Raw genomic sequence first — 57,671 nt, forward strand, 5'->3', positions numbered from 1 at the left:
TGGAAAATCAAAATATTATGGAAGGGTTGTGTTATAAACAATAAGAAAATTATATATTTAAATAAGCAGAATAAGGGGTAAGTACCTATGATAATCTATGGTGATGTAGATTCAGGTAATTGTTATAAAATCAAACTGTTACTATCCCTATTAAATATATATCATAGATGGATTCATATTGATATTTTAAATAAAGATACTCAAACAGCAGAATTTCTATCTTTAAATCCTAATGGGAAAATACCTGTATTAGTTTTAGATGATGGACGGGTTCTAAGTGAGTCTAACGCTATTCTAGGCTACTTGGCTGAGGGAACGGAATTGATTCCTGCAGATCCTTATATGAAGGCAAAAATGTACCAATGGATGTTCTTTGAACAATATAGCCATGAACCATTTATTGCAGTTGCTCGTTTTATTAATAAATATCTAGGTTTACCGCCAGAAAGAATAGAGGAATATCATAAATTACAACCAAAAGGCCATAAAGCGTTATCTATTATGAATAAAGCTTTAGTAGAGCACGACTATCTTGTTGGAAATAAATTTACAATTGCTGATATTGCTTTATATGCATACACACATGTAGCTGAGGAAGGCGGCTTCGATTTAAAGTTATACCCAAATATTCAAGAATGGTGTCAACGAATTCAAAAATGTCCAAAATATGTGAGTATAGTTGAATAAAAAAGAACTCTTATAGAGTTCTTTTTATATGGGGAAGATCAAAATTCTGTTTTTAATTTAGAAATGTGCTTCTAAGCCCACATAAGGTCCTTTAAATTCAAATTTAAGGTCATTGTTATCATAATCATCTAAATCGATATTGAGGATACGATAACCAGCTGTTAAGCCTAAATCGATTAATAAATTATCGGCAAACTTATACTTTGCTTCTACTAACGCATCTGTAATTTTTGCATCATCAAAGTTTGTATATGTTGCTTCACCTTTAGCGCTTAACCCTGTAAATGGAAGTTTTACTTCACCTGATAAATAAGCAATCGGATATGTCTTATCAATATCTACACGTTTACCGGTATAGGCAGTAATATCTCCATTTAGTACAGTTGCACCAAGACCTGCATCTACACTGACAATATTATCTAGTAACTCATAGTAGAGAATAAAATCACTATGATCTAAATCAACGTTATAGTTAGCTTGACCCAAAGTTTCTGATTTAGTTTGAGTATCTAAATTAACATAACGAATTTTTGCATTTGGAATAAATGGGATTGGGTGCTCAAAAGCTAATGAAAGTTGAGCACTACCTTTTCGGTCTAGATCTTGATCTTCAGGAGATTGTGAAGACATATTAGCTTTGCCGTCATAAAACCAGTAGCCAACGTCTCCTTTTACACCTATAAAATCTGCTTGTGCGAATCCGCTAAGACCCATCCCGAGTGCTAAAAAAGACAGTTTTAATATTTTCATCATCAATCCTAAAAAGAAAATCTTTGAACGCATGATATAGATATCTTTGCAGTTATGCATTGATGAAAAATGGTGAATATAAAGCTTCTATATCTTCAATTTTTAATATTCTTTTATTTAATTAATTTTCATATAAAAATTAATTGCTTATAGTGAGTTGAGTTTTAGAGGTTTTAGTATAAATTTTGTGTAAGGGATCGATAATACTTTGATATTTTACTCATCTATAAATTAGTTGATATATCTACTTTATGAATGGGAATAAAACTTTAATGGTAGAAAATATCATTGAATCTAAGAAGGTAATAATATGCTTTAAAACAGGAATATTAGCTAAAAAATAACCAATCTAGATAAGAATCTCTAAAAAAACGTAAATTTTCAGACGGAAATTACAGTAAAAAGAAATAAAAACAGGTATTGTTCAGCTATATAGGGGCAAAAAATGGACAAAAATCTTTAAGGAAGAATTTTCTATTTTTGCTTGTTTGTTAAGGGAATAAAAATACTCAAAAGGTGCATTTTATTTTCTACAAACACAAAAGTATTTTTTGGTTCTTTTTTTGCATGCGGAATAACAATCAACAATAGCAGTAAAAATAAGTAATCTTTTAACATTAGGTGTTCTATGACAGATACTCGTGAAAACTGGACGTCACGATCTGGTTTTATTATTGCAGCCGTTGGTTCGGCTGTAGGCTTAGGTAATATTTGGCGCTTTCCGTACGTTGCGTATGAAAATGGCGGTGGTGCGTTTCTTATTCCCTATCTATTAGCACTCATTACTGCTGGTTTACCATTATTATTTTTAGATTATGCGGTAGGCCATCGTAGTACTGGGTCACCTCCTAAGGCATATCGTGCCTTATTTAAAGGCGGTGAAACATTAGGGTGGTGGCAGGTTTGTGTCTGTATCATCATTGGTTTGTACTATGCAAGTGTACTTACATGGGCTGGTAGCTATGTTTACTTCTCTATTGGCCAAATGTGGGGAAGTGATCCGGAAGGTTTCTTCTTTAATACCTATTTGCAGACCACAAAAGCAACCGGCTTTGATCTACAGTTTGTAGGTCATTTATTCTGGCCGATTGTTGGGATTTGGGCACTTACTCTCATCATTCTTTATGGTGGTGTGAAAAAAGGTGTGGAATTATCAAATAAGATTTTCATGCCTTTATTATTCATTCTCTTCACTATTTTAGTTATTCAATCATTACGTTTACCAGGTGCGGTACAAGGTTTAAATGCATTCTTTACACCGAACTGGTCTGCAATGATGGATTATAAAGTTTGGTTAGCTGCTTATGGCCATACTTTCTTTTCACTCTCAGTTGGTTTCGGGATCATGGTCACCTATGCATCCTATTTAAAGCCAAAAACGAATTTAACTGGTTCTGGTTTAATCGTTGGTTTTGCAAATGCATCAACAGAGATTTTAGCGGGTATTGGTATCTTTGCAGCGCTTGGCTTTATGGCACATGCCGCAGGTACTGAAGTTAAGGATGTTGTGAGTGGCGGTATCGGACTCGCATTTATTGCTTTCCCTAAAATTATTTCAAGTTTAGGTTCTGGTGCTGATCTATTCGGTCTTTTGTTCTTCTCTTCATTATTTGTTGCTGGTATTTCTTCAATGGTCAGTATTTTGGAAGTGCCTATTGCAGCAATGCAAGATAAGTTAAAGTGGGGACGTAAGAAAGCGGTAACGATTATTGGTGGTGGTAGTGCACTGGTTTCAATTATTTTATTCTCAAGTGTAAACGCAATTAAGCTCGTTGATATTGTTGATCACTTTATTAATAACATTGGGATTATTGGTGGGGCTTTATTATCAATTATTAGCGTAGCTTGGTTTAAACGTTCAGCACTTAAAGAGCTTCGCGACCATGTAAACCGTATCTCAACCATTCAATTGGGTAAAGGCTGGGACTTCACTTTAACAGTCATTACCTCTTTAATCTTATTAACAACACTCTGTATGACTGTTTTTAATTTGATCAAAAATGGCTATGATACTTATAGTATGAGCTTACAAGGTGTCTTTGGCTGGGGCAGTGTGATTTTCTGTGCAGTCGTTGCTATCGTGTTAAGTAAAATGAAAGATCGCTAGGAGGATAAAATAATGAATACTTCGGCAATCGTGATGTTAATAATTTCGATGGTATTTGTATGGGGTGGATTAGCATTATCCATCTTACATTTAACAAAGCATCCAGAAGAGTTAGATGAAGTTTTAGAAGAAGTAAAAGATCAGCATACGCTTTGATATTCTGATCCAGTAAAAAAGCAGGCATAACGCCTGCTTTTTTTATGCAATCTTTTGAATTTTACAATAATAGAATCCATCACCAGATTGTGCTTCTGGCAACAGTTGTCTGCCATGAACTTGTTCAATTCCCCAATCTGCCTCGATTTTCACTTCTTTTGCATCAGCATGTTCTGTGAAGAAGTTAGTCATCTGCTGTTCGTTTTCAGATTTTAAAATTGAGCAGGTGATATAAAGCAATGTACCGCCAACTTTGAGTTGCTGCCACATGTGCTCTAAGATCTGCTTTTGTAGCTCAATGGTTTGGGCTATATCACTAGATTGGCGCAATAGGCGTATGTCAGGATGACGTCGAATCACACCTGTCGCAGAACAAGGAGCATCAAGTACGATACAATCTACAGGTTGCACAGGAGTCCACTTGGTTGCATCGGCTGCCAAAATTTCCGTATGGCTTTGATCGAGTGCTAAGCGATTTAAGTTTTCAGTCACACGGACTAAACGACTTGGGTCCTGATCAATAGCGATAAGCTGTGCTGGTTTAAACTTTTCAAGCAAATGAGCCGTTTTACCCCCTGGCGCAGCACAAGCATCAATAACCGTTTTATTGTTTAAATCAGGCAACAAGGTGGCACATAGCTGTGCATGTTCATCTTGTACAGAGAACCAGCCTTGTTCAAAACCCGGTAACTGAGTGATTTGTACAGATTGCTCAAGGACAATACCAGCTTCGGAAAACAAACACGCACGTGCCTGAATGTCTAAACTTTGCAGTTTTGCTAAATAAGCATCTCGACCAATATGACGCTGGTTCACCCGTAAAGTTAAAGGCGCAACTTGCTTTAACGATTGGCAGAGAGCTTCTGTTTGTTCTCCCCAATCCTTTTTTAAGCGTTTAAAAAGCCAACTTGGTAAGCCATGCGCTTGCTGTAAACCTTGTTCAAAGTCTTCAGTTTCGCGAGTTGCTCGGCGCAAAATTGCATTAACAATACCACTGAGTGCAGGGAAACCAAGTTGTTTAGTCGCATCGACTGTTTCCGAAATGGCAGCGTGCGCTGCAATACGCGTGCATAAAACTTGATAAAGGCCAACATATAGGCAGGTTTCTACTGTCTCATTGTTTAAAGGTTTGCTGAGTAAAGGCAGGCTAATTGACTTAAGTGCGAACCATTGGCGCAATGTACCTAAAACAAGTTCATGAAATAGTGCACGATCACGCTCTGCTACTTGATTCAGCTGTGTATTTAAAATACTAGCCAATGATTGACCTTGCTGAACTTTTAGCAAGGTCTGGACGACTTGAGCGCGCAGGTTAAAACGTGATGAATTTGAAGTAACCTGACTCATGGCAGAATCTGTCCTACGTGAAGTTTTTGAGTTTGTGCAATTTGTTGAGCATTTAATGCTTTACCACCCGGCCACTGCACACTCGTTAAACAAATAAATGTATTTTCACCGCAAACGACATGTACACCTTGTTTATCGATTGCAATAATTTCACCAGCTTGAGCATCTGCTTTGTTTTGATTAGAAATTGTTGAATTCCAAACACGCAGCGCATTATTTTCATCAAGTTGAATAAAGGCAACAGGCCATGGGTTGAATGCACGGATATTGCGGTCAACTTGAACTGCATTCATAGACCAATCAATACGAGCTTCTGATTTCACGAGTTTATGCGCATAGACTGTTAAGCTTTCGTCTTGAACTTCGCGTTCTGCTAAATATTTTTGCAGAGTTTCTTCTGACTCAAGTACCGCACAAATTGCTGTTGCACCTTGAGCTGCAAGTTTGTCATGCAACGTCGCTGATGTATCTTCGGAAGTGATTGGGCAATAGGTTTTATACATCATATCGCCTGTATCTAAACCCGCCGCCATTTGCATGATGGTGATACCAGTTTCGTCGTCACCTGTTGCAATTGCACGCTGAATCGGTGCTGCACCGCGCCAGCGTGGTAATAATGAGCCGTGAATATTTAAACAGCCATATTTAGGTGTATCGAGCACAGCTTGTGGAAGAATTAAGCCATATGCTGCAACTACCATGACATCAGCGCCTAAAGCAGCAAGTTCTTGTTGAGCTGCCAAGCCTTCTTCAGTTGAAGCTTTGAAGTGAAGTGGTTGATAAACAGGAATATTATGTTCCAGCGCAAGCTGTTTTACAGGAGACGGTGTTAGTTTTTGTCCACGACCTGCTTTACGGTCTGGTTGAGTATAAACCGCGATAATTTCATGGGAAGTTTTTAGTAGAGCCGCCAATGCTGTTGCAGCAAATTCGGGGGTGCCAGCAAAAATAATTTTCACAAATGCAATCCAAAAAAAGTTTAACGCTAGTATACGTGAAAAACGATTGAAGCCCTAAATCGAGGTACAAAGGAGAGCTAAAGCCATAAATAGTGAACAAAAAATTATTCAAAAACTTTTATTGATAAAAAAAGGTTATAAAAAAATAAAAAATTATTCATGTAAGTTTTGCTAAATATTGACTGAGTATTATCGTTCTTGGCTTTCCCAATATTATTTGCTTCTATAGAATGGAGAATGATCAAATTATGATGATGAGTCAATATTCCGACTGATCTAACGCTATATCAGTATCATTCAGCCAGAGTGGAAGTCATTTCACTCAAGCACAACTTGTTGGAAACACAAATGCCTGACTATCGTTCAAAAACATCGACACACGGAAGAAATATGGCTGGCGCACGTGGCTTATGGCGTGCAACAGGAATGAAAGATGAAGATTTCGGCAAACCGATTATTGCAGTGGTCAATTCATTTACCCAATTTGTTCCGGGCCACGTCCATCTGAAAGATTTAGGACAGCTTGTCGCGGCAGAAATTCAGGCAGCAGGTGGTGTTGCTAAAGAGTTCAATACAATCGCGGTGGATGACGGTATCGCAATGGGGCATGACGGCATGCTTTATTCATTACCATCACGTGATTTAATTGCGGACTCAGTTGAATATATGGTGAATGCACATTGCGCCGATGCGATGGTGTGTATTTCGAACTGTGACAAAATTACTCCGGGAATGTTGATGGCTGCGATGCGTCTAAATATTCCTGTGGTATTTGTGTCTGGCGGACCAATGGAAGCAGGTAAGGTTAAATTCCGCGGTGATGAAAAAGCAATTGACCTTGTAGATGCTATGGTTGTTGCAGCTGATGACAGCTACACAGACGAAGAAGTTGCAGAATTTGAACGTTCAGCATGCCCAACTTGTGGTTCGTGTTCAGGTATGTTTACTGCGAACTCAATGAACTGTTTAACAGAAGCGCTAGGTTTATCGTTACCGGGCAATGGTTCTATCGTTGCAACGCATGCAAACCGTAAAAAATTATTCTTAAAAGCAGGTCAGCTTATTGTTGAATTGGCCAAACGCTACTATGAGCAAAATGATGCAAGTATTTTGCCTCGTTCAATTGCCACTAAAGCTGCTTTTAAAAATGCGATGACACTTGATATTGCCATGGGTGGTTCAACCAATACAGTTCTTCACTTGTTAGCTGCGGCAAATGAAGCTGAAGTTGATTTTACGATGGACGATATTGATGAGTTGTCACGTCGAGTACCAGTGCTTTCAAAAGTAGCACCAGCAAAACAAGACGTACATATGGAAGATGTACATCGTGCAGGCGGTATCATGGCCATTTTAGGCGAGCTTGATCGTGCGAATCTACTTGATGTATCTGTACCAACTGTACATGAGAAAACATTAAAAGATGCGTTAGATAAGTGGGATATTATCCGTACTGAAGATCCAGATGTATATGAGTTCTATCGCTCGTCTCCGGGTGGCGTTCCAACTCAAGTTGCATTCTCACAAAACCGTTACTACTCAACTTTAGATGGCGACCGTGAAAAGGGTGTGATTCGTAATGCAGAACATGCATTCTCTAAAGATGGTGGTTTAGCTGTTCTTTACGGCAACATTGCGCTTGATGGATGTATTGTAAAAACTGCGGGCGTTGACGAATCTATTTTAAAATTCACAGGTTCAGCACGAGTTTTTGAGAGCCAAGATGCAGCGGTAGAAGCAATTTTAGGCAATGAAATTAAAGCTGGTGATGTGGTTGTTATTCGCTACGAAGGTCCACGTGGTGGTCCGGGTATGCAAGAAATGCTTTACCCAACCAGCTATCTTAAATCGAAAGGTTTAGGAAAAGACTGTGCGTTAGTTACAGATGGCCGTTTCTCTGGTGGTTCATCAGGTCTTTCAATTGGTCACGTTTCGCCAGAAGCTGCTGAAGGCGGTGCGATTGGTTTGGTTGAAGATGGCGATACCATCGAAATTGATATTCCAAACCGTACCATTCACTTGAATATTGATGATGCGACTTTGGCGCACCGTCGTACAGTTCAAGAAGCGAAAGGTTGGCATCCGAAGGAAGAACGTAAACGTAAGGTATCAAAAGCGTTAAAAGTTTATGCAATGCATACCACAAGTGCAGCAAAAGGAGCTGTACGCGTTCTATAAAATATTCAATTTTAATAATTGAGTAGGAAACATGCACCCATTAACACGATGAATTGTTATCATGTTAAGGGTGCATTTTTTATGTCTGGTAAAAAAAATCCGCTTGTAGAAAAAGGTGGTTTCAGATCATTCTATGGGTTTGCCATAAAATGGTGATAAAATCTTCACCTACGCAGAAACTCGCGAAATAACATGACATATTTTCTGCGCGAACTTAGGTAGTCATTTTTCTATCTCGACTACTGTTTCACCTTGCACTATGATCAAAATAACTTTTGATCTCGCTTAGGATTTATTTTTAGAGGCACTACTCATGTCACTGCTACGCCGTTGGTTTGACCCTATCCGATCGAGCTGGTTTTACCAAAAGCCTTCTCGTCAAGCGGTGTTACCCACGGAAAATGGTTTAAGTATTTATTTACGACTTGATGATGTGTATAGCTATCTGGCTGTTCAGCAATTGTCTCAGCTAGATGAAATTTTAAGTGATGAACTTAAACCTTTAAAAATTATTATTTCCCATACGGCTTCTGAACCTCCAAATAGCATGACGCATGAGGAGTGGCAGCATTATTGTTTAAATGATGCCAAAATTTTAGCAAATCAGCACCGGTTTGCTTTTGATGAGTTTCCAGAAATCCCAAGTCCAGAATCTTTAAAACAAGCCGCTGTCATATTAAAAAGAACCCCATTACAAGGTCAGAACTTCTTACATTTACTTGAAGATATCTTTCACATGCTTTGGCAACAGCAATATGGAAAATTGCGTACTCTACATGCCATGGCGGTCAAGCATCAGGTTCCTCAGCATTTTCCAGAACGTATTTTTACGGATGAACCTGTTCGAGCGGCATACTTTGAGTTTGGTGGACGTAAATATCATGCAGTAGATGATTTATTACGTTTAACCAGACGTTTAAAACAACAAAAGTTACTGACAGGTAATCCGATATTTTTAATTAATCATATCGAATGGCGTGAACATTTGATTAATGATGCTGAGGCGTTAAATGAAATTCAGGCTTTGCATCCTGAACTTGATGTATTTATCGCTTTAGAAGACCCGATGAGCTGGTTGTTGCTTGCCTATATTAAAGAAGAGCTCGCAGACTATTATGATATTCAGCTAAAAGTTTATCCTTTGAGTTATCGGGGCCGAGACTGGTTTGACTGGAGCTTGGCAACACGTGTGTCTAAACGTACCGAGGTTGCTTTTACACCTTTTTGCCGACCTACAGAAGAAAGTACGCTTGGGATGGCAAAGCTTTTCTATAGTGTGCCGGAAAATCAGCAACTTGATACAATTTTCACTATTTTGCTGGCTGTTTGGACGAAAGGAAAAGATCTATCTTTCCAGAAGCATTTCCAACAGTTGCAGCAGCAACTGGGTATTGAGCAGTTAACTGAACAGGATATACAGTCGGTTTTAGCGCAAAATGATGCACTTTGCCAAGACAAGCATCAACCTGATTTGCCGGTTTTAGAATTGCGTATCGATGGACAAAGCTATGTATTTAATAGCCTGTATCGGGTTTGGATGATTGAAAGTATTTTTAGTAATGTTTTAGAAGAAAAATACAAAACGGCCTCAACTTCTAATTGAGGCCTACTCCTAAAAACAAGAATAGGGCAAAGCCTGTTTTTTCCGTAGCATAACCTTGTAGGGAATCGGAGATAAACAGTGACATTTCTAGCAATTATTATGATGGTGTTTGCCTTTGCGGGCATGATTAAAGGCATGATCGGCTTAGGTTTGCCTGCGGTATCAATGGGCTTACTCACCATCGCAATGAGCCCTTTTCAGGCTGCATCTCTTTTAATTGTTCCTTCAATGGTCACCAACGTCTGGCAGCTTTTTGCCGAAGGACATGTCTGGGCTTTTATTCGCCGTTTCTGGACGTTGCTCGCAGGTATTGTGGTGGGCTCAATATGGAGTTTTCTACCTACCTTAAGTCAAAGTCATGGTCAAAGTAGTGAAATTTTATTAGGTTGCATGTTGGCCTTATATGGGCTTTATGGTCTATGTGTGAAGAAACTTCCGCATTTAGGGAAGCATGAGCGCTGGTTATCACCCATTATTGGATATATCGGCGGGGCAGTGACTGTAGCAACAGGCGTTATTATTATTCCTATTGTGCCGTATTTGCAGTCTTTGCATTTAAAACGTGATGAGTTGGTACAGGCTTTAGGATTAACGTTTACGGTCTCTACCATTTGCCTTGCTGTGTTTTTACACCATAACCCGATGTCAGGGATAACACTGGACTATCGTTTATCTTTCGCTGCGTTGTTAGCTGCGCTCATTGGAATGTGGATCGGTAAAAAAATCCGCTATCGACTGAATGAGCAGATTTTTCGCCGTATCTTTTTTATAGGCTTGATGTCATTAGGACTTTATATGATTTTGCATTAAGTTAATTTTTAAGGACGATGCTGCAATAAAAAGTCTGCAAACTGTTGGTAACTACTAGGCAACTGATTGAAACTTTGTGTGGCCAAAAGTAGTTTACGGTTTGCCCATGCGCCTAGCAGTTGAATTGAATGGAAATCATAGTCTGATTGTAGGCGCTGTGCAGCACGGGCAGGCATAATCGCAATTCCCACACCTTTGGCGACTACCTCGGCAATTGCGCCAAAGTTAGGTAAGCGCAACCGATACTGTATGTTAAAACCTAATAATTTGGCTTGGGTTTCAATGGACTGTTGTAAAGAGTGATGTGATTTGAGTCCAATAAAACCATAGCTTAAAGCATCTACTAAATTTAGCTCTTTGTAGTGGGCTAACTCATGTGTCACAGGGCAAATAAGTACTAATGGGTCGCTTGCAAACTCTTTAGTTTGTAAATGTCGGGTATTGAAAAAACTCGAGACTAGGCCAAGACTTGCAATCCCTTGGGTTAATGCATCTACAATTTCTGAGCTTTCTGCTTCATGCAAATCGATATTCATTTCGGGATGAAGCACTAGATATTGCGGTAATAACGTAGGTAGATATTCACTTTGAGCGGATGAGTTACACCAAAGTGTTAATGCTTCTGTTGTCGGCTGTCTGAACCGCTGCATTTCTTGTTCGAGTTGATCTTTTTGAGCTAAAAGCTGACGAGCATGTTCTACAAATGCATGTCCAGCTGTAGTGAGTTCTACACCTGTGGTTTGGCGAATAAATAATGGGGTTTCAAAATACTGTTCAAGTTTTTTTATACGTTCACTCGCTGCCTGAAGTGAAATCGCAGAGCGGTCAGCGCCTTTGGTGAGGCTACCAGTCGAGACAATATGAAGAACCAGCTGTAAATCAAAAAAATCAAAACGCATGATAGGAACGTATTGAAATGCAAAAATTCATCATACTAAATCGGAATGAAAAAAGGCAGCTTGCGCTGCCTTTTAGAATTTAGGTTTTATCTTTTAAACTAAACAGCCAGTTTAAAATAATGGCTGCAAACGTTGCTGTACCAATACCACCTAAATTGAAATTACCGAACAATAATTCAAAGTTTCCAGCACCCAAAATAATGGTTACTGAAGCCACGATCAGATTTTTATTGTTAGAAAAATCGACTTTGTTTTCAATCCAGATTTTTGCACCGGCAATGGTAATTAAGCCAAATACCACAATAGATGCACCTGTAAGGACTGCACTTGGAATGGTACTAATGACAGCGCCAAATTTTGGTGATAGACCTAAGAAAATAGCAAAGATGCCTGCAATCACAAATACAATGGTTGAGTACACACGAGTGACTGCCATCACACCAATGTTTTCACCATAAGTTGTCATCCCTGGCGCGCCAACACTACCAGAAAGTGTCGTAGCTAAACCATCAGCGACAAAGGCTTTGCCTAATTGTGGAGTTAGGTTTTCTCCAGTCATTGCACCTACCGCTTTGATATGGCCTAAGTTTTCTGCTACTAAAATCAGTGCAACCGGTGCAATAATTAAAATAGCCTTAGTATCAAAAGTAGGATGTGAAAAGTTTGGAATACCGAACCACGAAGCTTGTGAGATCTGGCTAAAATCGATCGGTTTACCTAAACCTAGACCGTTTGTCGCAATCGCATAGATTACATAAGCCAAGATCAAACCTACCAATAGAAGTAGACGCTGCAATAAGCCTCGTGTAAAAACTGCAATACTGCCCATACAAAGTACAGTAATTAAGGCCATCCACATTTCAAATGGCTGTCCTGCAACGCCTTTAATGGTAACAGGGGCAAGGTTGAGACCAATAATCATCACAATTGCACCAGTCACCACAGGTGGCATGAGTTTTTCAATCCAGCGTGTACCCGTGAGCATGACAATAAAACCGATGAGTGCATAAAAGATACCGCACGCTACGATCCCGCCCAACGCAATAGAAAGATTTGGATTGGCCCCTGAACCTGTGATATGCCCCGTGGCTGCTGCAACAACCCCAATAAAGGCAAAACTCGAACCTAAATAACTAGGAACACGACCACCTGTAATTAAGAAGAACAGGATGGTACAGATACCTGACATTAAAATAGCAAGGTTAGGGTTAAAGCCCATGAGTAAAGGTGCTAAAACAGTTGCTCCAAACATGGCAAATGCATGTTGGATACCTAAAATAGCACTTTGAACTGGAGGGAGATATTCATTGGTAGAGACCGGTCGATGGTCAACATCACCTTGGTAAGGCTGCCATTTGGGAAACCAGTTGGACATAAAATAAGCTCATTATTCTTTAATTGGTGCAATGATACTCTTTCTTGTAAAAGCATTTAATCTCTTGTATTGAATATGAAAGTGAAAAGTAATTATTTTTTAACGATCGGTATAATTTTATAAATTCTAAATATAAGGAATTAGGTGTTTTTTTCTGATAAAAATTAATTTTATGATTTTTAAAAAAATATTCTAAAAAATGAAAAATCGGGGAAAATTTGAGAAAAACAAGGAATTTTGCAAGTAAAAAGCAGCACATCCAAGATGCACTGCTTTAAGAAAGTAGTTAGTAAAATGAGCTTAGCCTGTATTACGTAAACCAGCAGCAATTCCGGCAATACTTACCATAAGTGCATGGTCAACAGGGGTATGCTCTGCCTGACGTTCAGCAAGATAATCACGGCGGCGTTTCATGAGTTCAGCTTGTAAAAGATGCAAAGGCAGTAAATACGGTTTACGAACTTGCATAGACTGATCCAAAACTTCATTGTCGCTTAATAGTTTTGATTCATCTTTTAACGTAAGTAAGGTTTCCACAGCATCTTTTAGACGTTGGCGTAACTGATTGCCAAGCATTTTTAAGTCTTCATCTTCAGTCAAATGAGACTCGTAGTAGAGTGCAATATTGGCATCGGCTTTAGACAATACCATTTCCAGCATATCAATGAGTGTCTGGAAATAAGGCCATTGCTGAAGCATTTCATCAAGCGTTGCTTTTTGCTGATCGGCAATCACTTCATTAATCGCCGCACCTGTACCTAACCATGCAGGTAACATCAAACGGATTTGTGTCCAAGCAAATACCCATGGAATAGCACGTAAAGATTCGATACCACCACTTACTTTACGTTTTGCCGGGCGTGAACCTAGTGGCAACATTTGTAATTCAAGCTCAGGAGTGACAGTCCGTAAATATTTCACAAAATGCGGGTTTTCACGCACTGTTTGACGATAAACCTTCACAGAATGATCTGTCATACGGTTCATAAGTTCACGCCACTCAGCCTTAGGCTCTGGTGGTGGTAATAATGTCGCTTCAAGCGTTGCTGCGGTATAGATTTCAAGGTTTTGCATGGCAATACCTTCTAGACCGAATTTGAAGCGGATCATTTCACCTTGTTCTGTCACACGAATTGCACCAGAGATTGAGCCCGGTGGTTGCGAAAAGAGTGCCTGTTGGGTTGGAGCACCACCACGGCTAATTGAGCCGCCACGACCGTGGAACAGAGTCAACTGTACGCCGTGTTTACGAGCAATTGCAGTCAGCTCTTCTTGAGCACGGTATTGAGCCCAGTTGGCAGACATGAAACCGGCATCTTTTGCTGAATCCGAGTAGCCGATCATGACTTCGTGTTTACCTTGAATATGCTGCTTATACCAATGCATATTGAACAACGTATTCATGGTAGTTGCTGCGCCGTCTAAGTCTTTTAAAGTCTCAAATAAAGGCACTACACGTAAAGGATGCTGAATACCGGCTTCTTTTTGCAATAACAATACAGCTAAAACATCACTTGGATATTCAGCCATAGAAATAATATAAGCCCCTAAAGACTCAGGTGGTTGGTCTGCCAAAGTACGCATGGTTGCAAATACTTCTTGTACATCTGGGTGACCAATCAAACTACCTTCTGGCTCATTAATATACTTCGGTAGTAGCGGGCGTTTGCTTTGGAGTTCCTGAATAAGGAAATTTTGGCGCGCTTGTTCAGTCCATGACTCAAAATTACCCAGACCTAAGTATTCGGTAATTGCTGAAATGGCTTGGCGATGACGGCCTGATTCTTGGCGAATATCGAGCTTAAGTAGTTCAATACCAAAACAGTTCACACGGTAGATAAAGTCGAGTAGTTGACCATTCGCGATTTCAGGTAGATTACTGTCAATTAGAGAGCGATAGCACAGCAATAATGGTTGTAACAGTTCATCTTTGCTTTTAATGACATTGCTGTCATCAGCTTCTAAGCCTTGTAGGCGCTGAGCTAACCAATGACGAGTTGCTTTTAAACGCTCTCGTGTTGCACGTAAATACTCACGATAAGGTTCTGGGTGTGGACTACCAATGGCTTGAACCATTTCTTCGGAACAAGACTGAATTGATAGTTCCCAACGTAAGTTTTCGATATCTCTTAGATAGAGGTCGGCAGCTTGCCAGCGTGATAACCACAATACTTCTTGGGTAATTTGATGAGTAACGTTCGGGTTACCATCACGGTCTCCCCCCATCCAAGATGCAAAACGTACCGGAGCAATATGAAGTGGTAAGTTTTGTTGGCAATTGTCTTGGACCAGTTCATTTAGCTCACGGATAAATTTAGGAACAGCATTCCAAAGCGTTTGCTCAATTGTGGCAAAGCCCCATTTTGCTTCATCTACCGGGGTCGGGCGATGCTGTCTGATTTCATCTGTTTGCCAAGCCGAACTAATTTGTTGTTTTAAATTGGCAAGAGCATTTTGACGTTCACGCGGAGTAAGTTTTTGCTGGTCAAGTTGTGATAGGCAAGCATTGATATCGTCATATTTTTGAATCAGGGTACGACGACTCACTTCTGTTGGATGCGCCGTAAGTACCAATTCAATCTTAAGATCACAAATTTGCTGGAACAGTTTTTCTGTCGAAATATTTTTATCTTTAAACTTTTTAAATAAGTGAACAAGGGGATTCGGGGAGTTTGCATCCGGATCAAACTCTGCCTGTCTGCGGCTACGTACCACATGATATTGCTCAGCAATATTGGCAAAATTGAGGAAGTGAGAAAAAGCGCGGGTAAGAGGCAATAGCTCTTCATCGGGCAATTCTAAAAATAATTGTTCTAATTGCTTTTCGGCTTCAGCTTGACCATCACGTGCACCTTTGGCAAGAGCACGGATTTGCTCGATCTGATTAAACAGTTCTTGTCCTGCATGCTGTTTTAGGGTTTCACCTAATAAATTGCCAAGTAAGCGGACATCCTCACGCAGTGGCGCATCGATTTGCTGAACCATGCTATTTTCTCCTGTTCTTATTCTTTTCGAATATAGCGCGATTAACGAACATTCCAAGCTTTGAGCGTAAGAAAATGTGAATTTTTGCTTAAAAAATAACATTTAAATCGCTTATAACGCTTTAAAAGTCGACATGCACCCGTTGCAAATTTTGGCAATCGGACTTTGGTTTAATGCCGATATCTGAGTAGAAATAAATCAATAGCATCCCGAATAAACCGATCTATCTCTTGAGCATTCGGTACAGGAATAATTCTAAGTAGAACCTTGTGATGGCGTACACCAAGCAATAAGGTCAAAAGCAGCTCTGTTTGATATAGCGGATCATCGGCTTGAATAAAACCTAATTGAGCAGCTTTTTGAAAAAACTCAACTAACTGATTTTGCAGACGAGTATGGGATGCATTAAAAAACTGTAGGGCGAGTGGACTTTGCTCTGCTGCAAGTTCAAATAATACATGCTCGAGTTTAAGTGCTTCGGGGGAATAAATAATCTGCAAGGCACGTGAACACACCATATAAAGTGTTTGATAAAAGTCTGCCGATGCATCTAATTCAAATGGTTTAGTGCCTAGAGTCTCTTCACAAGTTTCTGTAATGGCACAGATAAACAGGTTTGCTTTGTCTTGAAAGTGATTATAAACCGTGAGTTTAGTAACGCCTGCTTCCTGTGCAATCAGGTTCATGCTGGTACCGTGATAACCGGACTTTAAAAAAATAGCTTTAGCGGCCTGTAAGATACGAGCACGCTTTTCCAGATCTTTGGGGCGACCACTTTGATTAACTGTTTGCACGAAACCCTCTAATAAAACTATATAAAAATAAATACTTATAAGTTTTTCTTTAATTAATGTACCGTCGGGTATATTAATTAAAAAACAAACAAACTATGATGCAAATATATTGTGCCTTAAAAAACCAGTTTGAATAAGAGCGATAAGATATGAATCTGTTAAAACCTCTCATCATGAGTATGATGATTGTTTGCATGGTCACATTAACGGGGTGTAGTAAAGAGGCTCCTAAAACAGAAGAAATACCCTATGTGATGGTGACCCAGCCTTCAACCACACTTCACGAACAAAAAAGCTATGCTGGAGATGTACAGGCTCGACAACAAACTGCCTTGGCATTTCGGGTGGGTGGACAAGTTACGGCTCGCTATGTGGATGTAGGCGACCGAGTTAGAGTTGGGCAAGTATTAGCAAAACTCGATGTGGCAGATGCACAGCTACAATTAAATGCTGCCAAAGCTCAATTAGAAAACGCACAGGCAGCAGCAAAAACAGCCTCAGATGAGCTTAAGCGGTTTCAACAATTATTACCCATAAATGCCGTAAGCCGTTCGCAATACGATACGGTAAAAAATCAATATGATGCGGCTCAGGCAGCATTACAACAAGCTCGTTCTAATTATGAAGTCTCTGCTAACCAGACTGGTTATAACCAACTTGTTTCTAATAAAAACGGGGTGATTACAGCGCGTAATATTGAAATTGGACAGGTGGTTGCAGCAGGGCAAGCGGCTTATCAACTGGCAATTGATGGTGAACGTGAAGTGGTCATCGGCGTACCGGAACAAGCAGTTAGCGAGATTAAAGTTGGCCAAGCGGCATGGATAACTTTGTGGTCTAAACCGAACGAACGATTTGCTGGATATGTACGCGAAGTTTCTCCAGCTGCTGACCAGTCCCGTACATTCACAGTTAAGGTGGCACTCAAAGAAGGTCAGTCTGCTATTCAGCTGGGACAAAGTGCACGCGTATTTTTTAGTTCGACTCAAACTAATGTCATGAGTGTGCCACTTTCGAGTGTATCTGCAACAGATAACCAACCTTATGTATGGGTGGTGAATGCGAATCAGACCTTACGTAAAGTGCCTGTAACGATTGGTGCTTATGGCAGAGATAGTGTGCCGGTATTATCGGGTTTAACACCAAATGATTGGGTAGTGATTGGTGGTGTGCACTTGCTGCGCGATAAACAGAAGATTCACCCGATTGATCGTGAAAATCGTGCAGTGAAAATTCAGGGAGCCAAATAACCATGAAATTTAATCTCTCTGAATGGGCACTGAACAATAAAGGTATTGTCCTTTATTTCATGCTCTTGCTCGGCATTATTGGTGCAATTTCTTATTCAAAACTCTCACAAAGTGAAGATCCGCCATTTACCTTTAAAGTCATGGTCGTACAAACCTACTGGCCAGGCGCGACAGCCAAAGAAGTTTCTACTTTAGTTACGGACCGTATCGAAAAGGAACTGATGACCACAGGTCAGTATGACAAGATTATGGCGTATTCCCGTCCAGGCGAGTCGATGGTGACTTTTGTTGCTAAAGATTCTCTCACTTCTGCGCAGATTCCTGATGTTTGGTACAACGTTCGGAAGAAGGTCAATGACATTCGCCATGAACTCCCAAGTGGTGTGCAAGGTCCATTTTTTAATGATGAATTTGGCGATACTTTCGGTAATATTTATGTACTGACAGGCAAAGACTTTGACTACGCGCTTTTGAAAGAATATGCCGATCGTTTGCAATTACAGCTACAGAGAGTCAAAGATGTAGGCAAAGTTGAGCTGATCGGGCTACAAGATCAGAAAATCTGGATTGAAATTTCAAACACTAAAGCGGTTCAGCTCGGTATTCCTGTTTCTGCCATACAAGAAGCCCTACAAAAGCAAAATAGCATGGCAAGTGCAGGCTTTTTTGAAACTGGAACGGATCGTATTCAAATTCGAGTAAGTGGCCAACTACAAAGCGTAGAGGATATTAAAAAAATGCCTTTACTGGTAGGCGATAAAACCATTCAGCTTGGTGACGTTGCTGATGTCTACCGTGGTTTTAGCCAACCTGCTCAGCCGCGTATGCGTTTTATGGGTGACAATGGTATTGGTATTGCCGTATCTATGCGTAAAGGCGGCGATATTATTGCCTTAGGTAAAAATCTGGAAACTGAATTTGCCCAACTGCAAAAAACATTACCTCTAGGTATGAAACTACAAAAAGTATCTGACCAACCAGTAGCGGTACAACGTAGTATCCATGAGTTTGTCAAAGTACTTGCTGAAGCAGTCATTATTGTCTTGTTAGTGAGCTTTTTCTCTTTAGGTTTCCGGACGGGTTTAGTTGTCGCTTTTTCCATTCCTTTGGTTTTAGCAATGACTTTTGCTGGCATGAATTTATTTGATGTCGGTCTGCACAAGATTTCGCTTGGTGCCCTAATTCTAGCTTTGGGCCTGCTTGTAGACGATGCCATTATTGCGGTCGAGATGATGGCCATTAAGATGGAGCAGGGGTATAGCCGAATTAAGGCCGCCGGATTTGCATGGAAAACAACAGCATTTCCGATGTTGACGGGGACATTAATTACCGCCGCAGGCTTTTTACCTATTGCTACGGCTCAGTCCAGTACAGGTGAATACACACGCTCTATCTTTCAGGTCGTGACGATTGCTTTATTGGTGTCGTGGGTTGCTGCAGTTTTATTTGTACCTTATTTGGGTGAAAAACTACTACCTGATTTTACCAAGACAGGTCATCAAGCACCTTGGTATGTCCGTTTATGGGCAAGAATAACTAAAAAACCGCAACCGCAAACTGTGGCCATTTCACAGGACCACCATTACGATCCTTATCAATCGAGTTTCTATTTACGTTTTCGGAAAATGGTCGAGTTTTGTGTGACCTACCGTAAAACCGTGATTGCAACAACGGTGGGGATTTTTGTGCTATCTGTACTCATGTTTAAGATGGTGCCACAGCAGTTTTTCCCGCCTTCAAACCGCGCTGAAATTTTAGTCGATTTAAAACTCGAAGAAGGCGCATCGTTAACCGCTACAGAGCAAGCGGTGAAAAAGGTTGAACAATTCCTGTCTAAACAAAAAGGCATTGATAATTATGTAGCCTATGTCGGTACAGGTTCACCACGTTTTTATTTACCTCTAGATCAGCAATTACCGCAAGCCAGCTTTGCGCAGTTTGTTGTTTTGGCATCATCGCTTGATGATCGTGATGAAATTCGCCGTTCTTTAGAAACCCAAATTAAGCAGTTACTCCCACAAGTCCGTACTCGTGTGTCATTACTCGAAAATGGCCCACCTGTTGGTTATCCATTGCAATATCGCGTGTCAGGTGAAGATTTAAATCTGGTACGTAAAGAAGCACAACAGGTTGCTAGGGTAATTAGTGAAAACCCGAATACCACCAATGTGCATTTGGATTGGGGCGAGCCAAGCAAGATTATTTCCATTCAAATTGATCAAGACCGTGCGCGACAAATGGGTGTGTCTAGTGTGGATTTGGCGAATTTCCTGAACGCCTCAATTACAGGTAGTGCAATTGAACAGTATCGTGAAAAGCGTGAGCTGATCGAAATCCGATTACGTGGTGATAAAGCTGAGCGCGTTGAAGTAGCTTCACTGGCGAGCCTTGCAGTACCAACAGCGAATGGAACAACTGTACCTTTAGCCCAGATTGCGAAAATTGAATACAAATTTGAAGATGGTCTGATTTGGCACCGTAATCGGTTACCGACAATTACTGTTCGTGCAGATATTCGTACCAATTTACAGCCAGCTACTGTTGTTGGAGAGTTAGCTGAATCAATGGACAAGTTACGCACTGAGCTACCAAGTGGCTACCTCATTGAAGTGGGGGGAACAGTGGAAGAGTCGGCACGCGGACAAAGTTCGGTCAATGCCGGTATGCCACTCTTTTTGGCAGTGGTCATGACATTACTCATGATTCAGCTGAAGAGTTTGTCTCGGGCAACAATTGTATTTTTGACTGCTCCATTAGGCTTAATTGGCGTTGTTTTATTCTTACTTTTGTTTAATAAACCATTTGGTTTTGTTGCCATGCTAGGAACCATCGCCTTATCCGGCATGATTATGCGTAACTCACTTATTCTGATTGATCAGATTGAACAAGACAGACAGGCAGGGCATCCAACGTGGGAAGCAATTATTGATGCAACAGTACGCCGTTTCCGTCCGATTATTCTCACGGCATTGGCAGCCGTACTCGCCATGATCCCTCTTTCGCGGAGTATTTTCTTCGGTCCAATGGCTGTTGCGATTATGGGCGGACTCATTGTTGCTACCTTGCTGACATTATTTTTCTTACCTGCATTGTATGCAGCGTGGTTTAAGGTGAAAAAAACAACATAAAATACATAAATTTTTTGTGAATAAAGGTGCGAAATATTGAAAAGTCCAATATAGTAGCACCTGTCTTTACACAAAAAATACAGGATTATTTCGCTGCATAAAAAATAGGCATAATGCAGTGAATTGAGGTGAAATACAGATGGGGCAAGACCATATCGAACAGCATCGCCGTTATATTGTAATTTCTTATGCGTTCATGTTTCTTGCATTGTTTACGGTTATTTTTGCGGCCTTTGCTTATCTGGTCGCTCGTAAAGTAGCTGTTGTGGATGATGCGGAAGTTTGGATTCATGCTCATGCGCTATGGATTATGCGCAATGGTATTCTATTCCTCCTCATGTCAGTTTTTGCTGTGGTCTGGTTTATTCCTCTCTTCTTTTTTGCATGGGATAGCAACCTTTGGGTAACGGCTTCAACAGTTGCTGGTGTAGTTTTTAGTGCTATTGCTTGGTTATTTTTATTAAATGCATGGTTAAAAGGCTTGTCTAAATATTTAAAAAATAAGGCAGTTTTTTAATATATCTGTTTTTTGAAAGTTTTCCCCTTGTAAATTCGGCTAAAGCCCCCCATTTAGTCGGCAATAGAGTATTGATAAAATTTCCGTGAGGAGCACCGCCAAACATGGCTAAACGTGATTATTATGAGGTTTTAGGCGTTTCAAAAACCGCAAGTGATGATGAGATCAAAAAAGCCTATCGTAAATTGGCGATGAAATATCATCCTGACAGAAACCCTGACAATGCCGAGGCTGAAGAAAAATTTAAAGAAGCTTCTGAAGCTTATGAGATTTTATCGGACAGCGAAAAACGCAGCATGTATGACCGTATGGGACATAATGCGTTTGAAGGCGGCTTTGGTGGCGCTGGTGGTGGCTTTGGCGGTTTCAGTGCAGAAGATATTTTTAGCCAGTTCGGTGATATCTTTGGTGGAGCGTTTGGTGGCGGCGGACGTCAGCAACGCCAACGTCGCGGTTCAGATTTACGCTATGTAATGGAACTTACCCTTGAGGAAGCTGTAAAAGGGGTTAAAAAAACAATTACCTTTACTGCTCCAGCACCATGTGATGTATGTGATGGTAAAGGCTCTAAAAATCCAAAAGATGTGGAAACTTGTAAAACTTGTCACGGTTCAGGACAAGTGCGTATGCAGCAAGGTTTCTTCTCTGTACAACAAACTTGTGGCACATGTCGTGGCCAAGGCAAAATTATTAAAAACCCATGCCATGCATGTCATGGTTCAGGTGTAGCAGATCGTCAGCAAACATTAGAAGTGACGATTCCTGCAGGTGTGGACAATGGTGACCGCGTTCGTTTAAGTGGTAAAGGCGAGGCTATTCGTGATGGTCAAGCTGGTGACTTATACGTTGAAGTGGTTGTTCGTGAACACGAAATTTTCCAACGTGATGGTGCCGACTTATATATGGACGTACCAGTAAGCATTGCTGATGCTGCACTTGGTAAAGAAATTGAAATCCCGACTTTGGAAGGCCGAGTTAGCTTGAAGATTCCTGAGGGAACTCAAACAGGTAAATTATTCCGTTTACGTGGTAAAGGTGTGCGCCCTGTACGTAGCAGTATGGTGGGTGATTTACTTTGCCGTATCGTGGTAGAAACACCGGTTAACCTAACCTCTCGTCAACGTGAATTACTTAAAGAATTACAAGCATCTTTCGATGGTGAAGACAGTGCGTCTTCACCAAAGAAAAAATCTTTCTTTGATCGCTTATTCGATTAATGATTGATTAGATCAGAAATTAAAAAGAAGGCGGATATTGATAAAATATCCGCCTTTTTATTGCGCTGATTCATCTTATTATTTTTATTTTGCTTTAAAGAAAATGACTCGTAATTATTCTGTAGGATGAGCGACATCAATATCATCAACACTTACGTTGAGTTCACTTGATACAACTGGAGCCACTACAGCTTCGACAGTAGCTTGAGGAGCTGGTTGTATAGCTGCTTTTACTGTTTCTTCAGTTTTTTCTTCAATGATTGGATCAATATCTTCAACTTTAACCTCAGCAGTAGCATCGCTTGTTTGAGCTGTAGGTGTTGCTGCTTGAGTATTTACGTTTGTTGTAATACGTGCTTTAGATAAGCTCTCTAATGTTTCTCCGGGCTGGATTGCAGGCTCTGCAAATGCCACTGAACTTATTATCCCCATAATGGCGATTAGGCCAATAATTTTCGAATGCATGCTGAACTCCTTATAGTCATCTTTTTTTCATTCGTGGCTCAGTAGTGTGCAGATCAATTCTTTAACTTTTGTGAAAACAGATTAAATTCCGGTTCCCTTTAAAAAATATTTTTTACCTTTTATTGTGGGCAAAGAGTTTTGATATAGTAAGCCAATTATGTAAAACAGAAGATTGGGAAGGATTATGTCAGCAGCTCCACGCATTGGTATTTTGGGTGCAGGCGGCCGTATGGGTCGTACACTTATTCAGGCAGTTCAACAAGCAGGCTATCAATTGGCTGCGGCAGTAGAGCGTCCAGAAAGTAGTTTGGTCGGCACAGATGCTGGTGAACTTGCAGGAATTGGTTCAGTGGGTGTGAAGGTTTCAGGAAGCTTGGCTGATGTACTTAAAGATTGCGATGTAATCATTGATTTTACTGCACCAGCTGCAACCGCCCAGCATTTAAAGCTATGTCGTGAAGCTGGGGTGGCTATGGTGATTGGCACCACAGGGATGTCTGATGAGCAAAAGGCTGAATTGGATGAAGCAGCAACGCATACACCTGTTGTATATGCTGCGAACTACTCTGTTGGCGTAAATGTATCAATCAAGTTACTTGAGCTTGCAGCAAAAGTATTTGGCGATACAGTAGATATTGAAGTGATTGAGGCTCACCACCGTCATAAAGTAGATGCGCCATCTGGTACTGCATTAATGATGGGTGAAGCAATTGCGGGTACTTTAGGCCGTAACTTAAAAGAAGTTGCTGTTTATGGTCGTGAAGGGCATACCGGTCCACGTGATCGTCAAACCATTGGTTTTGAAACCATCCGTGGTGGTGATATTGTAGGGGAACATACGGTCATGTTTATTGGTGAGGGTGAGCGTGTTGAAGTCACTCACAAAGCCACTAACCGTATGAACTTTGCTGCCGGTGCAGTACGAGCTGCTGCATGGGTTGTGGGCCGTGAAGCGCGTAAATATGACATGAAAGATGTTTTAGGGTTGAACGACGTACAGGTGTAAACCATCTGTACACTTCCCATATGTGGCGAGAAAAACAAGATAGAGCAGAACATGAATAAAAAACAAATTGCTTTGACCACTCTTCTTTGCTTAAGCAGCCTCTATACAGGGGCTGCCTCTACAGACAAGGCTAAACTCAGCCTAGACCGTAATCATATTAAAGTGTGGACCTATCAAAAAGCAGATAACCCAGTCTTTCAATATAAAGCGGAAACAACGTTTGATGTACCCCTTGAACGCGCTGTGGCGGTAATTTTAGATGTAGATCGTGCAGCTCAATGGGTGCCTTATATGGGCAAGGTTCAAATGCTTTCTCAGGATGAAAAGAAAGGCGAATTTACTTTATATATGGTGTTAGATTTTCCTTTTCCGCTAAAAGACCGCGATGTAGTGGTTAAAGGAAAAATGAGTAAAGCGGCCAATGGCCTGATTACTATTAAAAATACGGCAGTTAATAGTAACTATCCTATACAACCCGATGTCGTGCGCCTAACACGCTATGAAGGGGACTGGACATTTCAGAAACTTGCCAATAATAAAGTCAAAGTCACCACTAGTGGCTATGCTGATCCAGCGGGTGCAATTCCGTTGAGCTTCGTCAATATGTTTGTTCAACAGCAACCTTATCAGATGCTGCTTAAAATGAAACGGGAAGTAATGAACCCGATTTATGAGCAACCTAAGTTGCCGGAAATTTTAAAATAAATAAGCTAAAAAAAGCGCCTGATCTCAGGCGCTTTTTTTATTAGTCTGAACACTGTTGTAAGGTTTGAGCGGGGCTGCTTTCTCGTTTGATTTGGAATAAAACCAATAACAAACCTAATCCCGCCAGTAAGGCACCCGCAAAAGATACTGCACTATAACCCCAACCTAAATCGAGTACTAACGCACCTGCAGCAGCGCCTACTGCATTACCTAGGTTAAACGCACCGATATTTACTGAAGAGGCAAGCCCTGGAGCTTCGTGAGCAACTGACATGACACGCATTTGTAATGGTGGTACTAAAGCAAAGGTTGCTGCACCCCATATCACCAACGCAATGGCTGCTCCAATCTGGCTTTGAGCAAGAATTGGGAAAGTCACCATCATCACAATCAACAGTACCAAGAAACCAATCAGAGTTTTGTTGATGGACAAGTCTGCAAAACGGCCGCCTAAATGGTTACCAATCGAGAAACCGACACCGATCAACACCAACATGAACGTAATGAAGGTTGGTGAAGCATGCGTAAACTCAGTCAAACTTGGCGCAATATAGGTGTAGAGCGTAAACATTGCACCTGCACCGAGTACGGTAGTGAGTAATGCAAGAACCACGGGGGTACGCGTTAATACTTTTAACTCGGCCTTCACGTTTGGTTTTTGGGCAACCATACCTTGCGGTAATGCTTTCCACAAAGCGAGCATAGTAATAATGCCGAGCACGGAAATCGCAAGGAAAGACATACGCCAGCCAATGTTTTGCCCAACCCATGTTGCCAAAGGCACACCACCAATATTGGCAATGGTTAAGCCCATAAACATGGTTGCCACTGCACTAGCCTGTTTATGCGCTGGTACAATACTCGCTGCCACAACAGAACCAATCCCGAAGAAGGCACCGTGGTTCAGGCTTGTAATGAGACGTGCACCTAATAAGCTCATATAATTTGGCGAAAACGCTGCAATCAGGTTACCGACCGTAAAGATCGCCATCAAAAAAATCAGTGCATTACGTCGTGCAAAACCTCCAAACCACAGGGTCATAAACGGTGCACCTAGCATTACGCCAAGTGCATAGCCTGTAATTAACATACCGGCTGTTGGAATTGAAATCCCTAAATCATTAGCGATGTTCGGAAGTAACCCCATTGGGGAAAATTCCGTGGTGCCAATGGCAAAGGCACCAATTGCCAATGCCAATAACGAGAACGCCGTATTTGATTGAGTGTTCATGAGTTTAGTCCCAAACTGGTGCCCATGGCTCTGGGCTAACTTCACGACTGTTACGGTCGAGTTCGGCAATCATTTGCATTTCAGCCGCAGTTAACTCGATATCCTGTGCTTTTAAATTACTAATCAGGTTTTCACGTTTAGTCGAAGATGGAATGACTGCAAAACCACGCTGCAATGCCCATGCTAATGCAATTTGCGCTGTCGTTGCTTTATGAGCTGCTGCAATCTCCGCTAAAACAGGGTCTTGAAGCACTTTGCCGTATGCAAGCGTCATGTATGAAGTGACATCAATATTCTTCTCTTGTAAGAAATTCACAATTTTATGGTTTTGAAGATAAGGACTCAGCTCAATCTGGTTCGTTGCAATATGCTCTACACCAATTGTGTCAATTGCTTGTTGGGTAAGTGCAATATTGAAGTTTGAAATACCAATTTGTTTGGTTAAGCCTTGTTGTTTTGCTTCAAGTAAAAGCTGCATGATTTCAGGAATTGAAACGCCTAAATCCGGTGCTGGCCAGTGAATCAAAGTTAAATCGACATGGTCAGTACGAAGCTTTTGTAAGCTCTCTTTTAAGCTTGGAATAAACTTCTCTTGAGCAAAATTATCTACCCAGATTTTTGTAGTTAAAAACAAGTCCTGACGTGATACGCCACTTTCAGCAATCGCTTGACCAATTGCCGCTTCATTTTCATAGATTTGAGCAGTATCAATTGCACGATAACCGACATCTAGCGCATTTTTAACAGAATCAATCACAGCTTGTTCTTTAAGGCGGAAAGTTCCTAGACCAAAACGTGGGATATTCATGTATTCACCTGAAATTAAATAATTGTTTAACTTGAGGTGCATTTTGCTTTTTTTATTGTTGCGAAAAAATAGATGAATAAGCAAAATATCTTTGATGTTTAGTCAATAATAGAATAAACCATGAAATCAACAATTGAAGAACTTGTTGCCTTTATCACAATTGTTGATACAGGTTCATTTGTGGCAGCAGCAGAACATTTAAAGCAAACACCTTCGGGGGTGAGCCGATCTTTAACCCGTTTGGAAGCAAAGTTAGATGTGACTTTGCTAGAGCGAACAACGCGTAAATTGAAACTGACTCAAGAAGGGCAACAATTTCTTATAAAGGCCCGTAAAATTTTAAATGAGCTGAATGCGGCCGAAGAAGAACTTCAAAAGTCTGATCAAGGTACTGCCGGTCTTATTCGGGTTGATTCTGCCACACCGTTTGTTTTGCACGTGATTGCACCATTAATGCATAAATTCCGTGAGTGTTACCCCGATATTGAAATCGAATTAAATAGCAATGATCAGGTGATTGACTTACTTCAGCATAAAACCGATGTCGCATTTCGATTTGGGGAACTTAATGACTCTAGTCTGCACGCCAAGTTGGTATGTAAGAGCCGTTTATATATTGTGGCAAGTCCTGACTATCTAGCTCTTAAGGGAACGCCAACACAACCTGAAGAACTTGAACAGCATGATTTGATTGGCTTTACTAGACCTACTTATATCAATAGCTGGCCAATTAAAGTTGGCGATGAATATTTTTTTGCCCAATCAAAAATTAAAGCATCGAGTGGGGAGACCGTACGCCAACTGACGATTAGAGGACACGGCATTGCGCGACTATCTGAATTTGAAATTTGGAAAGATATGGAAGAAGGGCGATTGATTGCATTATTTGAAGACAAAATTGAGCATCAATATCAAAGCATCCATGCTGTGTATTATCAACAAGAGCATCTACCAAAACGAATCCGTTTATTCATTGAATTTTTGGCAGAACAATTAAAAGATGGTTTTAAAAACGCTCTCTAAAGGTCGTATAACTATCAGTTGGAATATGAACTTCTAAAATAGGTGTCGTTTGTCCTTCTGCCGAATGTTGAGACAGAAAATAGCTTTTTTGCTGTTCTTGGCAGCTAAAATATAGTTTGGAATAGACTGAATTCACCATAACAACTTCATTTGAGCTATTACGTTTGTATTGATAATGAGAAATCGCACTGGTTTCATCATCAGTGCGTTGCTCCATTTTGTAGTCTTGCTGGTTGGTCATTTTTAAATAACCTTCAATCAAACTTTGGCAAACCGTGTGTCTGTACTGTTCATTTTTTGGTTGTGGTTGGCAACCTGCTAAAACAATAGTAAATAACAATATAACTTTTAATTTCATTGGCTTGCTACTCTCTGAGTTGATTTCCATAGCCTAAAGGTGTTCTATAAACCAGTACAGATACAGAAATTTTTAAAAAAGCAGCACAGAATGACTTTTCAATATCAGGTTCTTGCCAATCAATTAGCACATCGTATTTATCAAGATGAACTTAAACCTCATCAAAAACTCATTTCCTTACGAGATTTTGCCCGTCAACATGGTATTAGTTTAAGTACAGCAAAAAGTTGCTATGAATTACTTGAGGCGAGGGGACTCATTTATGTAAAGCCGAAGTCAGGTTATTTTGTGGTTGCTCGCACCCCAGTTAGCCCTATTCCGGATAGTCCTGATTTCTTATCTTTGCCTCGACATGTCTCAAATCTGGAGTTGCATAACCAAATTCAGGAAGCTGCCTTACAAAGTCATCTTGTACCTTTGGGATCGATTCAGTTAACGCCCCACTTTATTCCTGTAGAGGGTTTACGTCGTTCTATTCAACGTGCTTTAAAAAATTGTCAGCCACAAGATTTTCTTTATTGTAATAAACAAGGTCATGAACAATTAAGAAAAGCGCTATCCGATCATTGGTGTGAAGATGGTATTTATATCGCTCCAGAAGATATTTTTATTACCAATGGCTGTATGCCGGCTTTGTCTTTAGTGATTCAGAAGCTTACTGAAGTGGGTGATAGTATTCTTATTCCTACACCCACCTACAATGGTCATTTACAGTTATTAGCAAGTTTAAAACGACAAATTGTTGAGATTCCGGCAGATCATCGTGGTATTGATCTTGAGCGCTTAGAGTCCTTAATGCAGCAAGGTTTGGCGAAGGTTTGCTTAATGACAGCGAACTACCAAAACCCTTTAGGATATTGCTTTAGCAACACAGAGAAGCAGAAGATTGCTGAATTAGCTGCAAAGTATCAGTGTTTTATTATTGAAGACGATATTTTCGGTGAATGTGGCTACAGTAGCGAGCGACCATTACCCATTCGATATTGGGATCGCGAAGGTTATGTGGTTTGGTGTGGTTCAGTGTCGAAGTCTTTGTCGAGTGCGTATCGAGTAGGATGGTTTTGTTTAACGACAAAGTTAGAGCATTTAAAACTTGAACTGTTGGTAAGTAATATCGGGGTGAATACGCCCTTGCAGTTAGGTCTAGCTGATTTTATTTATAGTCGGGGTTATCGAGAGCATTTAGAGCAGTTAAGGCCTAACTTGATGCGGCAAGTGGAAGAATACCGTAGCTGTATTTTAAGAGCCTTTAAAGGTATACCAATTGCATTGAGCCAGCCCGAAGGCGGATATGCATTATGGATACAGTTACCTAAGAGTGTAGATAGTTTAGCGCTCTATTACACTGCACAAGCTCAGGGAATTACTGTAGTACCGGGCCATGTTTTTGGTGAGGATGAACGCTATCGACATTTTATTCGTTTAAACGCAGGCCATGAGTTAACTGCAAATGTCCGCCAAGCGATTAAAAACTTGGCAGACTGGTCGCGACAACAGATGCAAACAGTGAGTTAGTTTTATTCTGCAAAGTCTGCTTTAAGCACAATGCGGTAGCGTGCTTGACCCGAGTGTAGACGTTCAATTGCTTCATTGAGCTGTGACATTGGAAATAGCTCAATTTGAGGCGCAATTTTTTTGCGTGCGGCAAACTTTAAAAGTTGGCGTAGAGCGGCAGGTGAACCTGTAGGTGAACCAGTTACTGATTTGGCACCATCAATGAGAGAACCTACAGAAACAGGAACAGGTTCTAGGGTTAGTCCTAAAAAGTGCAAAGAACCGTTTGGTGCTAGCGTTGAAATGAAAGCACGCCAATTTAAAGTCACATTTACGGTACTCAGCAATAAATCAAATTTACCCTTTTGAGCTTTTACCGCTTCTGTATCGCGGCTATTCACCACATGGTCGGCTCCCATTGCTTTGAGTTCTTCGGTTTTATCTGGGTTAGAACTAAAAGCCGTAATTTCACACCCCCATGCTTTAAGGAGCTTAATGGCGATATGACCCAAACCACCAATACCAATCACACCCACGTGATGTGTTGCCTGAATTTTGTGTTTGAGTAATGGGTCAAAAACGGTAATTCCGCCGCAAAGTAAAGGGCCTGCACTTTCGGGGTCTAAATCTTCGGGAAGGGGAATGGCCCATTGCCAACCAGCACGAACCTTATCGGCAAAGCCACCCGCATGTCCCACGATTGTTGCGATATTTTCGCCCGTACAAAGTACTTGCTGACCACCAATACACTCATCACAGGCTTGGCAACTTTCAGCGGTCCAGCCAATACCGACACGTTGCCCAATTTGTAGTCCTTTGGCTTCTGAGCCTAAAGCAACAATTCGTCCAATAATTTCATGGCCTGCAACTACAGGGTACACGGTTGAGCGCCATTCATTATTTAAAACAGAAATATCAGAATGACACAAACCACAGTATTCAACTTTTACCTCAACCTGATGCGGTTGTAATTCACCTGCATCAAATTTGTATGGGACCAGTTTTTCACCTGCCTGCATTGCAGCATAAGCCTGAATCGTATTATTGCTCATCGGAAACTCCTTAAGCGGATTTGAACCGTTCTGGTGGGTTATGAAGCTTTAAATTGACAATCATTTTCATGGTCATTGACCATACCCACTGCCTGCATAAACGCATAGCAGGTGGTTGGACCAACAAATTTGAAACCATTTTTTTTAAGCGTTTTGGAAAGTTTTAGGCTGAGCTCAGTTTGAGCAGGGGCCTTGCGATAATCTGCAACATCATTGTGTTGAGGAGTGGCATCTACAAACTGCCAAAGCCATTTAGAAACATCACCAACTTGGGCTTTAAGGGCTTGCCAAGCAATTGCATTATCACGAATGGCTTTGAGTTTGCCTAAGTGACGAATTAAGCCTGCATCGGATAGTTTTGTTTCTAAAAAGTCATCCGTAAATGCAGCAATGTCAGCAATAGGATGATTAAAAAAGTGCTGGCGGTAGCTTTCTCTTTTTTTCAGTACGGTAATCCAAGATAGACCTGCTTGTTGGCCTTCAAGACAGAGCATTTCAAATAATCGGGCTTCGTCGTGTTCTGGTTTGCCCCATTCTTCATCATGGTAAGCAATATAGAGTGGATCATCGGAACACCATCCGCAGCGTTGAGTTTTCATGATGATGCTCCTTATATTTATCTTGGTATTTTAGAGTTTGAATGGTACCCATTCATTTGGGCGAGTATCCCAATAATACAGTTCAGCTTGAGTTAAGTCTTCAAACTTTAGCCAAAAGTCTTTGCCAACTTTATCTGAAAAACCGGTACTGATCAGTAGGGCATCATCACTGATTTCCATGATCCAGCCTTGATAGCTATTGCCATTTAAAATGATCTTTTGCTGGTTGCCAGACTCGGCAAACTCTACTAAGCGATTGATCAGCGCTTCCGACATAAAATGTTCCTAGCGTAAATATGAATAAGGATTAACAGCACCACGACCTTTACCATCTAAGTAAAGACCATAATGAAGATGAGGTGAAGTATAACGTGCATTGCCCGTGTTGCCGACATAACCAATGAGGTCACCCTTTTTGACATAGTCGCCTACGTTTAAGCCACGTTTATGTCCATCAAGATGAGCATAATAATGCCATGTTCCTGCCGGGCCTAAAATCCAGATCACTTTGCCACCCAAGTTGTTATTACGAAGATCGGCAATGAGCCCTTCAGTTGCACTGTACACTTTGGTTCCACGTGGAGCCAAAATATCAATTCCTTCGTGGCTACGGCCCTGACTCCGAGCAGCTCCCCATGTGTCTTTTAGCTCATCTCGATCGACACCTTTTACCGGAACAGGAAGCCGACTTGGAAGCTGCATACTCTTGAGTTTGCTAACTTGGGCTGGTGAAAGCGGGGCAGGTTTTTTAGGCGCACTGGCACAGGCTGCCAATAGAATAATGAGAAAACCAAGTGAGAGATGGGAAACTAAACGTCGCACAAAATACTCCCTGTCACAGCCATATCAAAATTATTTTGCTCACTATGTCATGAACGGCTTGTCGAGATCAATTTTTTCATAGCAGTTGGAACACCTTTAGCAATAGCTTGTTCTGGACTCAGCCATTGGCCTTCAAGTTCAATCGCCAGATGTTCTTTTTGATCAGGTTCCACGTGGAACACATGAGCATTAAGTAACCATGTGAAGTGAGTAAAGCTATGACTGATCTGAAAAGTTTGTGGTTGAGGTTGTAGCTTAAATTGCTGACTTAATTTCAAGCGTTCATGTTCATTTTCTAAAATAGGTAAACAAAATAAACCGCCCCATAGACCATGAGCTTGGCGTTGTTGCCAGAACCATTCATCTTCGCACTGAATAATAAGAACATCTGCCGTTTTAACAGGCGGTGTTTTTTTCGGTTTTTTAAAAGGTAATTCTTGTTCTAAACCTTGCTGGTAAGCCTGACAATGAGCTTGCATTGGGCAATATAAACAAAGAGGTTTTTTAGGCGTACAGATGGTCGCACCCAAGTCCATAATTGCTTGAGTGTAGTCATGATTGCGTTGGGTGGGACAAAGCTCTTCAGCCAGTTTCCACATTTCACGTTCGTGCTGTGGTTTGCTTAAGTCATCTTCAATGGCAAAGAAGCGAGCTAAAACGCGTTTCACGTTGCCATCCATAATCACGCCATACTGACGTAAACCTAAAGACATGAGTGCACCTGCGGTCGAGCGACCAATGCCCGGTAGTGCAATCCATTCTTCTAGGGTTTCAGGAAATTTGCCTTGCTGTGCTACAAGGCGGGCAGCTTTATGCAAATTGCGGGCACGAGCGTAATAGCCAAGACCTGCCCAATAAGGGGCGACTTCATCCCAAGTTGCATAGCCTAAAGCTTCTACAGTTGGGAAGCGCTCCATAAAGCGGTCAAAATATTGCAGAACTGTTTTTACCTGAGTTTGCTGTAACATAATTTCAGAAACCCAGACTTTGTATGGATCATCTGCGACTTGCCAAGGCAAATCATGCCGACCATGTTGATCGAACCAGTTTAAGAGGGCATCAGAAAAAGAAAATTCAGGCATGAACAGCTATAGAAGAAAAGTAAGGGCTAAATTATAGCTGAAATTTAGGTGAAATTTTGTTTAAAGCAAACGAAGAAAATGGACATATGAAAACAGGGCCTACATCAAAAATGTAGTCCCTGTTCTATGGGTAAAAAGGATTAATCCTTTTGTACACCCCAACGTTGATCAAGTTTCAACGGTTGATTTTTGTAATATGGAATGACATGAATGTGGAAATGGTCAGAAGTTTGTCCAAACACTTCACCATCATTAAAGCCAATATGGAAACCGTCTGGCTGATGGCGAAGCTGGGTTTCATGACGGGCAATTTCAAGAAGTGTCAGTAAGCCTTGGTGCTCTTTAGACGTAATATCAAAAAACGAGCTGACATGGCGTAGTGGAGTCACTACACAGTGACCTTTAGACAACGGATTCGGGTCTGGCAAAATTACAGCAAATTCATTCTTATCAATGATGTCATATTCATCAAAATCGCAATACGGACATTTCTTGTCAGTCATTGTTGTATCCTCTCATGTTATTCCATTAAACCCCGAGTGCGGGAAATAAGACTAGGCTTTGCTCTAGCTCAACGGGAGTATATTTATTGAAGTATGGTTTAAAAAATACAGTAAAAATATTGCAAAGTCATAAACATTTAAGGGAGCAAATGCGAAAAATGCCATTTGCTCCAAATTTGCTTCTTTTATTTTAAAGTACGTTCTAATAAAGCGTACATTTTAGCAAGGCCTTGTTTTTCCGCTTCGCTGTTGTAGCCAAGGTCTACACCATTCGCTTTAGCTCTTTCATCTGCAAGCGGGTTACTAAAGCCATGTTTAGCATCTTTTAAAACCACTACCTCATGTTTAACCTCAGCAGCTTGCATCTCTTTTTCAAAATTAGCAACATCTTCTATGGTGACCATGCTGTCTAGTTCACCATGTAGAACCAATACCTCACCTTGAATGTTGCCTTTTTGAGCAGGAGCCTTAGGAACTAATGTACCATGGAATGTCGCAGTTGCTTTGAGGGGAGCACCTGAGCGAGCTAGATCGAGTACCACTTTGCCACCATAACAAAAACCTACCGCTGCAAGTTTTTCACTATTTACTTCCGGTTGAGCAGCCAAAGTCTGAAGCCCTGCGTTGGCACGATCAGTCACCGTGTCTAGATCTTCAAATGTCTGCATCATCCATTCATAAGCTTGAGCTGCAGTCGTTGTTACTTTTTTATCGCCATACATGTCAATTGCAAGTGCAGCATAACCGTGTTCAGCAAGTTCACGCGCACGTTGTTCAGTGTATTCGTTACGACCCCACCACTCAGGACCAATAATGACACCTGGTACAGGTGTTTCACTTTCTGGAGCCGCAAAGTAACCAATTAAATGGCTACCATCTGGTGCAGTATATTGAATTTCACGGGTTTTAATTGCTGTACTCATGACATTAATCCTGAAATTTAACTTGATTTAAATACGCTTGATTAAAGCATAAAAAATAAAATCCATATAAATAACTATGTAAAAAACTACATCAAAAGAAAAGCATAGAAATATTTATGCAATAAAAAAAGAAGGAACGAGTTCCTTCTTTTTGATATGGTCATGATTAAATTAAGTTCGGCCTCGCGAAATAAAACCAATAACAGCGAGAATTACAGCTATCACTAATAAAATCACGGCAAAGTCTTTAGATAACCCTGCAACACCACCAAACCCTAATAGACTGGCAATGAGTGCAATCACTGCAAAAATTATTGCCCAACGGAACATATGCTGTCCTCCTTATTTTTCATTGTCTTTTTACTATATAGCGTGTTTTTTGCACGAAATGTGTCGTTTATGTGGTTGAAATGTATATTAAACAATCATTTTGTGATGCCAAAAATACGGCTTCTTTTCTTAAGACCAGCGTACTTCAATGCTATAATCTCACTTTGCTTGATCTATATAGCCGTTAAAATCTTATGTCTACCGAGACCTCACTTCGTCCATTGTTTTGGAAAAATTATACGCTAGAGCAACTGACTCAGGCTGAGTGGGAGGCACTGTGTGATGGATGCGGATTGTGCTGTTTGGTCAAGCTAGAAGATGAAGATACACATGAAGTTGCGTACACCAAAGTGGCGTGCAAGTTACTTGATTGCAATACTGGACGTTGTTCTGACTACCCAAACCGTCAGCAGCAAGTACCCGACTGTTTACAACTAACACCGGAAACTTTAAAAACCATACACTGGTTGCCATCGAGTTGTGCCTATAAACGTTTGAATGAAGGCAAAAATTTACCTTCTTGGCACTATTTAAATACGGGTTCCAGACAAAGCGTAGTGAAAGCGAAAAAGTCGGTAGCAGGGCGTTGTATTCCTGAAACTGATGTACATGAAGATGATATCGAAGATTATGTGGTGCGTTGGGTGCGTTAATACGCTCCCGATGAGCATTTTTAATTACAGCGTATAATAAAGTAACATTTTTATCGTAAATTTTTTAATCATCTCCGTTATATAAAAATAAAAGCAAAAGGAGATAAAAATGATGAGACGATTAGCAGCCCCCTTATTATGTAGTAGTTTCTTCTTGTTAATGGCCTGTGGCTCTAATAATACTAATTCAAAAAATCCTGAACAAAATACAACTGCAAAAACAGAGCAGACCAGTGCTGCCAAACAAACTTATCAGGTCGAGGCAGTCGCACATTTTAATGAGCCTTGGGCGATCACCAGTTTGCCTGATCAGCGGTTATTGGTGACTGAACGGCAAGGTAATCTAAAAATTTTTAATCCACAAAATAAACAAGTGCTAGATGTTCAGGGTGTTCCAGCGGTGAACTATGGCGGACAGGGCGGTTTAGGGGATGTTGCTCTACACCCAGACTTTGCCAAAAATCACTGGATATATCTTAGTTATGCAGCCAAAGGGCAAGGTGGGTCTGGTGCAGTGATTTCACGTGCAAAATTAGATTTATCTAATCCTAATCAGCCAAAACTCACCGATGTAAAGCAGATTTGGCAACAAGTACCTAAAGTCTCAGGACAAGGCCATTATGGGCATCGCATGCTTTTTGGTGCAGATGGTAAGCTTTGGGCCAGTTCAGGTGAGCGCCAAAAGTTTGACCCTGCCCAAAATATGAAAAGCAACTTGGGCAAAATCTTGCGTTTAAATGACGACGGTTCAGCAGCCTTAGGTAACCCTTTTTATGAGCAAGGCGGTGTCACTGCTGAAATATGGTCACTTGGACATCGTAACCCATTAGGAATGGCCTTTGACCGTAAAGGACAGCTATGGGTGGTTGAGATGGGGCCAAAAGGTGGTGATGAGCTTAATATTATTACCAAAGGCGAAAACTATGGTTATCCGATTGTTTCAAATGGAGATCATTATTCAGGTCAGCCTATTCCAGATCATCACACGCGCCCAGAGTTTAAAGCACCAGAAATTGACTGGACCCCTGTAATCTCACCGTCGAGTTTAATTATTTATCGCGGACAACAATTTCCCGCATGGCAAAATAAAGCTTTAATTGGCGGGTTATCTTCAGAAGCAATTGTTGTTGTAGATTTAGAGCATAAGCCCGTAAAAGAAGTACAAAGATTAGAGATGAAGCAACGTATTCGTGGGTTACATGAGGCACAAGACGCTTCAATTTGGGTAATTGAAGATGGCCCCAATGCTCGTTTACTCAAGCTGAGTAAGAAACCCTTTTAATGCTAGGAAATACCCTGTAAATAAAGGATGTGTCTCATAGATTCAAATTGTAGATTTCTGTGAGACACAATAGACTATAGTGAAAAGACGATAAAGCTATTTGAGATGTCAGACACCCATATTCCACTTCCTGAACGCCTGCGCCCGAGAGACTTGTCTGAAATTATTGGGCAAGATCATTTGTTAGGTGAACATGCGCCCTTACGTCAAATGATTGATCAGGGGCATTTGCCTTCTATTATTTTTTGGGGGCCGCCAGGCGTCGGTAAAACGACAATTGCTTTGCTTTTAGCTCAGGCAATAGATCGTCCATTTGTGAGCTTATCTGCGCTGAATACGGGCGTAAAAGAATTACGTGAAGTAATTGCAGAAAGTGGTGACTTACTGACACCTGTAGTTTTTATTGACGAAATCCATCGCTTTAATAAATCACAGCAAGATGCATTATTAGGTGCCGTAGAAAAAGGTAAAATTACATTAATTGGCGCCACCACTGAAAACCCGTCTTTTGAAGTCAATAGTGCACTTTTATCACGCTGTCAGGTCTATACCTTAAACAGTTTAGACAGTGAAGCAATTCAGACGCTACTTAACAATGCACTCCAAAAAGATAAATTTTTAAAAGAACGTTATATTCATATTGAAGAGTATGATGCTCTTTTACAGTTTGCAGCAGGTGATGCCCGTAAAGCACTCAATTTACTTGACTTAATTGCAAGTACTTTTGAGCCCGAAGTTGAAAATACGATTACCAATGCAGTTGTAGTAAAAGTCGCTCAGCAAAATATTGCGCGTTATGACAAATCGGGTGAACAGCATTACGACCTCGTTTCTGCCTTTATTAAATCGATTCGTGGTAGTGATCCGGATGCGGCTTTGTACTGGATGGCGCGGATGCTTAAAGGTGGGGAAGATCCGGTTTTTATTGCAAGACGTATGTTGATTGCCGCTTCAGAAGACATTGGAAACTCGAATCCAAATGCACTATTGCTTGCAGGTGAATGTTTCCGTTCTGTACAGGCGGTGGGAATGCCGGAGGCTCGAATTATTTTGGGTCAAACAGCAGTTTATTTAGCGACCAGTGCAAAAAGTAATAGTACTTACCTCGCGATTAATAAGGCGCTAGAACTTGCTGAGAAAACGGCAAATTTACCAGTACCTTTACACTTGAGAAATGCGCCAACCAAGCTGATGAAACAGCAAGGTTATGGGATTAATTATCTCTATCCTCATGACTACCCTGAGCACTTTGTACTACAAGACTACTTGCCACCTGAGTTAAAGGGAACCAAACTCTATGAGTCGGCAAGAAACAAGCGTGAAGTTGAAGGTGAACGCCTACAACAACGCAGATGGCAGCAGGAACAATAGTTTATTGTTTCCTGCTATTGTTCCAATTCTTCAGTCACTTGACCATAAATCAGCAAGGTAAACACGCCTGTACCACCAATAATATTGCCAATAGTGGTTGGAATCAGGAAATTAAACAGATATTCACCAAGAGAAGCTTCTCCTTGCCAGACCAGATAGGACATTTCGGTAGAGCCAACGACCACATGGGTAAAATCGCCTAGTCCTATCAGATAAGTCATGAAAAAGATGACTAGGAATTTATTGCTGACGGAAGGTAGCATCCAGACCAATGCAGCAATTAAAAGCCCAGACATAACCCCTTTAAGCAGATTTTGGGTGGCGGAAAAAGACCCAACATGATGTGCGAGCTCATCTAGGGCTTTGTCAATGTTTGGAGTAAACAGGTCGGTGGTCAGGAAGAATAAACTCGCCAAAGCTGTTCCAATGATATTGCATAGAATCACGATTCCCCATAGACGGCCTACAGCTCGTAATTTGTCTAAGGTAAAAGGCTTAAATAGGGGCACAACTGTAGTAATGGTATTTTCTGTAAAGAGCTGCATGTGTCCTAAAATAGCGATCAGGAATCCAATGGTATAACCGAAATTGGTAATTAAATCGGTCCAGATGGCATCAGTTGGGATATAAGAAGCAATAATTGCCTTAAATACAAATGAAAAACTGATGACTAGACCTGCTGCAATGCCTGAAAAGATGAGCGCGGCTGTCGGGCGATCTAACTCTTCGGCACCATCACGGCGAATAATTTCATATACTAAACGGGGCGACAGTTTCTCGTGTTCTTCAACTGCCATTTTTTCACGCCAGCTTAGGGTTTGATCGACTTTCTCTTCTTCTAGTTCATGGTCCATCGGGTTTACTCCTCACTGAATAAATAATTTATATTTATCGTTTTTTATTTATTGTTAAGGCAGTGTTCAGGATAAATCTAGAAGATTCCTACCAGCTTTATGTGTTTTTTTATAAATTGAACACTCTGGGGGTAAGCGAACTAGAACAATAATGCATGAAGAAAAGAATCGACCAGACCTGAGAGAAAAGTTAAGTATAAGAAAAGATAGCAAACTCAATCAGCCTGCTATAAAAAGTGTAACGTTGAAGCTAAGCGCTTGTAGTCATGAAAATGGCAACAATAATTAAAACAAGGTATATGCTCTCAAGGTACGTATGAGTTTCATATAGTCGCCTTGGGAAGCTTCAGAAATGACAGTTTCGACTTCAGCTTGGCTCCATCCTTGCTTTAAGGCAGAGTGGCTAAAATTAGATAAAATTACTAATGGATTTTCACCAAAATGGATTGGATGATTCATTAATCTCTTTTCAGGCTTAAATAGTTCCATAGACTCATCCTATTTAAAAATTTAATTATTGTGATGCAATTTATATTTTTTTTGATTTTAGTGCCTTGTTTTGAGATTGTGCAAGTCATAATTTAATTAAATATACAAATCTGTCTACTTTTCCTAAATTCTTGGGTGCTGAAAATAAAAAAACCGAGCTGAAATGCTCGGTTTTTTATAAAGTTGAGCTGATTAGATGTCAGATAAATCTACGCCTAAACGAGCAGCAACTTCTTCATAAGCTTCAACAACACCGCCTAAGCCTTGACGGAAACGGTCTTTGTCGAGTTTTTTCTTAGTATCTTTGTCCCATAAACGGCAACCGTCTGGAGAGAATTCGTCACCAAGTACGATACGATCATGGAAAACACCAAATTCAAGTTTGAAGTCCACCAAAATCATGTTGCCTTCAGCAAATAATGCTTTTAATACATCATTTACTTTATAAGTTAACACTTTCATTTGTTCTAACTGTTCAGCAGTCGCCCAACCTAAAGCAATCGCTTGAGATTCGTTAACCATTGGATCGCCTAGGCCATCATCTTTGTAGAACAATTCAAATGTAGGAGGAGTTAACTCTTTACCTTCTTCTACACCTAAACGACGGCATAGAGAACCTGCTGCATAGTTACGGATTACACATTCAACAGGAATCATTTGAAGTTTTTTAACAAGAACTTCAGTTGGAGAAAGCAATTTTTCAAAATGCGTTTCGATACCCGCTTCAGCAAGTTTTTCCATGATGAAGGCGTTAAAACGGTTGTTCACCTTGCCTTTACGATCTAGTTGTTCGATTTTTTCGCCATTGAACGCAGAGGCATCATCACGAAAGACTAAAATCAGATGGTCGGCATTGTCTGTTTCATATACAGATTTTGCTTTACCAGTATAGAGCAAGGTTTGTTTTAACATGAGGGAACCTTTTTTAAAAAAAATGCCTAGTAAACGACTAGGCTGGCCAATTTTGGTAAATCTGGTTTAACACTTCTGCGGCAACATCAGGGCTAGCAAAAGTGTTATCTGGATTAAATAGAGCAAGGCTATGACTAGAGCCAACACCAGTGAGCTTAAGCACATATGTATTGTCATTTACTTTAATCGTCGCTTGATTGTTACCTTGAGCGATGACGTTGTAATTTAACGTGCTTAACGTAGCTTTGGTGTATTGCCAAATCTCGGCAGTACTTCCATCAATTTTTAACAGTGGATTTTTATTACCATCTGTCACAAGTTGAGGGCGACCAAGCGCACTACCTGTTTGAGCAGATGCATCTGCTGTCGTATCAGTTTGAAGTGGTTCAGGACGTGGCAATGCAAAACGATTGCCACGCTTGTTTTCAAACTTCGGTGCGTGATCGATAGCAAGCTGGTCTACTGTTGGTGCAGGATACAAAGGTGTCGCTGGTCGTACAGTTGCATCGGCAGGGTACTCAAGTGGGGCGAGTTGCTTTGCATTTTTATAATCTAAAGAGTGATTATTGAGTGCGAAGCGACCACAGCCAGCTAAACTTAAGGCTGAAACTGCAAGGACTAAACCAAGACGTAATTGCATCATAAATTGCTCTTATTAAATAATTCCCGCATCTTTTAGGGCATTGCGGAGAGGTTCGCGATATTGCTCAGCGAGAGGAGTGAGTGGTAAACGAATACCAGTATCAATCAGTCCCATCTCATGTAGTGCCCATTTCACAGGAATTGGGTTTGATTCGCAAAATAGAATATTGTGTAAATTTGCAATCTTATTGTTAAGCGTCTTTGCTTGTTGCTCATCTTTTGCAATTGCAACCGCACATACTTCGCTCATTGCTTTAGGTGCAATGTTTGCAGTAACCGAGATATTACCGTCTGCGCCAAGAAGCATAAGTTCCCATGCAGTTTCATCGTCACCTGAGTACACAGCCATCTTGCCGTTTAAAGCATCAATTAAAGCTTTACCGCGCGGTACGTCACCTGTTGCATCTTTAATGCCGACAATATTTGGAATTTCCGCTAAACGAACAGCTGTATCGTTTGACAAATCTACACCTGTACGACCAGGTACGTTGTAAAGAATAAGCGGTAATTCAACAGCTTCAGCAATCGCTTTATAGTGTTGGTAAAGGCCTTCTTGAGTCGGCTTGTTATAGTATGGGGTTACAAGTAAAGCTGCATCTGCGCCAAGGTCTTTGGCAGCTTTAGTTAATTCGATTGCTTCACGGGTTGAGTTTGCACCAGTACCGGCAATAATTGGAATACGTTTGTTGGCTACACGAATAATTTCTTTAATAACCTGTGTGTGCTCTTCCATGCTCAATGTTGAGGCTTCGCCGGTTGTACCGACGGCTACAATACTGTTTGTACCTTGTTCTATGTGCCACTCAACCAGCTTCTCAAGACTCTTCCAATCTACACCGCCATCTTTCAACATGGGAGTGACGATTGCGACGATTGAGCCTTGAATGGTCTGTGCTTGCTGAGTCATTTTAAAAAATATCCTATTTATCCATCCGAATCTGAGGTAAGAAAAACAAAATGTGGGATGGTTGCAGTATTTTGATTGTCCAGTTCTAACAATAACAGATTGTTGAATGACAATTATGCAAATTATGACTGATCAGACGCATAAGAACAATATGCTTGACTGATAAACCCTATGTAAACTTGAGCAAAACACAGAATGCCAATTTGATCATTTCAAGTAAAAGACAGTAAAAATGAGAATATGGCGCAATTCTTCCAACCTCTACTTAACACGGTCTTTTTTATGGCAAGATAAAATGCATATTTTTCCCGAATGGGACTTAAGATGGCATGAAAATGAATAAACAACCACAAAATTCGGCTTTAGTCGTAGTTGACGTGCAAAATGGTTTTACCCCTGGCGGAAACCTAGCAGTTGCCGACGCCGATACGATTATTCCAACCATTAACCAATTGGCAGGTTGTTTTGAAAATGTAGTCCTCACTCAAGACTGGCATCCGGATACTCATATTTCTTTTGCAGCTAACCATCCGGGCAAGCAGCCATTTGAAACGATTGAACTGGATTATGGATCACAGGTGCTTTGGCCTAAGCATTGTATACAAGACACTCATGATGCCGAATTTCATCCGGATTTAAATATCCCGACAGCTCAACTGATTATCCGAAAAGGTTTTCATGCTCATATTGATAGTTACTCAGCTTTTATGGAAGCTGACCACACCACAATGACAGGTTTAACGGGATATTTAAAAGAACGTGGTATTGATACGGTCTATGTGGTCGGAATTGCCACAGACTTTTGTGTCGCATGGACTGCTTTAGATGCAGTTAAGCAAGGCTTGAAAACTTTAGTAATTGAAGATGCGTGCAAAGGTATTGATCTTAATGGTTCATTAGAACAAGCGTGGCAAACTATGCAGCAACAAGGTGTTGTTCGTATTCAATCGACTGATCTGTTGAATGAATGCTAGAGATACTGATTTTGATGCTTGGACTTTAATTGCGATTTGGTATGGATGAACAGTATGTCTGCATTACTCCGTTTTACTCAGTTTGTTCAAAAGACGTTTGCCCTATGGGTAATTATTTTTGCAGCTCTGGCGCTATGGCAGCCTGAATTTTTTGTTTGGCTGAAAGCTTATATTCCATGGATTTTGGGCATTATTATGCTTGGCATGGGAATGACCATGACCGTTGATGATTTTAAAGGGGTTCTACAAAGCCCTAAAGCCGTGTTAATTGGGGTTGTCGCGCAGTTTGTGGTGATGCCGGGCTTGGCATTTATTTTATGTAAATTATTTAATTTGCCTCCTGAAATTGCGGTCGGCGTTATTTTAGTCGGTTGTTGCCCAGGAGGAACAGCTTCAAATGTCATTACCTATATGGCCAAAGGCAATGTGGCTTTATCGGTCGCCTGTACCTCGATATCAACACTCTTGGCTCCTGTGTTAACGCCTGCAATTTTCTATCTACTTGCTAGCCAATGGCTAAAGATTGACGCGGCTTCGATGTTTATTTCGATTTTGCAAGTCGTACTACTTCCGATTGTGATTGGGCTGATTTTGCGAACATGGCTTAAACGTCAGGTTGAATCCTATATTCAAGTCATGCCATTAGTTTCAGTGATTGCAATTGTAGCGATTGTGGCAGCCATTATTGGTGGCAGTAAAGCAGCTATTTTACAGTCGGGTTTGCTCATTTTGGCGGTAGTGATATTGCATAATGGGTTTGGATATTTATTAGGTTTTGCCGCAGCGCGTTTCTTTAAATTGCCTTATGCGGACAGTAAAGCAATTGCGGTAGAAGTAGGAATGCAAAACTCAGGCTTGGGCGTGGCGCTTGCAGCAGTGCATTTTGCGGCTTCCCCGATTACTGCCGTACCAAGTGCTATTTTCAGCCTTTGGCATAATATTTCTGGTCCTGCACTTGCGACTTATTGGGCAAGTAAACACAAACAAGAATAACTATATAAACGATATACATTAGAAAAGAAGGCCAAACGGATAGTTTGGTCTTTTTATTTAAAGCACTTTTTATTTGAGCTGAATTTAAAACTGGTATGTCTTTTGCTTCGAATTGATGCACTAAAAATAACGTGAATATCAACATAAATCGCAAAGAAAAAAATAAGGCATTTTTTTGATGAACCAGATTTTTAAATTATTTATTCCCATGCTCTCTAGCAATTTGATTCTAATTTTAAGTGGATTGGTTGATATTGCTTATGTAGGGCATTTTAGTAATGACCATGTTGCCGCCTTATCGGTGTCCTTATCTTTATATACAGTGGTTTATGTCATTGGAATGGGGATACTGCAAGGTGTGATGCTTAAGCTCTCGGAAGCTTATGGTTGCCATAACATACCACGTATTCGTCAAATTTTTATTCAAGGCGTTTGGCTGATGTTAGGTTCGGCATTGGTGAGTATTGCCTTGCTTTACTTGTTCCGTGATCTACCAAAATTATTTGGTGCATCTGAACATGTCGTTTCAATTACTAAAAACTGTATTTGGGCTTTGGTATTTATTTTACCTGCCCATTTATTGATGCGCTTATTTACAGCTTTGTCTCAGGTCACTGAAAATGCGTATAAAGTTTTATTATCAGATAGTCTTTTCTTCATTCTTAAAATTATTTTGTCTTATCTTCTGATTTATGGTGTCGCTTTATTTTCAATTCCGCCACTCGGGGCGATAGGGGCGTTGTTAGCCACTATCATTGTACGGTGGTTTATGTTGGCCGTTTATTACCTGTTTTTTCTAGAGAAAAGGTACATCTTTATTGAACATCCAGAACGGTCAGTTGAAGATAGCCGGCAAAGTCTGCGTATGATTTTAAAAATAGGAATACCCACAGCGATCATGGCGTTGATGGACGTTGTTGCATTTTGTTCAGTTGCTATTCTGATTTTACCTTTCGGGAGTGTGGTGTCTGCAGCCCATCAAATTGTCGCGAGCACTGGCGGTTTCATGTTTATTTTTCCTTCATCAATTGCCTCGGCTTATAGCATTTTGGTGTCAAGAACTATGGGCAGCGGCAACATGAAAGAAGCAGATAAAATTGCCAGACAAAGTATATGGGTCATTATGGCAGTGAGTGGCAGTTTATCCTTGTGTTTATGGTTGGAGAGGGGCTTAATTGTCACGTTCTATTCAGATGATTTGGCTGTACAGATTTTGGCTGCATCACTGCTCTTGATTGTCTGCATGTCTCATTTTCTCGATGGCTTAATGACGTTACTAACCTCTTTGCTGCGTTGTTGGGATGTGTCGATTTTACCCATGCTAATTTTTTTAGTCGTGGTGCTATGTTTCGGATTGGGTGGTGGTTGGTGGATGGCTTATAAGGGGCTGCACTGGGGAAGTCACTCTATATCTGCAATGGGAATTTATGGTTTCTGGAGTATGGCAGCCATAAGCTATTTAGTAGCTTGTGTATTGAGTGGCTTCTGTTTTCGTTTTAGAAAGCAATTAAGAGGTTTTTGATTAGGTAGATCAACACAACCTTAAAGAGGATGTGCTGTTAACCATTCTTCAATCTCATTTTCAGAAATCACTTCAAAACCATGGCGCTGTAACAGTGCCGTGGTAATCCCAACACCCGTAATTTTCTCGCCTTGAAAAGTACCGTTATAAATTTTTTGACTACCACAAGACGGACTGTTTTCTTTTAAAACCACACAAGTTGCTTGTATTTGCCGTGCAATGTCTAAAGTACGATAGGCGCCTTTTAAATATAGCTCAGTCACATCTAAACCAGATGAATCTAGGATTTTTGCCTTGCCATCAAGTACATCTTGCCCTGTTCCTCCCACAATTTCTGCGGGTAACCTTGGAGTAGTAAAACCACCTAATAACTCTGGACAAAGTGCATGCGCTTTTTTATTTAAAAATAGCTGCTTAAGTGTAGTGTGTGAGCAAGAGCGTCCATCGTAGCGTACAGGCTCTCCAATTAAACAGGCACTGATTAAAAGCATGATTTTTCCGCCCTTAGAACTTTAAAAGCCATGTGAGTGTACCCAATGATTTATAAAATATGAAATCTAAAACAAGCACAAGCAAACGAAGTAATTTGATTAATAAATTACACAATTCATAATTAAATTATGTATTGCATAATTTAATTGTTTTTAGTAGCATCTGTTTTAAGGTAAATGGCCATTGGGGGTCCAACAAGGATGTTGGCCTCCATAAATCTAGGAATAACTTTAGGAAAAGACGATTTTTAAAGGTTTATTGAAAAATCTCAATCGTACTTTTAGATAAGAAAGGACAGTGTGTATGGAAAACAAACACCATATAGAAAGGAAATTAATCATCGGCTTTGAGCTCACTCAATCTTCGTTTTAGTTATTGGTTTTTTTCTCATAGGATGCGTTGGGCTAAGGCATTTTGACGGTTCAAACATACTCCCAGCAAATGCGTATTCTATAGAGAAAGGAGCTGACCAGATCAGCATGAGAAGTAAACGGATCAGGTAATTACCAGAGGGAAACTAGATGGATATTTTAGAGAACCCATTAGAATTATGCGGTTTTGCATTTATTGAGTTTGTTTCAAAAGAAAATGAATTAGATCCAATTTTTGAAACAATCGGCTTTTCAAAAGTAGCCAAGCATAAATCGAAAAAAGCGTACTTATGGCGTCAAGGAAATATCAATATTATCCTGAATTATCAGCCAGAATCTTATGCTTCATTCTTTTTTAATGAGCATGGTCCATCTGCTTGTGCGATGGGATTCAAAACTCGTGATGCAGCAAAAGCTTTTAAAAAGGCGGTTGAACTTGGTGCAGAACCAATGTACTCAAAAGTTGGGCCAATGGAGCTTAACATTCCGGCAATTAAAGGTATTGGTGGTATGCCAATCTTCTTAGTTGACCGCGATATTTATGAAAATGACTTTGTTTTCTTTGATGATGCGCAGCGTAACCCTGAAGGTGCGGGCTTAAAAGAAATCGATCACTTAACTCATAACGTCTACAAAGGACGTATGGAGTATTGGGCAAACTTCTACGAGAAGATTTTTAACTTCCAGGAAATTCGTTATTTCGACATTAAAGGTGAATATACAGGTTTAACCTCTAAGGCATTAACTGCACCAGATGGCATGATCCGTATCCCTTTAAATGAAGACTCAGACAAGGGTAACGGTCAAATTGCAGAATTCTTAGCTGATTTTAATGGTGAAGGTATTCAGCATATCGCGTTTATTTGTGATGACTTAATTTCGACTTGGGATAAATTGAAAGGCCTTGGTCTTAAGTTTATGACACCACCGCCAAATACGTATTATGAAATGCTTGAAGAGCGTTTACCTGAACATGGTGAACCAACTGAAGAGTTAAAACAACGCGGTATTTTATTAGACGGCAGTACTAAAGATGGCCAGAAGAAGCTTTTATTACAAATCTTCTCTGAAAATATGATTGGGCCAGTCTTCTTTGAATTTATTCAACGTAAAGATGACGATGGTTTCGGTGAAGGTAACTTCAAGGCATTGTTTGAATCGATTGAACGTGACCAGATTCGCCGTGGTGTGCTCGAAGCAAAATAAGTTTTGCTTTATCTCTAATCTAAAAAAACCAAGAGCAATGCTCTTGGTTTTTTTATGGCTATTGATTAGCGGCTTTTAATATATTGATTAATTGAATTAATCTCATTTTTAAGTGTTTCAATAATTTTACTTTGTGGGTCAACAGGTAAAAACATTTCGCTATCAAGCGCCACAATACAAAACTCAATCCCTTGGTTTGAGTTAAATACTGGCAGGCCTACTGCGTTAATACCGGTAAGTAAATCACCTTTCGCCGCAGACATTTGTTGTTGGCGGATCGTTTCTTTAAGTTCTAAAAATTCTTCCCAGTTATGTGGCGCAATGTTTAGCCCAAGTTCCTGATGTTTTTGCCACTCAGTTTCTAATAAAGGACGAACAAAATGCTCAGGAAGGTAAGAAGCAAATAAACGCCCAGCAGCAGAATTGACTAAAGGCATAATTGAGCCAACTTTGGTCACAATCGAAATTGGGTGGTTAGATTCAATCGATTGAACCACGACAGGGCCTTTGGGTGACCACTTACTAATTTGAATACCACAGCCAATTTTGCTTTGTAAGTCGTAAATTAAATGTTGTACTAACTGTAAAGTATCGCTGTGCTGAATGCAGTTTAAGCCTAAACGCCATGCTTGATCACCTAAGGCATATTGGCCATCCTCAAGTTGTTTGGCGTAATCCATGCGAATTAAGCTCACCAAGTAGCGGTGTACTTTGGCAGGATGCATCTCAAGCTTACTAGATAAGTCTTTGAGAATAATGGGTTGATTGTGCTCTAAAAGGGCATTTAGTACGGATAAGCCAACTTCAAGTGATTGAACTCCCCCAGATATTTTTTCTTCAATCATTTAAATACCCTTAATCGATTTACTTCAGCAGTTAAACAGTTTTGTTCAGAACATAAATTGGCATTGATGCGTTTTACATCATGCCTGAGCCTATAGAAAAATAGAAATCACCTTTTTCTATTAGCGAAATTCACATGTTTAATAATCCACAATTTTTACAAACACCTTCATCTTACATTTATAGCGTAAATTGATAGAGGTTTAGTAGATTTAAACAATATAAATCGGCATTGATATAGAACAGTTCATTCAAACTATTCCCATCAATGCCGACTTTTAAAACGATTGCTTTGAAAGAATTACGCGCCTAATTCTTCTTCATGCAAGAAATGAGTATGGTGTGGAGCGCGTTTGGTTTTGCTCCATTCCTCTAACATTTCAGTTTTCATTTCTTCAGTAATTTTTGCAATTTTTTCTTCAGCATGTGCATCGTTATAAGTCAGTTCTAAACGATGTCCATTTGGATCAAAGAAATAAATTGAGTGGAAGATACCGTGGTTGGTAATCCCTAACACTTTAACACCGTTGTCTTCCAAATGTTTTTTGGCAGCTAAAAGGGCACTTAAATCTTCAACTTCAAAGGCAATATGTTGCACCCATTGAGGCGTATTTTCATCACGGCCCATTTCTGGTTGGGTTGGCAATTCAAAAAATGCTAAAACGTTGCCTTGACCTGCATCTAGGAATAAATGCATATACGGGTCAAAGGCTTTCGTTGAAGGTACATGGTCTTCTGCAAAAGCTAAGATAAAGTCCATGTTGAGCATTTTTTTATACCACTCAACAGTTTCTTTCGCATCCTTACAGCGATATGCAACGTGATGTATTTTTTTAATGGCAAATGTCATGTTGAAACTCCTTTTTACTATTCCCAATCTGGTTGTTGTTCTGGCGCCGCGTTATAGAAGGCTGGGATAGACAAACAATGTTGATAAATTGATTCAATTTTTGGAAACGCCGACAAATCAATCTTGAAGCGTTTCGCGTTGTAAACCTGTGGAATTAGGCAGCAGTCGGCAATGGTTGCGTGTTGTCCAAAGCAAAATTGTCCATTTGAATCTTGAAGTTGCTGTTCGAGTGTTTGAAAGCCTTCAAGAATCCAGTGCTGATACCAGTAATTTTTTTGTTCATCCGAAACATTTAAATCATTTTTTAAATATTTCAGCACGCGTAAGTTATTTAACGGGTGAATATCACAGGCAATCGCCTGTGCAAAAGCACGGATTTTGGCTCTCTCTTTCACATCATTTGGAAGTAATTTGGTTTCAGGATATTGTTCATCCAGATATTCCAAAATACTTAATGACTGTGACAGGGTTAAATCGCCGTCCACTAAAGTTGGTACTAAGGCACTGCGATTTAACTTTAAATAGTCTTCACTTTGCTGCTCATTTTTAACTAAATGAACGGGTACAGTTTCATAAGCGAGACTTTTAAGGTTGAGACCAATCCGTACTCTGTAAGCTGCAGAGCTACGAAAGTAACTATACAGCTTCATAATCAGGCTCCGAAGTTTCTGCAAAATCAAAAGTTAATGCAGGAAGTACCGTATTTCGGACTTCACCAAAACCAATACGGATACCATTTTTCTCACAGTGGCCTTTCATGATGAGTGTGTCGCCGTCTTGCAAGAAACCACGAGTTTCACCATTCGCAAGTGTTAGAGGCTTAGTGGTGTTCCAAGTCAACTCAAGCAAGCTACCATACGAATCTGGTGTAGAACCAGAAATAGTACCTGAACCCATTAAATCACCAACCTGAACGTTACAGCCTCCAATGGTGTGGTGAGTTAGCTGCTGAGCCATAGACCAATACATATATTTAAAATTAGTACGGCAGATCACATCAGGTTGTGTTGATTTCGGGCTTTGAATTTCAACACTCAAATTAATGTCGTAACTATTCGCGATATTTTCTTGTAGATACGCTAAAGGTTTAGGCTCTTGTTTTGGGCCTTCCACTTTAAATGGCTCAAGTGCTTCAAGCGTGACTACCCAAGGTGAGATGGCACTAGCAAAAGATTTTGAATTGAAAGGACCTAGAGGTACATATTCCCATTGCTGGATATCGCGCGCTGACCAGTCATTGAGTAATACCATTCCAAAAATATGGTCCCAAGCATTTTCAATTGAGATTGGCTGGCCAAGCTCCGTTGGTTTACCAATAACAAATGCTGTTTCAAGTTCGAAATCGAGTTTACGCGTAGCTGAGAAAACTGGACGCTCTTCATTTGGAAGTTTAATTTGTCCAGATGGACGCACGACTTGAGTGCCACTGACTACAACAGAGCTAGCACGGCCATTGTAACCAACAGGCAATTCAGTCCAGTTTGGAAGTAAGGCATTTTTAGGGTCGCGGAACATACAGCCTACATTGGTGGCATGTTCTTTAGAAGAATAGAAATCGGTATAACCAGATACTTGAAGTGGTAAATGCAAAGTAACACTGTCTTGCTTGACTAAAACTTCCTGACGTAATGCTTCATTTTCTTGAAGCGTTAAATTATCAACTGAAAGAAGAGACTGTAGCGTTTTACGAACTTTAGACCAATTGGCTTTGCCCGATTCAATAAATTTATTCAGTGTAGGCTGGTTAAAGTAGGTGTTTTGATCTGAAAGTTTTAAAAGACCATGCTTTTCAAGAGCAGCGAGATCAATGACCCAATCACCGATAGCTACACCGACCTGACGCTCGCCTTCGGCTGTTCTACTAAAAATACCATAAGGCAAATTATGAATAGTGAAATCAGATTGAGGTGAAACTTCAATAAAAGAGTTTAGTTTTTGTTCCATTTTCGCTTCCTTGTCTTCATCTCTCGTCTTATACAAATAAAAGTTCGGTCTAGGGACTGAGCTACTCAATAAGTTTTAACCGTTATTTAGATCATCTTTTTACTTATGAGTTTGATAGAGACCGAGAACAACCAATTACTTCATGGTTCTTATAATACTGAATTCATCAAATTACGCAATACATAATTTAATTACACATTGCATAATAATTGTTATTTCTTGCATTTTCTGTTTTCATGCGCGGTTGTGAGAAAAGTAACGCAATTATTTTTTCATCAATCTCTATGAAAATCCGATCAATTTATGATATACGTAATTTATTGGAAAAAAATTACGTGACAAGGATGAGAATAATCATATGTCAACACAAGAGCAAGGAAACCTGAAACATGGTTTGAGTAATCGTCACATCCAGCTGATTGCGTTGGGTGGAGCGATTGGTACAGGGCTGTTTCTTGGTATATCACAATCGATTAAATTGGCAGGTCCATCGGTAATCTTGGGTTATGCGATTGCAGGATTTATTGCTTTTTTAATGATGCGCCAGCTCGGTGAAATGGTCGTAGAAGAACCTGTAAGTGGATCTTTTAGCCACTTCGCTTACAAATATTGGGGACCTTTTGCAGGCTTCATGTCAGGATGGAATTACTGGGTACTCAATGTACTTGTGTGTATGGCAGAGTTAAGTGCAATTGGTCTTTATATTCAATATTGGTGGCCGCAAATCCCAACGTGGGCATCTGCTCTAACGTTCTTTATTCTCATTAATGGTATCAATTTACTGCATGTTAAGTTTTTTGGCGAAATGGAATTTTGGTTTTCCATTGTCAAAATCTTAGCAATTTTAGCCATGATCGGTTTCGGTTCATATTTACTTGCAACCGGCACAGCAGGGCCTCAGGCCAGTATTTCTAACCTTTGGACATTGGGTGGTTTCTTCCCATTTGGTATTGAAGGCTTGGTTATGGCAATGGCTGTGATTATTTTTGCTTTTGGTGGTATTGAGCTTTTCGGTATTACTGCTGCTGAAGCGCGTGATCCAGACAAAACTTTACCTAAAGCTGTAAACCAGATTATCTATCGTATTTTGATTTTCTATATTGCGACACTTTTTGTTTTATTCTCACTATTTCCATGGAATCAAATGGCAGAAGGTGGCAGTCCTTTTGTGATGGTCTTTGCTTCTTTAGATAGCCAAGGTGTTGCGACATTATTAAATTTCGTTATTTTGACAGCTGCAGTTTCCGTCTATAACGGAACCAGTTATTGCAGCAGCCGTATGCTTTTAGGCCTTGCCCAACAAGGTAATGCCCCGAAAGCTCTTGCCCGTATTAATAAACGCGGTATTCCAACCAATGCGGTTCTAGTCTCTGCATTTGTGACGGTATTGTGTGTTTTACTCAATTATATTTTCCCTGAAAAAGCATTTGGTTTACTCATGATGCTTGTCGTAGCAGCGATTGTGATTAACTGGGTAGTGATTTCATGGACACATTTAAAATTCCGTAAATTCATGCAACGTCAAGGTCAAACGACTAAATTCCCTAGCTTCATGTATCCATTTAGCAACTATCTTTGCATGGCATTTATGCTTGGAATTTTAGTTGTGATGTCTTTAACGCCAGACATGCGTGTGGCAGTTATGATGATTCCAGGATGGATTTTGTGTTTGATGGTGGCTTATCAATTTAAGCGCCGTAAAATAAAAGCTGAGCAGCCTGTACATGCTTTAGAAGCCGATATGTAATTAGGTCTTAGATAGAAGCTAAAGAGGACGTATAAATACGTCCTTTTTTATTTTTTAAAATTTACAACAGAAATTAAAGGATTTAATAATTGTTATATTATAACATTTCTGAAATTAAGTGATTAAAGGCTTCCAGATGTTTAGGGAAGATAGAATATATTTATGAAGCGTTATTTAGGTTTACTCGTATTATCTCTGGCGGCTTGTAGTACTCAAACACCCCAGCCGACGATTACTCATCGCTCTCCCTCTTTGCCTCAACCATCTAAAACTGTGGTTAAAATCAAACAACAGCCTGAAGATTATATCGTTTGGATTGCAACTGCAGATCACAGACAGTCTGTACAAGCTTATAAGCAATTTCTTAAGCAAAAAGGACTTGCCGATTTAGTTCCAGACCACGAGTTATTACGTTCAGCCCGAGACTGGCAAAAATGTGGAGTTGAGCCTTACGCAGTTCCACCACGCGAGATTTGGTCCAATATTGTTCCGACGCTCAATATATTAAAAGCATTGGTTGATGATGGCGTGATTAACGATTTTGAAGTGACTTCGGTCTATCGAGCTTTAGCTTTAAACCGCTGTGCAGGTGGTGCAGATGCTTCCCGACATGTCTTTAATGCAGCACTTGATTTTAGGATTGGGCCAGAACAGCCTAGCGACTTAGACCAGTTCAATATTCAACAAACTAAAACCAAGCTTTGTCAGTTCTGGGCGACTAAAGGCCAAGCGTTTAATATGGGACTGGGTGTTTATGCTTCAGGACAAATCCATATTGATAGTCAAGGTTTTAGAGCATGGGGGCCAGACCATCACTATAGAACCTCAATTTGTCAGGGACTATAAAAGCAACTTTTTCAAAGACTAAGTGATTTGGCTTAGATAAAACTGGAATAAAAACTTGATCAATGGTTATGTTATAACATAACATTATTGTGGTTTAGAAATAGATTACGCCTGTGATCTGGCCATATTTAAATGGCCAGCCATGATCAGTTTAAATATTATTCAAAGAGATCAAGCCATGCACACTGCAATCGCCAACTCATTTGCCAAGCTTCCCGTCACTGTTTTATCGGGCTTTTTGGGTGCAGGAAAGACCACATTACTCAACCATATTTTAAATAATCGCGAAGGCTGCCGTATTGCCGTGATTGTTAATGATATGTCTGAGGTGAATATTGATGCGACATTAGTACGCGAAGGTGGGGCAGAGCTTTCAAGAACAGATGAAAAACTGGTTGAAATGAGTAATGGCTGTATCTGCTGTACGTTACGAGAAGATTTATTGGTTGAGGTGAGACGTTTAGCCAATGAAGGACGCTTTGACCAATTGGTGATTGAGTCAACAGGCATTTCAGAACCTTTACCTGTGGCAGAAACTTTTACTTTTGAAGATGAAGATGGAAACTCACTCAATGAGTTTGCTCGACTCGACACTATGGTTACGGTAGTCGATGCGTTTAACTTTCTTAAAGACTACAGTTCAGTTGACTCCCTACAACAACGCGGCGAATCATTAGGCGAGCAAGATGAGAGAACTGTGGTTGACCTTCTTATCGATCAGATTGAGTTTTGTGATGTGATTGTACTGAATAAAATTGATTTGATTGATCAGGCTCAGCAAGATCAGCTTATCGCCATTTTAAAAACGTTAAACCCGCGTGCCCGAATTGAAATTGCTCAATTTGGAAAGGTCGCTTTAGATAAAATTTTAAATACACAGTTATTTGATTTTGATGAAGCCGCGCAAGCACCGGGTTGGTTAAAAGAGTTACGCGGCGAGCATACACCTGAAACTGAAGAGTATGGCATTAGTAGCTTTGTTTATCGTGCCCGCCGACCTTTCCATCCAGAGCGTTTTTATGATTTGGTTCAGGCTGAATGGCCGGGAGTCGTGCGTTCCAAAGGCTTTTTCTGGTTGGCTGCCGAACCGACATTGGCTTACTCATGGTCACAAGCGGGAGCAATGGCTCGACACGGTTTAGCTGGTTATTGGTGGGCAGCCGTTGCAGAAGAAGACTGGCCGAGTGACCTAGCCAGCATTGAACAAATTAAGAAAAATTGGGATGCCCGCACAGGTGATGCGCGTCAGGAGCTGGTTTTAATTGGTATGCAAATGGATGAGCAAGCTTTAATACAACGCTTGGATAGCTGCTTGTTAAGCGATGAAGAAATGGCTTTAGGACCACAAGCATGGCGGAGCTGGTCTAATCCTTTTAAGCAAGATGATGAAACGATGTTGATTGCTTAATAAAAAAGCCCCATTTTCAAGGGGCTTATTTTTTATGATTTATCTTTAATAAAAACCTTTCGAATGTAGCTGTTAAGCGGGGTGGAATAGTATTTTTCAATTGCTGCGCTAATGATAAAAGTCAGAACCAAATAGCCAATGAAAAGTATAATTTTGATGCTAGAGTCGGTTTGAGCCGGAACAAAAGCAACTTTCAAAAGGCCCAGCACAACCAGATGAAACAAATAAGTTTCGTAACTTCTTTGCCCCAACCAGACCATCACTTTGGTAAATAGATTATGTGCTTGTGTTTCGGAAGGATGTTGGAAACACAAAATGAGTAAACCTGTGGCAAGAGCAAATAAGCTAATACCCCATGTACTGACTTCTTTAATGGGCGCATATAAATATAGAGCGGTCATACTCAAAATAATCAACCATGAAAGAGGTTTTTTATAGGTCCAATTTGGCTGATATTTATGAGAAAAAATCGCCGTTAAACAGCCCACCGCTATACCATCAAAACTTGAAAAATAATGATATAAATAAGCGCCGCTTTCTTCTCCAAAATGGAGAGACCTAAAATAAGGCGCATATAAAATCACTCCAACAAGTACAGCAATAAAGACCTTATTACTACGGGTGAGTAGACACAATAATGGAAAAACAAAGTAAAAAACTTCTTCTACAGAGAGCGACCACAACACGCCCAAAGCGTAGTTTACCCAACCAAATTTAATAATCAGGATATTCATCCAGAAGGTTAAGGCTGCAAATATGGTTAAAGGATAAGAGACCTCAATGCCATTCGGTGCTTGGTTCATAAAGGGTTTTAAGTCAAATGAACCAAGTATGCTTACACCTAAAATGAGTAATACCAGACACGGTAAAATACGTGCTGCCCGTCGGATATAAAAATGCTTGAGGTTAATTGCAGAAAATTGTTTATCTCGTTTTAAAGTGTGATGGGTAATTAAAAAACCCGAAATCACAAAAAACATGGTGACGCCATAATTTCCATTTCTTGCGATGACTGTGCTAAATGCTTCACCTAAAAAATCAAAACCTAACCATGTATCTTTAAGTTTATAAGGAATATTAAAATGATGTAAAAGAACCAAAAGGATAGAAATTCCTCGAAGAATATCTATTTTATAATTACGCATTCGATGTGCTTCCAGTTTTATTAATATACTGTGTGGCAGAAGAATACTATCGATCAGTGATTTTAAATAAAAATTTTCAGCATCATTTCGTAAACCAGAAAAAATGATATTTTTGTTTTCTGGGATGAGGCACTGGGTTAGCAGAAATAACGATTCAATAAATATTGATAAAGCCTTTATATATTTGAATTTCTCTACATAAAACTTTAAATTAGCTTTTACCGAGTTATGTTTATTTTTTAAACTTTTTAAAATCTATTTAATTCATAAATTAACATGTTGTATGTGGTTGTATATACATAGCATGTCAACTAAAATACCTTTTTGCCTGCTGCCTTTTTGAGTATTTGTTATGCCCAGAACATCAAAACAAGAACATACTGAGCTTTCGATTGAAGCTGATAGTCCAGTTCCTTTATATCAGCGCGTAAAACAGCTGATTTCACAGAAGATTTATGAAGGCTCTTGGGCTGTAAATAAAAAAATTCCTTCGGAAAGTGAACTCGTTAATCAACTCGGCTGTAGCCGTATGACGGTAAACCGTGCGCTGCGCGAGTTAACAACAGAAGGCTTACTTGTTCGAATTCAGGGTGTTGGTTCTTTCGTTGCTGAAGGGCAAGGCCGAACTGCACTTTTTCAAATTAACAATATTGCCGATGAGATTATTGCACGAAACCATAAGCACCATGCTGAAGTTTTAGTCTTAGAACAAATTTATGCAAATGCAGAGCAAAGCGTGTTAATGCAGACTCGCGAAGGGCAAAAATTATTTCACTCGATTATTGTGCATTATGAAAATGATGTGCCTGTTCAGGTCGAAGATCGTTTAGTTGATGCGGCACTGATTCCAGATTATTTAGAACAAGATTTTAAAACCATTACCCCAAATGCTTACCTCATGGCAAAAGCACCCGTGACAGAAGGTGAACACATTGTTGAGGCCGTTTTAGCATCGCCTCAAGAGTGTAAGTGGTTAAAGATTACTAAAGCTGAACCGTGTTTACTCATCCGCCGTCGCACATGGTCAAACAAACAACTCATTTCAAGTGCACGATTG

Annotated in this window: 55 protein-coding genes (1 of these 55 running past the window's edge); 25 read left to right on the forward strand and 30 right to left on the reverse strand. The window is 40.2% G+C overall.

Annotated elements, in window-relative coordinates; translation table 11 throughout:
• The first annotated feature begins 87 nt into the window (after window positions 1-87).
• Window positions 88-687 carry a glutathione S-transferase family protein gene (locus tag R5R67_RS09370; RefSeq protein WP_030424083.1) on the forward strand — a complete coding sequence of 200 codons (600 nt, stop codon included), beginning with the start codon at window positions 88-90 and terminating at the stop codon, window positions 685-687.
• Between the two features lie 57 nt (window positions 688-744).
• Here R5R67_RS09370 and R5R67_RS09375 read toward each other — a convergent pair whose 3' ends face one another.
• Window positions 745-1,437, reverse strand: coding sequence for a TIGR04219 family outer membrane beta-barrel protein (locus R5R67_RS09375; protein ID WP_000698062.1), 693 nt, complete (start codon window positions 1,435-1,437; stop codon window positions 745-747).
• Between the two features lie 628 nt (window positions 1,438-2,065).
• On the opposite strand from R5R67_RS09375, the gene R5R67_RS09380 reads away from it, so the two are divergent.
• Together R5R67_RS09380 and R5R67_RS09385 are read left to right on the forward strand one after the other, a co-directional pair.
• On the forward strand, window positions 2,066-3,544 hold the full coding sequence (locus R5R67_RS09380; RefSeq protein WP_000132725.1) for a sodium-dependent transporter: 1,479 nt from the start codon (window positions 2,066-2,068) through the stop codon (window positions 3,542-3,544).
• Between the two features lie 12 nt (window positions 3,545-3,556).
• Complete coding sequence (locus tag R5R67_RS09385) at window positions 3,557-3,700, forward strand: methionine/alanine import family NSS transporter small subunit (RefSeq protein WP_001097630.1); 144 nt, start codon at window positions 3,557-3,559, stop codon at window positions 3,698-3,700.
• 42 nt (window positions 3,701-3,742) lie between these two features.
• Here the strand turns inward: R5R67_RS09385 and rsmB are convergent, their stop codons facing one another.
• On the reverse strand, window positions 3,743-5,047 hold the full coding sequence (gene rsmB, locus R5R67_RS09390; RefSeq protein WP_000084734.1) for a 16S rRNA (cytosine(967)-C(5))-methyltransferase RsmB: 1,305 nt from the start codon (window positions 5,045-5,047) through the stop codon (window positions 3,743-3,745).
• A complete protein-coding gene (fmt, locus tag R5R67_RS09395) occupies window positions 5,044-6,006 on the reverse strand; it encodes a methionyl-tRNA formyltransferase (protein WP_016685913.1) in 963 nt (320 codons plus the stop codon). Before fmt ends, rsmB begins: the two co-directional genes overlap by 4 nt.
• A 348-nt stretch (window positions 6,007-6,354) precedes the next feature.
• On the opposite strand from fmt, the gene ilvD reads away from it, so the two are divergent.
• From ilvD to R5R67_RS09410, 3 genes are all read left to right on the forward strand, one after another.
• Window positions 6,355-8,184: a dihydroxy-acid dehydratase gene (gene ilvD, locus R5R67_RS09400; RefSeq protein WP_001113593.1), complete on the forward strand. Its 1,830-nt coding sequence runs from the start codon at window positions 6,355-6,357 to the stop codon at window positions 8,182-8,184.
• A 313-nt stretch (window positions 8,185-8,497) separates the two neighbouring features.
• Window positions 8,498-9,787 (forward strand): hypothetical protein, encoded by a 1,290-nt coding sequence (locus R5R67_RS09405; protein WP_318754813.1) that lies wholly within the window; start codon window positions 8,498-8,500, stop codon window positions 9,785-9,787.
• Between the two features lie 78 nt (window positions 9,788-9,865).
• Window positions 9,866-10,597 carry a sulfite exporter TauE/SafE family protein gene (locus R5R67_RS09410; protein WP_000143321.1) on the forward strand — a complete coding sequence of 244 codons (732 nt, stop codon included), beginning with the start codon at window positions 9,866-9,868 and terminating at the stop codon, window positions 10,595-10,597.
• 8 nt (window positions 10,598-10,605) lie between these two features.
• On the opposite strand, the gene R5R67_RS09415 is transcribed toward R5R67_RS09410, so the two are convergent.
• The 4 genes from R5R67_RS09415 to R5R67_RS09430 form a co-directional block, all read right to left on the reverse strand.
• Window positions 10,606-11,496: a LysR family transcriptional regulator gene (locus R5R67_RS09415; RefSeq protein WP_001209848.1), complete on the reverse strand. Its 891-nt coding sequence runs from the start codon at window positions 11,494-11,496 to the stop codon at window positions 10,606-10,608.
• A 79-nt stretch (window positions 11,497-11,575) separates the two neighbouring features.
• Window positions 11,576-12,871: a solute carrier family 23 protein gene (locus tag R5R67_RS09420; RefSeq protein ID WP_000073451.1), complete on the reverse strand. Its 1,296-nt coding sequence runs from the start codon at window positions 12,869-12,871 to the stop codon at window positions 11,576-11,578.
• A 300-nt stretch (window positions 12,872-13,171) separates the two neighbouring features.
• Window positions 13,172-15,856, reverse strand: coding sequence for a phosphoenolpyruvate carboxylase (gene ppc / locus R5R67_RS09425; RefSeq protein ID WP_030424954.1), 2,685 nt, complete (start codon window positions 15,854-15,856; stop codon window positions 13,172-13,174).
• A gap of 170 nt (window positions 15,857-16,026) precedes the next feature.
• Window positions 16,027-16,650: a TetR/AcrR family transcriptional regulator gene (locus tag R5R67_RS09430; RefSeq protein ID WP_001195323.1), complete on the reverse strand. Its 624-nt coding sequence runs from the start codon at window positions 16,648-16,650 to the stop codon at window positions 16,027-16,029.
• A 149-nt stretch (window positions 16,651-16,799) separates the two neighbouring features.
• On the opposite strand from R5R67_RS09430, the gene R5R67_RS09435 reads away from it, so the two are divergent.
• From R5R67_RS09435 to dnaJ, 4 genes are all read left to right on the forward strand, one after another.
• On the forward strand, window positions 16,800-17,900 hold the full coding sequence (locus R5R67_RS09435; RefSeq protein ID WP_001050652.1) for an efflux RND transporter periplasmic adaptor subunit: 1,101 nt from the start codon (window positions 16,800-16,802) through the stop codon (window positions 17,898-17,900).
• A 2-nt stretch (window positions 17,901-17,902) separates the two neighbouring features.
• Window positions 17,903-21,028, forward strand: a complete 3,126-nt coding sequence (locus tag R5R67_RS09440; protein WP_318754814.1) for an efflux RND transporter permease subunit — start codon at window positions 17,903-17,905, stop codon at window positions 21,026-21,028.
• Window positions 21,029-21,167: 139 nt separating this feature from the next.
• The gene (locus tag R5R67_RS09445) at window positions 21,168-21,545 is read left to right on the forward strand and encodes a hypothetical protein (RefSeq protein WP_000529425.1); all 378 of its coding nucleotides are present in this window, start codon (window positions 21,168-21,170) and stop codon (window positions 21,543-21,545) included.
• A 104-nt stretch (window positions 21,546-21,649) separates the two neighbouring features.
• On the forward strand, window positions 21,650-22,762 hold the full coding sequence (dnaJ, locus tag R5R67_RS09450; protein WP_001119029.1) for a molecular chaperone DnaJ: 1,113 nt from the start codon (window positions 21,650-21,652) through the stop codon (window positions 22,760-22,762).
• 114 nt (window positions 22,763-22,876) lie between these two features.
• On the opposite strand, the gene R5R67_RS09455 is transcribed toward dnaJ, so the two are convergent.
• Complete coding sequence (locus R5R67_RS09455; protein ID WP_000555691.1) at window positions 22,877-23,227, reverse strand: hypothetical protein; 351 nt, start codon at window positions 23,225-23,227, stop codon at window positions 22,877-22,879.
• Window positions 23,228-23,411: 184 nt separating this feature from the next.
• Between R5R67_RS09455 and dapB the strand changes: the two genes are divergently transcribed.
• Window positions 23,412-24,233, forward strand: coding sequence for a 4-hydroxy-tetrahydrodipicolinate reductase (gene dapB, locus R5R67_RS09460; RefSeq protein ID WP_001271390.1), 822 nt, complete (start codon window positions 23,412-23,414; stop codon window positions 24,231-24,233).
• Between the two features lie 51 nt (window positions 24,234-24,284).
• On the forward strand, window positions 24,285-24,938 hold the full coding sequence (locus tag R5R67_RS09465) for an START domain-containing protein (protein WP_001036017.1): 654 nt from the start codon (window positions 24,285-24,287) through the stop codon (window positions 24,936-24,938).
• A gap of 40 nt (window positions 24,939-24,978) precedes the next feature.
• Here the strand turns inward: R5R67_RS09465 and R5R67_RS09470 are convergent, their stop codons facing one another.
• Complete coding sequence (locus R5R67_RS09470) at window positions 24,979-26,169, reverse strand: MFS transporter (protein WP_001097146.1); 1,191 nt, start codon at window positions 26,167-26,169, stop codon at window positions 24,979-24,981.
• A 4-nt stretch (window positions 26,170-26,173) separates the two neighbouring features.
• Window positions 26,174-26,977: a 2,5-didehydrogluconate reductase DkgB gene (dkgB, locus tag R5R67_RS09475; RefSeq protein ID WP_030424075.1), complete on the reverse strand. Its 804-nt coding sequence runs from the start codon at window positions 26,975-26,977 to the stop codon at window positions 26,174-26,176.
• Window positions 26,978-27,097: 120 nt separating this feature from the next.
• Here dkgB and R5R67_RS09480 point away from each other — a divergent pair, with 120 nt between their 5' ends.
• Window positions 27,098-28,000 (forward strand): LysR family transcriptional regulator, encoded by a 903-nt coding sequence (locus R5R67_RS09480; RefSeq protein ID WP_000843079.1) that lies wholly within the window; start codon window positions 27,098-27,100, stop codon window positions 27,998-28,000.
• Here R5R67_RS09480 and R5R67_RS09485 read toward each other — a convergent pair.
• On the reverse strand, window positions 27,984-28,358 hold the full coding sequence (locus tag R5R67_RS09485) for a hypothetical protein (RefSeq protein WP_000770104.1): 375 nt from the start codon (window positions 28,356-28,358) through the stop codon (window positions 27,984-27,986). The genes R5R67_RS09480 and R5R67_RS09485 overlap by 17 nt on opposite strands.
• 90 nt (window positions 28,359-28,448) lie before the next feature.
• Here R5R67_RS09485 and R5R67_RS09495 point away from each other — a divergent pair, with 90 nt between their 5' ends.
• The gene (locus R5R67_RS09495; protein ID WP_318754815.1) at window positions 28,449-29,873 is read left to right on the forward strand and encodes a PLP-dependent aminotransferase family protein; all 1,425 of its coding nucleotides are present in this window, start codon (window positions 28,449-28,451) and stop codon (window positions 29,871-29,873) included.
• A gap of 2 nt (window positions 29,874-29,875) precedes the next feature.
• Here R5R67_RS09495 and ahr read toward each other — a convergent pair whose 3' ends face one another.
• The 8 genes from ahr to R5R67_RS09535 form a co-directional block, all read right to left on the reverse strand.
• Entirely contained in the window at window positions 29,876-30,904 is a 1,029-nt protein-coding gene (ahr, locus tag R5R67_RS09500) for an NADPH-dependent aldehyde reductase Ahr (protein ID WP_005130516.1), read from the reverse strand.
• A 38-nt stretch (window positions 30,905-30,942) separates the two neighbouring features.
• Complete coding sequence (locus tag R5R67_RS09505; protein ID WP_000857016.1) at window positions 30,943-31,503, reverse strand: DNA-3-methyladenine glycosylase I; 561 nt, start codon at window positions 31,501-31,503, stop codon at window positions 30,943-30,945.
• A 30-nt stretch (window positions 31,504-31,533) separates the two neighbouring features.
• Complete coding sequence (locus tag R5R67_RS09510; protein ID WP_001287365.1) at window positions 31,534-31,779, reverse strand: hypothetical protein; 246 nt, start codon at window positions 31,777-31,779, stop codon at window positions 31,534-31,536.
• A gap of 9 nt (window positions 31,780-31,788) precedes the next feature.
• The gene (locus R5R67_RS09515; RefSeq protein ID WP_001253744.1) at window positions 31,789-32,325 is read right to left on the reverse strand and encodes a M23 family metallopeptidase; all 537 of its coding nucleotides are present in this window, start codon (window positions 32,323-32,325) and stop codon (window positions 31,789-31,791) included.
• Window positions 32,326-32,372: 47 nt separating this feature from the next.
• The gene (gene mutY, locus R5R67_RS09520) at window positions 32,373-33,407 is read right to left on the reverse strand and encodes an A/G-specific adenine glycosylase (protein WP_001113878.1); all 1,035 of its coding nucleotides are present in this window, start codon (window positions 33,405-33,407) and stop codon (window positions 32,373-32,375) included.
• Window positions 33,408-33,547: 140 nt separating this feature from the next.
• Window positions 33,548-33,910, reverse strand: a complete 363-nt coding sequence (locus R5R67_RS09525; protein ID WP_000130110.1) for an HIT family protein — start codon at window positions 33,908-33,910, stop codon at window positions 33,548-33,550.
• 185 nt (window positions 33,911-34,095) lie between these two features.
• On the reverse strand, window positions 34,096-34,833 hold the full coding sequence (locus R5R67_RS09530) for a dienelactone hydrolase family protein (protein ID WP_000100769.1): 738 nt from the start codon (window positions 34,831-34,833) through the stop codon (window positions 34,096-34,098).
• A gap of 171 nt (window positions 34,834-35,004) precedes the next feature.
• Window positions 35,005-35,163, reverse strand: a complete 159-nt coding sequence (locus tag R5R67_RS09535) for a DUF1328 domain-containing protein (RefSeq protein ID WP_000490267.1) — start codon at window positions 35,161-35,163, stop codon at window positions 35,005-35,007.
• A gap of 194 nt (window positions 35,164-35,357) precedes the next feature.
• Between R5R67_RS09535 and R5R67_RS09540 the strand changes: the two genes are divergently transcribed.
• From R5R67_RS09540 to R5R67_RS09550, 3 genes are all read left to right on the forward strand, one after another.
• Complete coding sequence (locus R5R67_RS09540; RefSeq protein ID WP_000102817.1) at window positions 35,358-35,816, forward strand: YcgN family cysteine cluster protein; 459 nt, start codon at window positions 35,358-35,360, stop codon at window positions 35,814-35,816.
• Window positions 35,817-35,928: 112 nt separating this feature from the next.
• Entirely contained in the window at window positions 35,929-37,098 is a 1,170-nt protein-coding gene (locus tag R5R67_RS09545; protein ID WP_002040427.1) for a PQQ-dependent sugar dehydrogenase, read from the forward strand.
• A gap of 105 nt (window positions 37,099-37,203) precedes the next feature.
• Window positions 37,204-38,469 carry a replication-associated recombination protein A gene (locus R5R67_RS09550; protein WP_001285405.1) on the forward strand — a complete coding sequence of 422 codons (1,266 nt, stop codon included), beginning with the start codon at window positions 37,204-37,206 and terminating at the stop codon, window positions 38,467-38,469.
• Between the two features lie 14 nt (window positions 38,470-38,483).
• Here the strand turns inward: R5R67_RS09550 and R5R67_RS09555 are convergent, their stop codons facing one another.
• The 5 genes from R5R67_RS09555 to dapA all read right to left on the reverse strand — a co-directional run bounded on the left by R5R67_RS09555 (window position 38,484) and on the right by dapA (window position 42,273).
• Window positions 38,484-39,323: a formate/nitrite transporter family protein gene (locus tag R5R67_RS09555; protein ID WP_000349497.1), complete on the reverse strand. Its 840-nt coding sequence runs from the start codon at window positions 39,321-39,323 to the stop codon at window positions 38,484-38,486.
• A gap of 285 nt (window positions 39,324-39,608) precedes the next feature.
• Entirely contained in the window at window positions 39,609-39,812 is a 204-nt protein-coding gene (locus tag R5R67_RS09560) for a hypothetical protein (protein WP_000418560.1), read from the reverse strand.
• Between the two features lie 192 nt (window positions 39,813-40,004).
• Complete coding sequence (purC, locus tag R5R67_RS09565; RefSeq protein ID WP_000917863.1) at window positions 40,005-40,724, reverse strand: phosphoribosylaminoimidazolesuccinocarboxamide synthase; 720 nt, start codon at window positions 40,722-40,724, stop codon at window positions 40,005-40,007.
• A gap of 37 nt (window positions 40,725-40,761) precedes the next feature.
• The gene (locus tag R5R67_RS09570; RefSeq protein WP_001177091.1) at window positions 40,762-41,364 is read right to left on the reverse strand and encodes a hypothetical protein; all 603 of its coding nucleotides are present in this window, start codon (window positions 41,362-41,364) and stop codon (window positions 40,762-40,764) included.
• Window positions 41,365-41,379: 15 nt separating this feature from the next.
• Window positions 41,380-42,273, reverse strand: a complete 894-nt coding sequence (gene dapA, locus R5R67_RS09575; RefSeq protein WP_000193600.1) for a 4-hydroxy-tetrahydrodipicolinate synthase — start codon at window positions 42,271-42,273, stop codon at window positions 41,380-41,382.
• Window positions 42,274-42,602: 329 nt separating this feature from the next.
• Here dapA and pncA point away from each other — a divergent pair, with 329 nt between their 5' ends.
• From pncA to R5R67_RS09590, 3 genes are all read left to right on the forward strand, one after another.
• The gene (pncA, locus tag R5R67_RS09580; RefSeq protein ID WP_002020317.1) at window positions 42,603-43,247 is read left to right on the forward strand and encodes a bifunctional nicotinamidase/pyrazinamidase; all 645 of its coding nucleotides are present in this window, start codon (window positions 42,603-42,605) and stop codon (window positions 43,245-43,247) included.
• 54 nt (window positions 43,248-43,301) lie between these two features.
• Complete coding sequence (locus R5R67_RS09585; RefSeq protein ID WP_001275067.1) at window positions 43,302-44,240, forward strand: bile acid:sodium symporter family protein; 939 nt, start codon at window positions 43,302-43,304, stop codon at window positions 44,238-44,240.
• Between the two features lie 178 nt (window positions 44,241-44,418).
• Window positions 44,419-45,762 carry an MATE family efflux transporter gene (locus tag R5R67_RS09590; protein WP_001071746.1) on the forward strand — a complete coding sequence of 448 codons (1,344 nt, stop codon included), beginning with the start codon at window positions 44,419-44,421 and terminating at the stop codon, window positions 45,760-45,762.
• A 20-nt stretch (window positions 45,763-45,782) separates the two neighbouring features.
• On the opposite strand, the gene R5R67_RS09595 is transcribed toward R5R67_RS09590, so the two are convergent.
• A complete protein-coding gene (locus tag R5R67_RS09595; RefSeq protein WP_000924626.1) occupies window positions 45,783-46,253 on the reverse strand; it encodes a DUF523 domain-containing protein in 471 nt (156 codons plus the stop codon).
• Between the two features lie 522 nt (window positions 46,254-46,775).
• On the opposite strand from R5R67_RS09595, the gene hppD reads away from it, so the two are divergent.
• A complete protein-coding gene (hppD, locus tag R5R67_RS09600) occupies window positions 46,776-47,831 on the forward strand; it encodes a 4-hydroxyphenylpyruvate dioxygenase (RefSeq protein WP_000353163.1) in 1,056 nt (351 codons plus the stop codon).
• Between the two features lie 65 nt (window positions 47,832-47,896).
• Here hppD and R5R67_RS09605 read toward each other — a convergent pair whose 3' ends face one another.
• The 4 genes from R5R67_RS09605 to fahA form a co-directional block, all read right to left on the reverse strand.
• Window positions 47,897-48,676, reverse strand: a complete 780-nt coding sequence (locus R5R67_RS09605) for an IclR family transcriptional regulator (protein WP_000568800.1) — start codon at window positions 48,674-48,676, stop codon at window positions 47,897-47,899.
• Between the two features lie 299 nt (window positions 48,677-48,975).
• On the reverse strand, window positions 48,976-49,524 hold the full coding sequence (locus R5R67_RS09610; protein WP_000141647.1) for a VOC family protein: 549 nt from the start codon (window positions 49,522-49,524) through the stop codon (window positions 48,976-48,978).
• A 17-nt stretch (window positions 49,525-49,541) separates the two neighbouring features.
• On the reverse strand, window positions 49,542-50,174 hold the full coding sequence (gene maiA, locus R5R67_RS09615; RefSeq protein ID WP_000781238.1) for a maleylacetoacetate isomerase: 633 nt from the start codon (window positions 50,172-50,174) through the stop codon (window positions 49,542-49,544).
• Complete coding sequence (fahA, locus tag R5R67_RS09620) at window positions 50,161-51,468, reverse strand: fumarylacetoacetase (RefSeq protein ID WP_000435871.1); 1,308 nt, start codon at window positions 51,466-51,468, stop codon at window positions 50,161-50,163. The genes maiA and fahA overlap by 14 nt, the downstream gene beginning before the upstream one ends.
• 358 nt (window positions 51,469-51,826) lie before the next feature.
• Between fahA and R5R67_RS09625 the strand changes: the two genes are divergently transcribed.
• The 3 genes from R5R67_RS09625 to zigA all read left to right on the forward strand — a co-directional run bounded on the left by R5R67_RS09625 (window position 51,827) and on the right by zigA (window position 55,469).
• A complete protein-coding gene (locus tag R5R67_RS09625; protein WP_000107092.1) occupies window positions 51,827-53,215 on the forward strand; it encodes an amino acid permease in 1,389 nt (462 codons plus the stop codon).
• Between the two features lie 162 nt (window positions 53,216-53,377).
• Window positions 53,378-54,061: a D-Ala-D-Ala carboxypeptidase family metallohydrolase gene (locus R5R67_RS09630; protein WP_000833239.1), complete on the forward strand. Its 684-nt coding sequence runs from the start codon at window positions 53,378-53,380 to the stop codon at window positions 54,059-54,061.
• A 142-nt stretch (window positions 54,062-54,203) separates the two neighbouring features.
• Window positions 54,204-55,469 (forward strand): zinc metallochaperone GTPase ZigA, encoded by a 1,266-nt coding sequence (gene zigA / locus R5R67_RS09635; protein WP_000624533.1) that lies wholly within the window; start codon window positions 54,204-54,206, stop codon window positions 55,467-55,469.
• A gap of 32 nt (window positions 55,470-55,501) precedes the next feature.
• On the opposite strand, the gene R5R67_RS09640 is transcribed toward zigA, so the two are convergent.
• A complete protein-coding gene (locus tag R5R67_RS09640) occupies window positions 55,502-56,614 on the reverse strand; it encodes an acyltransferase family protein (RefSeq protein WP_001246957.1) in 1,113 nt (370 codons plus the stop codon).
• Window positions 56,615-56,966: 352 nt separating this feature from the next.
• Between R5R67_RS09640 and hutC the strand changes: the two genes are divergently transcribed.
• On the forward strand, window positions 56,967-57,671 hold the 5' portion of the coding sequence (gene hutC / locus R5R67_RS09645; protein WP_001138319.1) for a histidine utilization repressor. Its footprint extends 48 nt past the window's final position; 705 of the gene's 753 nt are visible here — the first part of the coding sequence; it begins with the start codon at window positions 56,967-56,969; the stop codon falls past the right edge of the window.

It is taken from the genome of Acinetobacter sp. OYA S30 (genome assembly GCF_033599315.1).
GTDB lineage: Bacteria > Pseudomonadota > Gammaproteobacteria > Pseudomonadales > Moraxellaceae > Acinetobacter > Acinetobacter baumannii.

What these genes read in the sequence shown, in the direction of transcription:
- R5R67_RS09370 (WP_030424083.1), top strand. Translation starts at nt 88, where the DNA reads ATGATAATCTATGGTGATGTAGATTCAGGTAATTGTTATAAAATCAAA.
- R5R67_RS09375 (WP_000698062.1), bottom strand. Translation starts at nt 1,437, where the DNA reads ATGAAAATATTAAAACTGTCTTTTTTAGCACTCGGGATGGGTCTTAGC.
- R5R67_RS09380 (WP_000132725.1), top strand. Translation starts at nt 2,066, where the DNA reads ATGACAGATACTCGTGAAAACTGGACGTCACGATCTGGTTTTATTATT.
- R5R67_RS09385 (WP_001097630.1), top strand. Translation starts at nt 3,557, where the DNA reads ATGAATACTTCGGCAATCGTGATGTTAATAATTTCGATGGTATTTGTA.
- rsmB (WP_000084734.1), bottom strand. Translation starts at nt 5,047, where the DNA reads ATGAGTCAGGTTACTTCAAATTCATCACGTTTTAACCTGCGCGCTCAA.
- ilvD (WP_001113593.1), top strand. Translation starts at nt 6,355, where the DNA reads ATGCCTGACTATCGTTCAAAAACATCGACACACGGAAGAAATATGGCT.
- R5R67_RS09405 (WP_318754813.1), top strand. Translation starts at nt 8,498, where the DNA reads ATGTCACTGCTACGCCGTTGGTTTGACCCTATCCGATCGAGCTGGTTT.
- R5R67_RS09415 (WP_001209848.1), bottom strand. Translation starts at nt 11,496, where the DNA reads ATGCGTTTTGATTTTTTTGATTTACAGCTGGTTCTTCATATTGTCTCG.
- R5R67_RS09420 (WP_000073451.1), bottom strand. Translation starts at nt 12,871, where the DNA reads ATGTCCAACTGGTTTCCCAAATGGCAGCCTTACCAAGGTGATGTTGAC.
- ppc (WP_030424954.1), bottom strand. Translation starts at nt 15,856, where the DNA reads ATGGTTCAGCAAATCGATGCGCCACTGCGTGAGGATGTCCGCTTACTT.
- R5R67_RS09435 (WP_001050652.1), top strand. Translation starts at nt 16,800, where the DNA reads ATGAATCTGTTAAAACCTCTCATCATGAGTATGATGATTGTTTGCATG.
- R5R67_RS09440 (WP_318754814.1), top strand. Translation starts at nt 17,903, where the DNA reads ATGAAATTTAATCTCTCTGAATGGGCACTGAACAATAAAGGTATTGTC.
- R5R67_RS09445 (WP_000529425.1), top strand. Translation starts at nt 21,168, where the DNA reads ATGGGGCAAGACCATATCGAACAGCATCGCCGTTATATTGTAATTTCT.
- dnaJ (WP_001119029.1), top strand. Translation starts at nt 21,650, where the DNA reads ATGGCTAAACGTGATTATTATGAGGTTTTAGGCGTTTCAAAAACCGCA.
- R5R67_RS09455 (WP_000555691.1), bottom strand. Translation starts at nt 23,227, where the DNA reads ATGCATTCGAAAATTATTGGCCTAATCGCCATTATGGGGATAATAAGT.
- dapB (WP_001271390.1), top strand. Translation starts at nt 23,412, where the DNA reads ATGTCAGCAGCTCCACGCATTGGTATTTTGGGTGCAGGCGGCCGTATG.
- R5R67_RS09465 (WP_001036017.1), top strand. Translation starts at nt 24,285, where the DNA reads ATGAATAAAAAACAAATTGCTTTGACCACTCTTCTTTGCTTAAGCAGC.
- R5R67_RS09470 (WP_001097146.1), bottom strand. Translation starts at nt 26,169, where the DNA reads ATGAACACTCAATCAAATACGGCGTTCTCGTTATTGGCATTGGCAATT.
- dkgB (WP_030424075.1), bottom strand. Translation starts at nt 26,977, where the DNA reads ATGAATATCCCACGTTTTGGTCTAGGAACTTTCCGCCTTAAAGAACAA.
- R5R67_RS09480 (WP_000843079.1), top strand. Translation starts at nt 27,098, where the DNA reads ATGAAATCAACAATTGAAGAACTTGTTGCCTTTATCACAATTGTTGAT.
- R5R67_RS09485 (WP_000770104.1), bottom strand. Translation starts at nt 28,358, where the DNA reads ATGAAATTAAAAGTTATATTGTTATTTACTATTGTTTTAGCAGGTTGC.
- R5R67_RS09495 (WP_318754815.1), top strand. Translation starts at nt 28,449, where the DNA reads ATGACTTTTCAATATCAGGTTCTTGCCAATCAATTAGCACATCGTATT.
- ahr (WP_005130516.1), bottom strand. Translation starts at nt 30,904, where the DNA reads ATGAGCAATAATACGATTCAGGCTTATGCTGCAATGCAGGCAGGTGAA.
- R5R67_RS09505 (WP_000857016.1), bottom strand. Translation starts at nt 31,503, where the DNA reads ATGAAAACTCAACGCTGCGGATGGTGTTCCGATGATCCACTCTATATT.
- R5R67_RS09510 (WP_001287365.1), bottom strand. Translation starts at nt 31,779, where the DNA reads ATGTCGGAAGCGCTGATCAATCGCTTAGTAGAGTTTGCCGAGTCTGGC.
- mutY (WP_001113878.1), bottom strand. Translation starts at nt 33,407, where the DNA reads ATGCCTGAATTTTCTTTTTCTGATGCCCTCTTAAACTGGTTCGATCAA.
- R5R67_RS09525 (WP_000130110.1), bottom strand. Translation starts at nt 33,910, where the DNA reads ATGACTGACAAGAAATGTCCGTATTGCGATTTTGATGAATATGACATC.
- R5R67_RS09530 (WP_000100769.1), bottom strand. Translation starts at nt 34,833, where the DNA reads ATGAGTACAGCAATTAAAACCCGTGAAATTCAATATACTGCACCAGAT.
- R5R67_RS09535 (WP_000490267.1), bottom strand. Translation starts at nt 35,163, where the DNA reads ATGTTCCGTTGGGCAATAATTTTTGCAGTGATTGCACTCATTGCCAGT.
- R5R67_RS09540 (WP_000102817.1), top strand. Translation starts at nt 35,358, where the DNA reads ATGTCTACCGAGACCTCACTTCGTCCATTGTTTTGGAAAAATTATACG.
- R5R67_RS09545 (WP_002040427.1), top strand. Translation starts at nt 35,929, where the DNA reads ATGAGACGATTAGCAGCCCCCTTATTATGTAGTAGTTTCTTCTTGTTA.
- R5R67_RS09550 (WP_001285405.1), top strand. Translation starts at nt 37,204, where the DNA reads ATGTCAGACACCCATATTCCACTTCCTGAACGCCTGCGCCCGAGAGAC.
- R5R67_RS09555 (WP_000349497.1), bottom strand. Translation starts at nt 39,323, where the DNA reads ATGGACCATGAACTAGAAGAAGAGAAAGTCGATCAAACCCTAAGCTGG.
- R5R67_RS09560 (WP_000418560.1), bottom strand. Translation starts at nt 39,812, where the DNA reads ATGGAACTATTTAAGCCTGAAAAGAGATTAATGAATCATCCAATCCAT.
- purC (WP_000917863.1), bottom strand. Translation starts at nt 40,724, where the DNA reads ATGTTAAAACAAACCTTGCTCTATACTGGTAAAGCAAAATCTGTATAT.
- R5R67_RS09570 (WP_001177091.1), bottom strand. Translation starts at nt 41,364, where the DNA reads ATGCAATTACGTCTTGGTTTAGTCCTTGCAGTTTCAGCCTTAAGTTTA.
- dapA (WP_000193600.1), bottom strand. Translation starts at nt 42,273, where the DNA reads ATGACTCAGCAAGCACAGACCATTCAAGGCTCAATCGTCGCAATCGTC.
- pncA (WP_002020317.1), top strand. Translation starts at nt 42,603, where the DNA reads ATGAAAATGAATAAACAACCACAAAATTCGGCTTTAGTCGTAGTTGAC.
- R5R67_RS09585 (WP_001275067.1), top strand. Translation starts at nt 43,302, where the DNA reads ATGTCTGCATTACTCCGTTTTACTCAGTTTGTTCAAAAGACGTTTGCC.
- R5R67_RS09590 (WP_001071746.1), top strand. Translation starts at nt 44,419, where the DNA reads ATGAACCAGATTTTTAAATTATTTATTCCCATGCTCTCTAGCAATTTG.
- R5R67_RS09595 (WP_000924626.1), bottom strand. Translation starts at nt 46,253, where the DNA reads ATGCTTTTAATCAGTGCCTGTTTAATTGGAGAGCCTGTACGCTACGAT.
- hppD (WP_000353163.1), top strand. Translation starts at nt 46,776, where the DNA reads ATGGATATTTTAGAGAACCCATTAGAATTATGCGGTTTTGCATTTATT.
- R5R67_RS09605 (WP_000568800.1), bottom strand. Translation starts at nt 48,676, where the DNA reads ATGATTGAAGAAAAAATATCTGGGGGAGTTCAATCACTTGAAGTTGGC.
- R5R67_RS09610 (WP_000141647.1), bottom strand. Translation starts at nt 49,524, where the DNA reads ATGACATTTGCCATTAAAAAAATACATCACGTTGCATATCGCTGTAAG.
- maiA (WP_000781238.1), bottom strand. Translation starts at nt 50,174, where the DNA reads ATGAAGCTGTATAGTTACTTTCGTAGCTCTGCAGCTTACAGAGTACGG.
- fahA (WP_000435871.1), bottom strand. Translation starts at nt 51,468, where the DNA reads ATGGAACAAAAACTAAACTCTTTTATTGAAGTTTCACCTCAATCTGAT.
- R5R67_RS09625 (WP_000107092.1), top strand. Translation starts at nt 51,827, where the DNA reads ATGTCAACACAAGAGCAAGGAAACCTGAAACATGGTTTGAGTAATCGT.
- R5R67_RS09630 (WP_000833239.1), top strand. Translation starts at nt 53,378, where the DNA reads ATGAAGCGTTATTTAGGTTTACTCGTATTATCTCTGGCGGCTTGTAGT.
- zigA (WP_000624533.1), top strand. Translation starts at nt 54,204, where the DNA reads ATGATCAGTTTAAATATTATTCAAAGAGATCAAGCCATGCACACTGCA.
- R5R67_RS09640 (WP_001246957.1), bottom strand. Translation starts at nt 56,614, where the DNA reads ATGCGTAATTATAAAATAGATATTCTTCGAGGAATTTCTATCCTTTTG.